This window comes from Cronobacter dublinensis subsp. dublinensis LMG 23823, from assembly GCF_001277235.1.
Taxonomy (GTDB): Bacteria; Pseudomonadota; Gammaproteobacteria; order Enterobacterales; family Enterobacteriaceae; genus Cronobacter; species Cronobacter dublinensis.
In genome coordinates this window covers 227673-285343 of record NZ_CP012266.1, presented here as the reverse complement: position 1 = coordinate 285343, position 57671 = coordinate 227673, and the positions used below count along the sequence as shown (strand labels likewise).

Annotated in this window: 43 protein-coding genes, 7 tRNA genes, 3 rRNA genes and 1 riboswitch (1 of these 54 only partly in view); of the genes, 10 read left to right on the top strand and 43 right to left on the bottom strand. The window is 57.0% G+C overall.

Features of this window, described 5'->3' with window-relative positions:
• Positions 1-700: 700 nt before the first annotated feature.
• The 19 genes from AFK67_RS01325 to trxA all read right to left on the bottom strand — a co-directional run bounded on the left by AFK67_RS01325 (position 701) and on the right by trxA (position 17858).
• A tRNA-Pro gene (locus AFK67_RS01325) sits at positions 701-777 on the bottom strand.
• Between the two features lie 36 nt (positions 778-813).
• Positions 814-899: transfer RNA gene (locus AFK67_RS01320), tRNA-Leu, on the bottom strand.
• Between the two features lie 22 nt (positions 900-921).
• Positions 922-997, bottom strand: a tRNA-His gene (locus AFK67_RS01315).
• A 55-nt stretch (positions 998-1052) separates the two neighbouring features.
• Positions 1053-1129: transfer RNA gene (locus AFK67_RS01310), tRNA-Arg, on the bottom strand.
• 102 nt (positions 1130-1231) lie between these two features.
• Complete coding sequence (gene thrP, locus AFK67_RS01305; RefSeq protein WP_007717050.1) at positions 1232-2617, bottom strand: bifunctional threonine/serine APC transporter ThrP; 1386 nt, start codon at positions 2615-2617, stop codon at positions 1232-1234.
• A 229-nt stretch (positions 2618-2846) separates the two neighbouring features.
• Positions 2847-3587, bottom strand: a complete 741-nt coding sequence (wecG, locus tag AFK67_RS01300) for a lipopolysaccharide N-acetylmannosaminouronosyltransferase (RefSeq protein WP_007717046.1) — start codon at positions 3585-3587, stop codon at positions 2847-2849.
• A 14-nt stretch (positions 3588-3601) separates the two neighbouring features.
• The gene (wzyE, locus tag AFK67_RS01295; RefSeq protein WP_038885141.1) at positions 3602-4966 is read right to left on the bottom strand and encodes an ECA oligosaccharide polymerase; all 1365 of its coding nucleotides are present in this window, start codon (positions 4964-4966) and stop codon (positions 3602-3604) included.
• Positions 4963-6039 carry a TDP-N-acetylfucosamine:lipid II N-acetylfucosaminyltransferase gene (locus AFK67_RS01290; RefSeq protein ID WP_007717042.1) on the bottom strand — a complete coding sequence of 359 codons (1077 nt, stop codon included), beginning with the start codon at positions 6037-6039 and terminating at the stop codon, positions 4963-4965. Before AFK67_RS01290 ends, wzyE begins: the two co-directional genes overlap by 4 nt.
• Positions 6036-7286 (bottom strand): lipid III flippase WzxE, encoded by a 1251-nt coding sequence (gene wzxE / locus AFK67_RS01285; RefSeq protein ID WP_032966875.1) that lies wholly within the window; start codon positions 7284-7286, stop codon positions 6036-6038. Before wzxE ends, AFK67_RS01290 begins: the two co-directional genes overlap by 4 nt.
• 1 nt (position 7287) lies before the next feature.
• The gene (gene rffA, locus AFK67_RS01280) at positions 7288-8418 is read right to left on the bottom strand and encodes a dTDP-4-amino-4,6-dideoxygalactose transaminase (RefSeq protein WP_007717036.1); all 1131 of its coding nucleotides are present in this window, start codon (positions 8416-8418) and stop codon (positions 7288-7290) included.
• Between the two features lie 5 nt (positions 8419-8423).
• Complete coding sequence (rffC, locus tag AFK67_RS01275) at positions 8424-9107, bottom strand: dTDP-4-amino-4,6-dideoxy-D-galactose acyltransferase (protein ID WP_038885142.1); 684 nt, start codon at positions 9105-9107, stop codon at positions 8424-8426.
• The gene (rfbA, locus tag AFK67_RS01270; RefSeq protein WP_038875385.1) at positions 9085-9966 is read right to left on the bottom strand and encodes a glucose-1-phosphate thymidylyltransferase RfbA; all 882 of its coding nucleotides are present in this window, start codon (positions 9964-9966) and stop codon (positions 9085-9087) included. The genes rffC and rfbA overlap by 23 nt, the downstream gene beginning before the upstream one ends.
• 18 nt (positions 9967-9984) lie before the next feature.
• Positions 9985-11052 carry a dTDP-glucose 4,6-dehydratase gene (rffG, locus tag AFK67_RS01265; RefSeq protein ID WP_007717028.1) on the bottom strand — a complete coding sequence of 356 codons (1068 nt, stop codon included), beginning with the start codon at positions 11050-11052 and terminating at the stop codon, positions 9985-9987.
• Complete coding sequence (wecC, locus tag AFK67_RS01260; RefSeq protein WP_007717024.1) at positions 11049-12311, bottom strand: UDP-N-acetyl-D-mannosamine dehydrogenase; 1263 nt, start codon at positions 12309-12311, stop codon at positions 11049-11051. The genes rffG and wecC overlap by 4 nt, the downstream gene beginning before the upstream one ends.
• Positions 12308-13438 carry a non-hydrolyzing UDP-N-acetylglucosamine 2-epimerase gene (wecB, locus tag AFK67_RS01255; RefSeq protein WP_032966874.1) on the bottom strand — a complete coding sequence of 377 codons (1131 nt, stop codon included), beginning with the start codon at positions 13436-13438 and terminating at the stop codon, positions 12308-12310. The genes wecC and wecB overlap by 4 nt, the downstream gene beginning before the upstream one ends.
• 57 nt (positions 13439-13495) lie before the next feature.
• Complete coding sequence (wzzE, locus tag AFK67_RS01250; RefSeq protein WP_007717020.1) at positions 13496-14545, bottom strand: ECA polysaccharide chain length modulation protein; 1050 nt, start codon at positions 14543-14545, stop codon at positions 13496-13498.
• 17 nt (positions 14546-14562) lie between these two features.
• Entirely contained in the window at positions 14563-15663 is a 1101-nt protein-coding gene (gene wecA / locus AFK67_RS01245) for a UDP-N-acetylglucosamine--undecaprenyl-phosphate N-acetylglucosaminephosphotransferase (protein WP_007717018.1), read from the bottom strand.
• Between the two features lie 250 nt (positions 15664-15913).
• Positions 15914-17173: a transcription termination factor Rho gene (gene rho, locus AFK67_RS01240; RefSeq protein WP_004386383.1), complete on the bottom strand. Its 1260-nt coding sequence runs from the start codon at positions 17171-17173 to the stop codon at positions 15914-15916.
• A gap of 355 nt (positions 17174-17528) precedes the next feature.
• On the bottom strand, positions 17529-17858 hold the full coding sequence (gene trxA, locus AFK67_RS01235) for a thioredoxin TrxA (protein ID WP_004386384.1): 330 nt from the start codon (positions 17856-17858) through the stop codon (positions 17529-17531).
• Positions 17859-17975: 117 nt separating this feature from the next.
• Between trxA and rhlB the strand changes: the two genes are divergently transcribed.
• Together rhlB and gppA are read left to right on the top strand one after the other, a co-directional pair.
• Positions 17976-19241, top strand: coding sequence for an ATP-dependent RNA helicase RhlB (gene rhlB / locus AFK67_RS01230; RefSeq protein WP_007717015.1), 1266 nt, complete (start codon positions 17976-17978; stop codon positions 19239-19241).
• A 5-nt stretch (positions 19242-19246) separates the two neighbouring features.
• Entirely contained in the window at positions 19247-20731 is a 1485-nt protein-coding gene (gene gppA, locus AFK67_RS01225) for a guanosine-5'-triphosphate,3'-diphosphate diphosphatase (protein WP_007717011.1), read from the top strand.
• A 58-nt stretch (positions 20732-20789) separates the two neighbouring features.
• On the opposite strand, the gene rep is transcribed toward gppA, so the two are convergent.
• The gene (gene rep / locus AFK67_RS01220) at positions 20790-22811 is read right to left on the bottom strand and encodes a DNA helicase Rep (RefSeq protein WP_032966872.1); all 2022 of its coding nucleotides are present in this window, start codon (positions 22809-22811) and stop codon (positions 20790-20792) included.
• A 118-nt stretch (positions 22812-22929) separates the two neighbouring features.
• On the opposite strand from rep, the gene ppiC reads away from it, so the two are divergent.
• The gene (ppiC, locus tag AFK67_RS01215) at positions 22930-23211 is read left to right on the top strand and encodes a peptidylprolyl isomerase PpiC (RefSeq protein WP_001140255.1); all 282 of its coding nucleotides are present in this window, start codon (positions 22930-22932) and stop codon (positions 23209-23211) included.
• 129 nt (positions 23212-23340) lie between these two features.
• Here ppiC and ilvC read toward each other — a convergent pair whose 3' ends face one another.
• Entirely contained in the window at positions 23341-24816 is a 1476-nt protein-coding gene (gene ilvC, locus AFK67_RS01210; RefSeq protein WP_007717002.1) for a ketol-acid reductoisomerase, read from the bottom strand.
• A gap of 263 nt (positions 24817-25079) precedes the next feature.
• On the opposite strand from ilvC, the gene ilvY reads away from it, so the two are divergent.
• Positions 25080-25973 carry an HTH-type transcriptional activator IlvY gene (gene ilvY / locus AFK67_RS01205; protein WP_007717000.1) on the top strand — a complete coding sequence of 298 codons (894 nt, stop codon included), beginning with the start codon at positions 25080-25082 and terminating at the stop codon, positions 25971-25973.
• On the opposite strand, the gene ilvA is transcribed toward ilvY, so the two are convergent.
• The 6 genes from ilvA to ilvL all read right to left on the bottom strand — a co-directional run bounded on the left by ilvA (position 25970) and on the right by ilvL (position 32520).
• Positions 25970-27514 carry a threonine ammonia-lyase, biosynthetic gene (ilvA, locus tag AFK67_RS01200; protein ID WP_007754655.1) on the bottom strand — a complete coding sequence of 515 codons (1545 nt, stop codon included), beginning with the start codon at positions 27512-27514 and terminating at the stop codon, positions 25970-25972. The genes ilvY and ilvA overlap by 4 nt on opposite strands.
• Positions 27515-27516: 2 nt before the next feature.
• A complete protein-coding gene (gene ilvD, locus AFK67_RS01195) occupies positions 27517-29367 on the bottom strand; it encodes a dihydroxy-acid dehydratase (RefSeq protein WP_007716998.1) in 1851 nt (616 codons plus the stop codon).
• Positions 29368-29432: 65 nt separating this feature from the next.
• Positions 29433-30362, bottom strand: a complete 930-nt coding sequence (locus AFK67_RS01190; RefSeq protein ID WP_007716995.1) for a branched-chain amino acid transaminase — start codon at positions 30360-30362, stop codon at positions 29433-29435.
• 20 nt (positions 30363-30382) lie between these two features.
• The gene (gene ilvM, locus AFK67_RS01185) at positions 30383-30640 is read right to left on the bottom strand and encodes an acetolactate synthase 2 small subunit (RefSeq protein WP_004387277.1); all 258 of its coding nucleotides are present in this window, start codon (positions 30638-30640) and stop codon (positions 30383-30385) included.
• On the bottom strand, positions 30637-32283 hold the full coding sequence (gene ilvG / locus AFK67_RS01180; protein ID WP_007716992.1) for an acetolactate synthase 2 catalytic subunit: 1647 nt from the start codon (positions 32281-32283) through the stop codon (positions 30637-30639). Before ilvG ends, ilvM begins: the two co-directional genes overlap by 4 nt.
• Positions 32284-32421: 138 nt before the next feature.
• Positions 32422-32520 carry an ilv operon leader peptide gene (gene ilvL / locus AFK67_RS21410; protein ID WP_071601137.1) on the bottom strand — a complete coding sequence of 33 codons (99 nt, stop codon included), beginning with the start codon at positions 32518-32520 and terminating at the stop codon, positions 32422-32424.
• 350 nt (positions 32521-32870) lie between these two features.
• Between ilvL and AFK67_RS01175 the strand changes: the two genes are divergently transcribed.
• Positions 32871-34391, top strand: coding sequence for a YifB family Mg chelatase-like AAA ATPase (locus AFK67_RS01175; RefSeq protein ID WP_007716990.1), 1521 nt, complete (start codon positions 32871-32873; stop codon positions 34389-34391).
• Between the two features lie 77 nt (positions 34392-34468).
• On the opposite strand, the gene AFK67_RS01170 is transcribed toward AFK67_RS01175, so the two are convergent.
• On the bottom strand, positions 34469-34807 hold the full coding sequence (locus AFK67_RS01170; protein WP_007716988.1) for a MaoP family protein: 339 nt from the start codon (positions 34805-34807) through the stop codon (positions 34469-34471).
• A gap of 119 nt (positions 34808-34926) precedes the next feature.
• On the opposite strand from AFK67_RS01170, the gene hdfR reads away from it, so the two are divergent.
• Positions 34927-35748 carry an HTH-type transcriptional regulator HdfR gene (gene hdfR / locus AFK67_RS01165; protein WP_007716986.1) on the top strand — a complete coding sequence of 274 codons (822 nt, stop codon included), beginning with the start codon at positions 34927-34929 and terminating at the stop codon, positions 35746-35748.
• A 106-nt stretch (positions 35749-35854) separates the two neighbouring features.
• On the opposite strand, the gene AFK67_RS01160 is transcribed toward hdfR, so the two are convergent.
• The 8 genes from AFK67_RS01160 to btuB all read right to left on the bottom strand — a co-directional run bounded on the left by AFK67_RS01160 (position 35855) and on the right by btuB (position 44181).
• Positions 35855-35930: transfer RNA gene (locus AFK67_RS01160), tRNA-Trp, on the bottom strand.
• 8 nt (positions 35931-35938) lie between these two features.
• Positions 35939-36015, bottom strand: a tRNA-Asp gene (locus AFK67_RS01155).
• 54 nt (positions 36016-36069) lie between these two features.
• Positions 36070-36185 (bottom strand): 5S ribosomal RNA (gene rrf, locus AFK67_RS01150).
• A 90-nt stretch (positions 36186-36275) separates the two neighbouring features.
• Positions 36276-39179: ribosomal RNA gene (locus tag AFK67_RS01145) — 23S ribosomal RNA — on the bottom strand.
• Positions 39180-39381: 202 nt separating this feature from the next.
• Positions 39382-39456 (bottom strand) — tRNA-Glu (locus AFK67_RS01140).
• 172 nt (positions 39457-39628) lie between these two features.
• Positions 39629-41169, bottom strand: a 16S ribosomal RNA gene (locus AFK67_RS01135).
• The 16S, 23S and 5S rRNA genes sit together here with 3 tRNA genes alongside, the layout of an rRNA operon.
• A 365-nt stretch (positions 41170-41534) precedes the next feature.
• Positions 41535-42386 carry a glutamate racemase gene (gene murI, locus AFK67_RS01130; RefSeq protein WP_032967727.1) on the bottom strand — a complete coding sequence of 284 codons (852 nt, stop codon included), beginning with the start codon at positions 42384-42386 and terminating at the stop codon, positions 41535-41537.
• Positions 42331-44181: a TonB-dependent vitamin B12 receptor BtuB gene (btuB, locus tag AFK67_RS01125; RefSeq protein ID WP_032967734.1), complete on the bottom strand. Its 1851-nt coding sequence runs from the start codon at positions 44179-44181 to the stop codon at positions 42331-42333. Before btuB ends, murI begins: the two co-directional genes overlap by 56 nt.
• Before the next feature lie 70 nt (positions 44182-44251).
• Positions 44252-44436, bottom strand: a riboswitch (cobalamin riboswitch).
• Between the two features lie 118 nt (positions 44437-44554).
• Between btuB and trmA the strand changes: the two genes are divergently transcribed.
• A complete protein-coding gene (trmA, locus tag AFK67_RS01120; protein ID WP_007735039.1) occupies positions 44555-45655 on the top strand; it encodes a tRNA (uridine(54)-C5)-methyltransferase TrmA in 1101 nt (366 codons plus the stop codon).
• Between the two features lie 30 nt (positions 45656-45685).
• Here trmA and AFK67_RS01115 read toward each other — a convergent pair whose 3' ends face one another.
• Both AFK67_RS01115 and fabR read right to left on the bottom strand, forming a co-directional pair.
• Positions 45686-46045: a YijD family membrane protein gene (locus AFK67_RS01115; RefSeq protein WP_007766281.1), complete on the bottom strand. Its 360-nt coding sequence runs from the start codon at positions 46043-46045 to the stop codon at positions 45686-45688.
• A gap of 10 nt (positions 46046-46055) precedes the next feature.
• The gene (fabR, locus tag AFK67_RS01110) at positions 46056-46694 is read right to left on the bottom strand and encodes an HTH-type transcriptional repressor FabR (protein ID WP_038884198.1); all 639 of its coding nucleotides are present in this window, start codon (positions 46692-46694) and stop codon (positions 46056-46058) included.
• A 193-nt stretch (positions 46695-46887) separates the two neighbouring features.
• Here fabR and sthA point away from each other — a divergent pair, with 193 nt between their 5' ends.
• On the top strand, positions 46888-48288 hold the full coding sequence (gene sthA / locus AFK67_RS01105) for a Si-specific NAD(P)(+) transhydrogenase (RefSeq protein WP_007735043.1): 1401 nt from the start codon (positions 46888-46890) through the stop codon (positions 48286-48288).
• Here the strand turns inward: sthA and oxyR are convergent.
• The 5 genes from oxyR to argC form a co-directional block, all read right to left on the bottom strand.
• The gene (gene oxyR, locus AFK67_RS01100) at positions 48271-49188 is read right to left on the bottom strand and encodes a DNA-binding transcriptional regulator OxyR (protein ID WP_007754620.1); all 918 of its coding nucleotides are present in this window, start codon (positions 49186-49188) and stop codon (positions 48271-48273) included. The genes sthA and oxyR overlap by 18 nt on opposite strands.
• Positions 49189-49466: 278 nt before the next feature.
• On the bottom strand, positions 49467-50840 hold the full coding sequence (gene argH / locus AFK67_RS01095; RefSeq protein WP_007735052.1) for an argininosuccinate lyase: 1374 nt from the start codon (positions 50838-50840) through the stop codon (positions 49467-49469).
• A 160-nt stretch (positions 50841-51000) separates the two neighbouring features.
• Positions 51001-52218, bottom strand: a complete 1218-nt coding sequence (locus AFK67_RS01090; RefSeq protein WP_038884200.1) for an argininosuccinate synthase — start codon at positions 52216-52218, stop codon at positions 51001-51003.
• 25 nt (positions 52219-52243) lie between these two features.
• The gene (argB, locus tag AFK67_RS01085) at positions 52244-53020 is read right to left on the bottom strand and encodes an acetylglutamate kinase (protein ID WP_105655784.1); all 777 of its coding nucleotides are present in this window, start codon (positions 53018-53020) and stop codon (positions 52244-52246) included.
• A 14-nt stretch (positions 53021-53034) separates the two neighbouring features.
• A complete protein-coding gene (gene argC, locus AFK67_RS01080) occupies positions 53035-54039 on the bottom strand; it encodes an N-acetyl-gamma-glutamyl-phosphate reductase (protein WP_038884202.1) in 1005 nt (334 codons plus the stop codon).
• A 180-nt stretch (positions 54040-54219) separates the two neighbouring features.
• On the opposite strand from argC, the gene argE reads away from it, so the two are divergent.
• Both argE and ppc read left to right on the top strand, forming a co-directional pair.
• Complete coding sequence (argE, locus tag AFK67_RS01075) at positions 54220-55371, top strand: acetylornithine deacetylase (RefSeq protein WP_007735060.1); 1152 nt, start codon at positions 54220-54222, stop codon at positions 55369-55371.
• 561 nt (positions 55372-55932) lie between these two features.
• Positions 55933-57671 carry the 5' portion of a phosphoenolpyruvate carboxylase gene (ppc, locus tag AFK67_RS01070; protein ID WP_007735062.1) on the top strand. The gene runs 913 nt beyond the window's last position, so 1739 of the gene's 2652 nt are visible here — the first part of the coding sequence; it begins with the start codon at positions 55933-55935; its stop codon lies beyond the right edge, outside the window.

The following is a 57671-nucleotide window of genomic DNA, read 5'->3' as shown; positions in this document are numbered from 1 at the left end:
GGAGCTTACATCAGTAAGTGACTGGGGTGAGCGCGCGCAGCCAACACCGCCACGGCGCGAAAGATGACCCACAGCACAGACAAAAAAATACCTGCCCGAAGGCAGGTACTAAAACAGGTCTGTTTGACAACAAATGTGGTGCTTCACTCAACGTTATGTCCATGGTGTTTGATGAGGCCGAAGCGACATCTGTCTGTGGACGATAAGCACCGTAAACGGCTCTGCATCATTCCCGGGTTTATGAAGCCTGAGCAAACATAAGAGATGGAATGAGCATCTACACGCATAGTGTAGCATTTATCATGCCAGGTATGCAGCGTTTGTCTGTAACGGCTAAGTGCTTGTTTCATGGCGTTCGTGAGCGCTAACGCGTTTTCCTGACGGAAAATGCTGCTGTCTGTTGTCACCATTTAGCGACACCATTAACACCCCAGCTATTTTTACTATAATAATTAGGTAGTTATATGTCTCTGTATAACGACAACCGTTAATGCATTTGTCGCCAAAAGCCGTCACCGGGATTTTGACTTATAAATAAAGGATGAGAACCCAGATACGAGAGCATCAATGATGTGATCGCAGCCAGATGCGTCCAGAAAACAAGGAGTTATTTAACTACGCGAGTGACAGAAAAACGGTGAGTAAGGTGAAGTGAAGAACGGCAGAAAACAAAAAACCTCGCCGAAGCGAGGTTCAAAAGTGGTCGGCGAGAGAGGATTCGAACCTCCGACCCACTGGTCCCAAACCAGTTGCGCTACCAAGCTGCGCTACTCGCCGTATACTGCTTTTTGACTTTTTTGTTCAATCAAGTAGTGGTGCGAGGGGGGGGACTTGAACCCCCACGTCCGAAGGACACTAACACCTGAAGCTAGCGCGTCTACCAATTCCGCCACCTTCGCATCGCCACAAACTCTTAAATAATGGGGTGGCTAATGGGACTCGAACCCACGACAACTGGAATCACAATCCAGGGCTCTACCAACTGAGCTATAGCCACCACTGTATTCTTTCACGCGGTATTAAAACCACCGCAGCTCAAGCGCCGGGTTAAATGGCGCGCCCGACAGGATTCGAACCTGAGACCTCTGCCTCCGGAGGGCAGCGCTCTATCCAGCTGAGCTACGGGCGCGTAGCGCCGTTGCGGGTGGGGATACTACGGACTTCGCGCCCTGCTGTCTAGTGCTTTTTTGAAGAAAATGCGCGTTTGGTTATGCTTTGCGCACTATGGCGCTTATCCGTCCACTTTGGGCGTCGAAACGTACCGATCGAACCCGAAAAGCTTATAAATCACGCTCACCAGCGCCAGGAAAATCGCCCCGACAATGAGTGACATACGTGTGTCGTCGTTAAAGCCCATGCCCACCAGCACGCAGACCAGAAACGCCATCGTCAGGTAATTCGCCCACGGGAACAGCACGGAGCGGAACGGATGCGCGGCGATAGCCGCCTGGTGCGTCTGACGAAAACGCAGCTGGCTTATCAGAATGACAAACCACGGCACCATGCCCGGCAGCACGCTCGCGCTGTAGACATAAACGAACACGCGCTGCGGATTCGGGATGATGTAGTTCAGGCACGACCCTATCAGCAGGATAACAATAGAGAGCGCCACGCCCGCCACCGGTACACCATTGCGCGACACTTTCCCCATCGCCGCCGGCAGCTGACGGTTCTTCGCGAGCGCATAAAGCATACGCCCGCAGCTGTACATTCCACTGTTACAACCGGAGAGCGCGGCGGTCAGCACCACGAAGTTAATAATCCCCGCCGCGGCGGTAATGCCGATTTTGGCGAAGGTCAGGACAAACGGGCTGCCGTTGCTGCCAATCTCATCCCACGGGAAGATGGTGACGATAACAAAAATCGCGCCCACGTAGAAAATCAGGATGCGCCACAGCACCTTGCCCACCGCGCTGCGCAGCGTGACCTGCGGGTTTTTGGCTTCGCCTGCGGTGATGCCGATAAGCTCAACGCCCTGATACGAGGCCACCACGATACACAGCGCCGTCAGGAAGCCCTTCCAGCCGCCCGCGAAGAAGCCGCCGTGCGAGGTCAGGTTATCAAAGCCAATCGCGTGGCCGCCGTTGCCGAAGCCGAAGAAAATCACGCCCAGTCCGACAATAATCATCACGATAATGGTGGTGACTTTAATCATCGCGAACCAGAATTCGATTTCGCCATACAGGCGCACCGCCGCCAGGTTCGCCAGCGCGACAAGGCCCACGGCAATCAGCGCGGGTATCCACTGCGCCATCTCCGGGAACCAGAACTGGACGTAAACCCCGATGGCGGTAATTTCCGAGATCCCCACCGCCATCCACATAAACCAGTAGGACCATGCAGTGAGATAGCCAAAGAACGGGCTCATGTAACGGTGCGCGTAAACGGCGAACGAACCGGTTACCGGCTCAAGGAACAGCATTTCGCCCATGGAGCGCATAATGAAAAAGACGAACAGCCCGGCGATGATATAGGCCAGCAGCACGGACGGCCCTGCCCATTTCAGCGTACTGGCCGCCCCCATAAACAGCCCCACCCCGATAGTGCCGCCGAGCGCAATGAGCTCGATATGTCGGGCCTCCAGCCCTCGCTGTAGTTCCGGTTTATTCTCTGCCATAGATCCTCTGTGTTGTGTTTCACGTGCGTCCAGGTGAACCTGGTTATTGTGATGGTTAATGCCTGAGTGCGTTTGCGGGCAGCGAAACCGCGTCGCCGACCGGTAAAGCGCGGGCGAATGGTTCCGCAATTTTTGGGAAATGGCAAATAATGCGTGGCAAAAATGCGCTCACTGCGCAATAAAGCATCAGAAAGGAAAAGCGGCGGCGTCGGCAGACGCCGCCTGAAGATCACAGCTGGCCGGTGTAGTGCCAACCGAGGTAACGCAGCAGCCGCAGCTGGCGTTTAAGGCGGCTCGGCTGAGAGAGCAAACGATAGAGCCACTCCAGCCCCAGGTGTTGCCACACTTTCGGCGCGCGTTTTACATGGCCGGTGAAGACGTCATAGGTGCCGCCGACACCCATATAGAGCGCGTTCGGGTGAACGAGACGGCAGTCGCGCATAAAAATCTCCTGACGCGGCGAGCCCATCGCCACCGTGACAATCTGCGCGCCGCTGTCGCGGATGCGTGCGAACAGCGCCGCCTGCTCTTCCGGCTTAAAATAGCCGTCCTGCGCGTCGACGACATTCACCTTCCACTGGCGTTTAAGCTTGTCGATGGTCTGCGCCAGCACCTGCGGTTTACCACCCACCAGAAAGACCGGCGTGCCTTCGCGCCCGGCGCGCGCCATCAGCGCCTCCCAGAGATCGGCGCCCGCCACGCGCGATACCTGCGCCTGCGGGTACTTCTTACGTACCGAGCGCACAACGCTAATGCCGTCGGCATATTTAAACTCCGCCGCTTCAATCAGGCGGCGAACGTCGGCGTTCGCTTCCACGGTCAGCATCTTTTCGGCGTTCATCGCAACCAGCGTGCCGTGGCGCAGCACGCCGCCGTCATAGAGATAATCGAGCGCGTGTTGCATATCGCGCCACCCCAGCAGCGGCAGTCCGCGCAGCACATACACCGGGGCGGTGACGTTTTCAGACATCATATTCCTTAACCTTAAAGCGTTTCCGTTGGCGCAAGCGGGGCCGCGCGACGTCGACGCGGCTGGATCAGCCCGGCGTTATCCAGCAGCCAGTACAGCAGCTTCGCCAGTACCAGACAGGCGCCGAACACCAGCATAAAAAAGACCACGCGCGAGACGAAGGCATCCAGCCCTTCGCGCGCCAGCACGATCATGTTGAAAATGGCACCAAAGCAGAAGCTATGCATAATCGCCGCTTTGTAGCGGTTCGGCTCGCGGTTACCGCGTTCATACAGCCAGTCGAACCATTTGATAATCAGCCCGACCACCACCGCGCCGAGCGGGATAAACCACACGCCGCCCATCACTATCAGCGAGCCGAGCAGCGTCGGGGAGATAGCCAGCCCTGAATGGTTGTTCAGCACCTCCCAGGTGAAATAGTTGGCGGTATTCAGCACGATGTGCGGTCTGTCCGGCCATACCCAGGAAGGAATAAACACGTAGAAGTCGCGCACAATCGGCGCCAGCCCCTGAAACTCGATATTGCCGTAGTTTTGCAGCAGCAGCGCCAGGTTCTCCCATGGCGAGAACGTATCGCGGGTAAGATAAAGGAAGGTGTAAAACGCCTCGTCGCCGCTCACATTCAGGCCGTAGCGCTTAAGCGCCAGCCAGAACATCCCGACAATCCCCATCACGCCTGCCGCCGCCAGCATCCCAAGCGAGATCCAGCCGCGAATAATGCCGATAAACAGGAAAATGGCGAAAGCGATAATGATATTGGCGCGCGTGCCGCCGACAATCATGTAGGTCAGAAGCCCGAAGCCAACGGTGCTGACGAGGAAAAAGAGCCACGCGCGGCTGTCCTGACGCAGGAAGTAAACCACCAGCATCGCCGGAATAAAGAAGTAGAAAAAGCGCTTCAGCGCCACGCCGGAGACGTCGCTTGAGAAAATCTGGCTGTAGGAGTGCAGCCGGAACAGCAGGAAGCCGTTATGCATAAAGAAGATGCCGACGCTCACCAGCGCGACCACCATCATCATTATCCAGGCCAGATGGGTTTCGACGCGGTTCATCGCGAATAGCCCGCCGCCTGACGGGCGCTCCGACGTTCGCGCCGCCCGCAAGCGGGTTTTATACGTAACGTAATAGACGGCGTAGAAACAGCCCGCCGACAGCAGCGCCTGTAACAGCACCTCCGCCGGGACTACCGCCACGTTAAAGCGAAACACCAGAATGCTGGTCAGCGGAAAGCCGAAGAAAAACGTCAGCAGGAACAGCAGCGAGAAGAAGACGTTAAAGTTAAAGCGCACGCGGCGAAACTCAAACCAGGTGAGCGTGCCGATAAACAGCGTCGCCAGCAGCCAGACGATAAACAGGCCGCTGAATTGCAATAAGCTCATGCCACGTCTCCTGAAGCGATGCGCAGCGCGCGGTGCCAGCCCGCCAGATAGTTGGGCTTAAAAAACGCGATTTGCGATTTATCGACCATCTGCAACTGACGCTGCGCCTCGCGCACCGTCACCTCGTTAAGCTTGTCACCGGTAAACAGCACCGGCAGATTCTGTTCGACCATATCCTGCCAGAACGGGTTTTCACGGCTCAGCACGCATGGCACGCCCGCCTGGATAAGCAGACACAGCGTACCGATCCCCTGCTGGCGCGCAAAGATGAAATAACCGAGATCGCACTGGCGCAGCAGCGTGAGATAAGCGTCGAAATCGAGCTTTTCACGCAGCACGTTCAGGTTTTCCGGGCTGAACAGCCTAAGCCCCGCCTGCATAACCTCATCGATCCACGCCTCGTTATTGGCCGGGTAACCCATCGGCACAATCACGTTAACGGTATCGCCAAACTGCTGATGCACCGCTGTCAGCGCCGCGATATGGTCGTTGCTCCGATCGCCGGAGTTGCCCACCAGAATCGTCAGTTTCCCGTCGCGCTCCGGCGGCGGCAGCTGGTTTAACCCTTCATCCATACGCGTCGGGAAGTAAAGCAGTTCGCCCGGCACGCCAGGGTGGCGCTTCGCAAAGTGGCTGAGATCGCCGCGCGTGGCGAAGACATGGCCGACGCGCCCCTGCGCCAGTCGGCGCAGCCGGTAAAAAAGCTGAAACTTGAGGCTGCGCGAAGCTTCGTAGAGATCCGCGCCCCAGATATGCCAGCTCACCTGCGCGGGCTTCAGCCCGCCACTCAGCATCGCGAGCCACAGCGGCGCGTTAAACTGCCCGTGCAGGAAAAAGCGCTGACGGCGGTTTTCGCGCGCCAGCGCCACGACCGCGCGCGCCAGCGATTTTTTATCCGGATAAACGCGCAGTGAAAGCGCCGGATACTGCTGGTCGAGCTGTTCATCGGCGCTCACCACCATAAAGCGGCGCGCCTGTTCGTTATCGCTGGCCAGTTCATCGTTAAAGAAACGCAGTACCGTCTGGTTATGATGGGGAATATCGGACCCCAGAACGTGAATCAATGCTGTCATGTCTGTCTGCGCCAGAGTAAAAATACGCCACAACAGAGGGCGAAATAGACAATATAGGTCGCCATATAGGCTTGCGCCGCGCCCGCCGCGCCGTGCGCCGGGATCAGCCAGTATGAAAAGCCGGTTAATAAAGCAAACTGGCTGATTTCCGTCAAAAGATAAAAGCGCAGCGAGGCTTTCGCGATAATCAGATAACCGAAAACGTAAGCGCCCACTTTCAGCACGTCGCCCACCAACTGCCAGGCGAAGAGATCGCGCATTGCGGTGAACTGCGGTGAAAACAGCAGCCAGATGGCGAAATCCCGCAGCAGCCAGACCGCAAAGCTCGCCGTCGCGACCGCCGGCAACACGAATTTCAGCGCGCGGACGATCTCTCGGGTAATGTCGCGCTTCGCCTCCAGCCGCGACAGGGTCGGCAACAGCCAGACGCTGAACGACGCGGTAATGAACTGGAGATAGGCGTCCGAGATGCTGCTTACGCCCTGCCAGATGCCGACGGCATCCCACCCGTAGCGCGCGGCCAGCAGGTTACGCATCATCACGTAGGCGACCGGCAGCGTTACCGCCGTCATCATCGCCATCAGGGTGAATTTGCCAAGATGGCGCGCAAGCTGGCTGTCCCACCGGGGCTTCAGGTAGCGCAGCGGCACATGCTCGCGGCGTATCAGCATCCAGACCGCCGGGACCGCCACCAGCGCAGGCACCAGCGCCAGACCGAGCAACGCGCCCTCGTAGCCGCCTGCGCGAAAACAGGCGTAATACGCGACGACGCCGATGAGGCTGCCGGCAATCAGCGCCAGCGCGTTACCCGCCGCGTCGCGAAAGCCTTTGATGATTGCGAGCGTCAGGTTAGCCCAGGCGATGCCCATCTGGATGAACGCCACCAGGCGCACGACGTTCTGGTAACGATCGTGCCCGAACAGGCCAACGCTTATCGGCCCCGCCGCCAGCAGAAAAATCACCGCCAGCAGGGTCGAGAAACCGAGCACCATCGCCGATGCCGTCCCCGTGACGCGCCGCAGCCCGGCGGGATCGTCCTGGTGCTGTGCCACAAGTTTCGTGACGCCGTTGAAAATGCCCGCGCCAGCCAGCACGCCGAGAACCGTAATCAGCTGGCGGAAATTTCCTGCCTGGCCGACGCCCGTCGGGCCAAACGCGACCGCCAGCAGTTTGACGACCACCAGGCCCGCGCCGATTTTGATAAGCGTGGACCCGGCGGTCCACACGGAAGCTTTAGCGAGGGACATATCAGCCGAAATAGCTCAGCAGCGTATTAATCACCGTGCGCTGGTTCACCGGCGCGAGGTTGAAGAACAGCGGCAGACGCAGCAGGCGTTCGCTCTCAACGGTGGTGAAGCGGTCTTCGCCGTGGAATTCGCCGAACTGTTCGCCAGCCGGACAGGCGTGCAGCGGGATGTAGTGGAACACCGCCAGGATCTCCGCCTCTTTGAGGTAAGCGATAAGCTTGCTGCGATCCTCAATATCACGCAGCTTAATGTAAAACATATGCGCGTTGTGGCGGCAGGATTCGGGAATCGACGGCAGCGTAATGCGTCCGGTGCGCGCCAGCGGCGCCAGCGCGTCGTAGTAGGTCTGCCACAGCGTCAGGCGCTGCTGATTGATGCGGTCCGCCGCTTCGAGCTGCGCCCACAGATACGCCGCCTGCAAATCGGACATCAGGTAGCTGGAGCCGATATCGCGCCAGGTATATTTGTCCACCTGGCCGCGGAAGAACTGGCTGCGGTTGGTGCCTTTCTCGCGAATAATCTCCGCGCGCTCAACCAGCGCCGGATCGTTAATCAGCGTCGCGCCGCCTTCGCCGCCCGCGGTGTAGTTTTTGGTTTCATGAAAGCTGAAGCAGCCGATGTGGCCGATGGTGCCGAGCGCCCGCCCTTTATAGGTCGACATCACGCCCTGCGCGGCATCTTCCACCACAAAGAGGTGATGCTTTTCGGCAATCGCCATGATGGCGTCCATTTCACAGGCCACGCCCGCGTAATGTACCGGCACGATTGCTCGGGTTTTGTCGGTGATCGCCGCTTCAATCCGCGTTTCGTCGATATTCATGGTATCCGGGCGCACGTCAACGAAGACGATTTTCGCGCCGCGCAGCACGAAGGCGTTGGCGGTGGAGACAAACGTGAAGCTCGGCATAATCACTTCATCGCCCGGCTGGATGTTCAGCAGCAGCGCCGCCATCTCCAGCGATGCGGTACAGGACGGCGTCAGCAACACTTTCGGGCTGCCGAAGCGATGCTCCATCCACTGCTGACAGCGGCGCGTAAAGCCGCCGTCGCCGCACAATTTGCCGCTGCTCATCGCAGACTGCATGTAGTCGATTTCCGTGCCAACCACGGGCGGTGCGTTAAATGGGATCATGTTAGTTACCTGTATAACCAATAAGCGGTGCTTTCAATGTTGCCGCCGCTGGCAATATAGCGACGCAGCGCGGCGCGGTTGCCCGCCTGGGTCGCTACCCGCAAAGTGTAAAGCCCGCGCGCGACGCACCACTGGCGCGCCGCCTGCATCAGGGCTTCTCCGGCGCCGCGACCGGCCAGCAGGCCGATGCGGGCTTCTTGTTCGTTAATCTGGCGCAGCGTGACGAACCCGCGAAGCGCGCCCTGCGGCGTGCGCAGGATCAGGCATTCGTGGTCGAACGCGCCTTTCACCGCGTTTTCGACCCACTGCGCGTAAAATCGTCCGCTGGCGTCCGGGGCGTACCAGGGCGCGCGAAACCGGCTCATGGCGAAGGCTTGCGCCGCCGCATCGCGCAGGAGCGGAATATCGTCCAGGGTCGCAGTTATCGCCTGCGCGTCATCGACAGGCGCGGCAGACGTCAGCGGCAGCGCGAAATCCACCTCGCCTTCGACCAGCTGAAACCCGAGCGACAATAGGCCATCCAGCAGATCGCTGCGGGCGGCGGGCACCTTCGCCTGCACGCGCGACCAGACGTCTAATTGCGCCACGTCTAACGCCGCTGCGGTATCGGAGAAACGGACAATCGCGCTGTCGATGCCGAAAAACTGGCTCTCCCACTCAAGGGGTTCAATACTGGCGCGGACGGGCACGGAGGAGCTCCATCAGATACTGGCCGTAGCCGGTTTTGGCGAGCTGCTGCGCGACGCGCTTCACGTCCTCGTCAGCCAGCCAGCCGTTGCGCCAGGCAATCTCTTCCAGACAGGCGATTTTAAAGCCCTGACGTTTTTCGACCGTCTGTACAAAGGTGCTCGCTTCAATCAGGCTGTCGTGCGTGCCGGTGTCCAGCCAGGCGAAACCGCGCCCCAGCAGTTCGACGTTCAGCTTGCCCGCCTCCATGTACATCTGGTTAATGGAGGTGATTTCGAGCTCGCCGCGGCTGGAGGGTTTGACCTGCTTTGCGTACTCCACCACGTTGCTGTCGTAGAAGTAGAGACCGGTGACGGCCCAGCGGGATTTCGGGTGCGTCGGCTTTTCCTCAATGGAAATCGCGCGGAAATCCTCGTCGAACTCAACGACGCCGAAGCGCTCCGGGTCCATCACCTGATAGCCGAATACGGTCGCGCCGTCGGTCCGCGCGGCGACATGGCGCAGTTTCGGGCTGAAGCCCTGCCCGAAGAAGATGTTATCGCCCAGCACCAGACACGACGGACCGCCCGCAAGGAAGCTTTCGCCGATGATAAACGCCTGCGCGAGGCCATCCGGGCTCGGCTGAGCCGCGTATTCCAGCGAAATGCCGAACGCGGAGCCGTCGCCCAGCAGGCGCTGGAAATAGCTCTGGTCTTCAGGCGTGGTGATGATGAGCACCTCGCGGATCCCGGCCAGCATCAGCACCGACAGCGGATAGTAGATCATCGGCTTGTCGTAGATGGGCAGAAGCTGTTTGGAAACGCCGCGTGTAATAGGATGAAGGCGGCTGCCAGAGCCGCCCGCCAGAATAATGCCTTTCATGCCGGTCTCCCGTCGTGTTTAACGCGCAAGCCCCAGACGCTGGCCCTGATAGCTACCGTCCTGCACCTGCTTCCACCAGGTCTCGTTGTCGAGATACCACTGCACCGTTTTACGCATGCCGCTTTCGAAGGTTTCCTGCGGCCGCCAGCCGAGCTCGCGTTCAATTTTGCTGGCGTCGATGGCGTAACGCAGATCGTGGCCTGGGCGGTCCTGAACAAAGGTGATAAGCGAACGGTAAACCCCGACACCGGCCGGTTTCTGCGGCGCCAGCTCTTCCAGCAACGCACAGATGGTTTCCACCACGTCGAGGTTTTTCTGCTCGTTATGGCCGCCGATGTTGTAGGTTTCGCCCACCTCGCCTTGCGTCGCGACCAGGCAGAGCGCGCGCGCGTGATCTTCCACATACAGCCAGTCGCGGATCTGCTGGCCGTTGCCATAGACCGGCAGAGGTTTACCCGCCAGCGCGTTGAGAATGGTTAACGGAATAAGCTTTTCCGGGAAGTGATACGGCCCGTAGTTATTGGAGCAGTTCGTGACGAGCGTCGGCAGGCCGTAGGTGCGTCGCCAGGCGCGCACCAGATGGTCGCTGCCCGCTTTGGACGCGGAGTATGGACTGCTTGGCGCATACGGCGTGGTTTCGGTGAAGAAATCATCCAGCCCGTGCAGGTCGCCATAGACCTCGTCCGTCGAGATATGGTGAAAGCGAAACGCCGCTTTTTGCGCATCGCCCAGCGCGCTCCAGTAACGGCGAGCGGCTTCCAGCAGCGTATAGGTGCCGACGATGTTGGTTTCGATAAACGCCGCCGGGCCGTCGATAGAGCGGTCAACATGGCTTTCCGCGGCAAGATGCATCACGACATCCGGCTGGAATTGCGTGAACAGACGATCGAGGTTCTGCGCGTCGCAGATATCAACCTGTTCAAAGGCGAAACGCGAGTCCTGCGCCACCGGCGCCAGCGAGCCGAGATTACCGGCGTAGGTGAGTTTATCCACCACCAGCACGGCGTGGTCGGTGTTCTGGATCAGGTGTCTGACCACGGCGGAGCCAATAAACCCGGCGCCGCCCGTCACCAAAAAGCGTTTCATCGCCAGACTCCTTTAGTATCGACGACCCAGGTGTGGTTGAGCGTAGCGCCGTCAATGGCCTTGAACTGCTGATGGTCAACCAGCATCACCAGCACGTCGGCCTGCGCCAGCGCGTCGTCGAGCGCGGCCAGACGACATTTGCCGTCAAGGCGCGCCGGCAGCGCATGGATGTTCGGCTCGACAACTAGCGTTTCGCCGCTATGCCAGTCGGCGATAAGCTCCGCAATTTCCATCGCCGGGCTTTCGCGCAAATCGTCGATATTCGGTTTGAACGCCAGACCAAAACAGGCGATTTTCACCTCGCTGGCGCGGCGGTTGGTCGCAGCCAGGCAATCTGCCAGCGTGCTTTTCACCTGCTGGATGACCCAGTGTGGTTTGTGGTCGTTCACTTCACGCGCGGTGCGGATGAGCCGCGCCTGCTGCGGGTTCTGCGCCACGATAAACCACGGGTCGACCGCGATGCAGTGGCCGCCGACGCCGGGGCCCGGCTGCAAAATATTGACGCGCGGGTGACGGTTCGCAAGGCGAATCAGCTCCCAGACGTTGATGCCCTGGTCGGCGCAAATCAGCGACAGCTCGTTGGCGAACGCAATGTTGACGTCGCGGAAGCTGTTTTCGGTGAGTTTACACATTTCGGCGGTGCGGGAATTCGTCACCACACACTCGCCTTCGAGGAAAATTTTATAGAGCTCGCTGGCGCGCGCGGAACAGACGGGCGTCATGCCGCCAATCACGCGGTCGTTTTTAATCAGCTCGACCATCACCTGGCCTGGCAGCACGCGCTCCGGGCAGTAAGCGATGTTGATATCCGCCGCCTCGCCCACCTGCTGCGGGAAGCTGAGATCCGGTCGCAGCGCCGCGAGCCACTGCGCCATCTGCTCAGTGGCGCCGACCGGCGATGTGGATTCGAGGATCACCAGCGCGCCTTTACGCAGCACCGGCGCGACGGATTCCGCCGCCGCCTGCACGTAGGCCATATCCGGCTCGTGATCGCCCTTAAACGGCGTGGGCACGGCGATAAGATAGGCGTCCGCCTCGACAGGCTGCGTGCTGGCGCGCAGAAAACCGCCTTCCACGGCGGCTTTCACGACCTTATCCAGCTCCGGCTCGACAATATGAATTTCACCCCGGTTGATGGTATCGACCGCATGCTGATTGATGTCGATGCCGATGACCTGTTTTTCTCGCGACGCGAAAGCCGCCGCGGTGGGTAAACCGATATAACCCAGACCAATCACCGAAATGGTATTAAAACTCATAGTGATACCCGATTATTTTTAAGTGCATGTAAGATCCGTTCGCATGCCTGGCCGTCGCCATAAGGATTATGGGCGTGGCTCATGGCCTGATACGCCGCGTCGTCGTGCAGTAGCCGTGTCACTTCGTCGACGATACGCCGCGTGTCCGTGCCGACCAGTCGCACCGTGCCCGCCTCGACCGCTTCCGGTCGCTCGGTGGTTTCACGCATCACCAGCACCGGTTTGCCCAGCGACGGCGCTTCTTCCTGAATCCCGCCGGAGTCGGTCAGGATCAGCCAGGCGTGGTTCATCAGCCAGACAAACGGCAGGTATTCCTGCGGCTCAATCAGCACCACGTTTTCCACATGGCCCAGAATGCGGTTCACCGGTTCGGTAACGTTAGGGTTGAGATGGACCGGGTAGACAATCTGCACATCGCGGTTTTGCGCGGCGATATCCGCCAGCGCGCGGCAAATCTGTTCGAATCCTTCCCCAAAGCTTTCGCGGCGATGCCCGGTGACCAGAATCATTTTCTTGTCGCCGTCGAGGAAGGGATATTGCGTTTCCAGACGCAGACGCAGCGGCTCATCTGCCATCACGCGATCGCGCACGGTGATGAGCGCGTCGATAACGGTGTTGCCGGTCACGAAGATGCGCGCGTCAGGGATGTTTTCTCGCAGCAGGTTCTGGCGCGACAACTCCGTCGGCGCGAAGTGATACATCGCCAGATGACCGGTCAGCGTGCGGTTAGCCTCTTCCGGCCACGGCGAGTAGAGGTAGCCCGTGCGAAGCCCGGCCTCGACATGACCGACGGGGATCCGCTGGTAAAATGCCGCAAGGCTGGTGGCGATTGTCGTCGTCGTATCGCCATGTACCAGCACCACGTCCGGGCGGAATTCAGTCAGAATCGGTTTCAGCCCTTCAAGAATGCGACACGTGATCTCCGTGAGCCCCTGTCCGGGCTTCATGATGTTCAGATCGTAATCCGGCACAATGGAAAAAAGATGCAGCACCTGATCCAGCATCTCGCGATGCTGAGCCGTGACGCATACCCGAGTGTCAAACGCGGGATCCTGGGCCAGCGCATGTACCAGCGGCGCCATTTTTATAGCTTCTGGTCGCGTGCCAAAAACGGTTAGTACTCTCACAACGATTCTCTTCAGTTGGCGATGAAGGCGACGCGCGCCTTCATCCAGGACGCGTGCTTATGCGGTGCGGCGGCGGCGGACCAGAGCCACGCCAGCGCCAGTCAACGCCCCAACGGCTCCCCACATGATCATCAGGAATGCGCGACGTGGGCTGTCGCGTTTAACCGGCTCTTCCGGCGTACGCAGATAGCGATAGGTCTGAAAACGCGGGTCCAGCGTCGGCCCGACGTTCAGCGTCGCCAGCATCGCCCGGTTCTGATCGTAGTCGATGTCATAGGTCGGCCCTACGGCCTGGAGATTTTCCAGCCGTGCCTGCAACAGCGGGCGCCCCAGCATGAACAGTTCAGAATCCGGCAGCTCATCTGCGGGAACGTCCGTTTCGCTGCGAGAAATGTTGTGTTGTTCCGCCACCTGCAGCGCCTGCTGAACGCTGTGCACGCGACGATCGAAGATGGATTTCGCGACCGCTTCCTGGCGTTTCACCTGCGCTTTCATCTGGACGGTGCGCGCCGCCCAGGCGCCTTTGAGTTCATCATTAAGATGACTGGCGGCACGCTGGCTCGCGAAGGCGATATACTGACGCAGCAGGTTGTTCGCGTCCGGCGCGGTTTCCGCGATAAGCCGGATGTTATCGTTTTGATTGCGGGTGACGTCGCCTGCGGTGAACTGAATGTTGTCGATAAACTCATCCAGAAGCGCGGCGTCAGCTTTGCTGTTGCCGACTTTGCGCTGCTTGTAATAGTCCGTCTGCGACCAGAAATCGCGACGGGTATCCCACGCGGAGAGTTGCATGATGAATTCTTTATACGCGTCGTCCATCACCGAGGGCTGATCCACCGGCGCCAGATTGGCTTTCACATCCAGATTGCGCAGAAACTGTTGCTGTGAATAGTAGCCGCCCAGCATGTTAACGGTGGGACGATCGGTGATAGCCATCGCGCTCCATTCCTGGCGCGCGAAGAATGTATAAGTGAGAGCCACGAGCGCAAACAGCACGGCCATTCCGACTATCCAGAATTTCCCTGCCCACAGCGTTCGAAACAGACCCCGAATATCCAGTTCATTATCTGTCACTCCTGACGGAGTGCCCGGCACTTTTTGATTCATCACGTCCCCGATTTTCTTTAATTAGCGGTGGGCTTGTTGCTTCCGCGCTTCATGCGACGCTTAACGCGTTTAATGAAGCGCGCCACTTTCCATGCCCGTTTGATACAGTAGCCGTAGAAGAAAAATGCTAGCAAGAATAATGCCAACATTACCCACTCAGGGATAATATGTGCGGCATATTCGGACGCTACGCCAATGCCAGCGAGCAGCGCGGCGGCGAGCGTGATAAGGACAAACGCCTGACGAGAAGTAAAGCCGGCGCGCATGATCAGATGATGAATGTGCTGACGGTCCGGCGAAAAAGGACTCATGCCTTTACGCAGACGGCGGTACATGATGGCAATCATATCCATCAGCGGAATCGCGATGATCCAGAGCGCGGTCACCGGGCTAATCGGATGCGTTTTCCCCTGCGTGGTTTCCAGCAGGATCCAGATAACGGTAAACCCGATAAGCGTACTGCCCGCATCGCCCATAAAGACTTTATAACGCCGTCCGAACGCGCCGAGGTTCAACAGAATATAAGGAAGGATGGCGGCAATCATGGCGAAGCACCACATCGACAGGCTGGTCTGCCCGTCAAACCATAGGATCATGCCGATAGCCGCAAAGGAGACGCACGACAGCCCACCGAGCAGACCATCAATCCCGTCCACCATATTAAAGGCGTTAATCGCCGCCCAGACGGCAAACAGCGTGAGGAAATACCCAAACGGCCCCAGCACCATCTCCCACGAGCCGAAAATATATCCGAGACTGCGCAGATAGAGCCCGCCCACCGTCATCATCACCACGCCGATAACGGCCTGGATAACGGCGCGTATTTTTACGCTGATGTCGTAACGGTCATCCAGCGCGCCGACAAACACCAGCACCCCGGCGCTCGCCAGGTATAACGCCGCATGAGGAATATAGTAGTCCGCAATGGAGAAGGTAAAACAGATGCCTGCGTAGACGGAGATGCCGCCCACCAGCGGGATCAGCCCTTGATGGCGCTTACGGAAATTGGGCTTATCGACCAGACCAACCCTTTTGCCCAGCTTTCGTGCAAAAAAAAGAAAAACAAATGTGAATAAAAAAATACTGATTAGCTCAGTACCAACGGTAACTAAATTCACAGTGTGCGCTCTCTGCAAACGTTAAGTCCGGAGGAAGTATAACTGCGGCAGTCAGGCTTTCTAAGCACTCCTCCGCCCCTCATCCCTGAACAGACTAATTATTATTCAGTAAGATAAACATAGCTCAGGCCAGATAAAAACTGGCGCGCCTTTACTGAAAGTCGTGTAAAGATCACGCCTGTTGCCTATCGTATAGAGCAACAAAGAAAAACGCCACGTCGTGACGTGGCGTTCCCCGAGTTCCCGCTGACTACGAACGTTTCATCATATCGAAGAATTCGTCGTTCGTTTTGGTCATCGCCAGTTTATTAATGAGGAATTCCATCGCGTCGATCTCACCCATCGGGTGAATGATTTTACGCAGGATCCACATTTTCTGCAGTTCTTCCTGAGTCGTCAGCAGCTCTTCTTTACGGGTACCGGAACGGTTGTAATCGATAGCCGGGAAGACGCGTTTTTCCGCGATCTTACGAGAGAGATGCAGTTCCATGTTACCGGTGCCTTTAAACTCTTCGTAGATAACTTCATCCATTTTAGAGCCGGTATCAATCAGAGCAGTCGCAATAATGGTCAGGCTACCGCCCTCTTCCACGTTACGCGCCGCACCGAAGAAACGCTTCGGACGATGCAGGGCATTAGCGTCCACACCACCGGTCAGCACTTTGCCGGATGCCGGCACGACGGTGTTGTAAGCGCGTGCCAGACGGGTGATGGAGTCGAGCAGAATGATAACGTCTTTTTTGTGCTCGACGAGGCGCTTGGCTTTCTCGATAACCATTTCAGCAACCTGAACGTGGCGGGAAGCCGGTTCGTCAAACGTGGACGCGACCACTTCGCCTTTCACCAGACGCTGCATCTCGGTCACTTCTTCCGGACGTTCGTCAATCAGCAGCACCATCAGCACGCAATCCGGGTGGTTGTATGCAATGCTCTGCGCGATGTTCTGCAGCAGCATGGTTTTACCGGCTTTCGGCGGCGCCACGATAAGACCACGCTGACCGCGACCAATCGGCGACGCCAGATCCAGTACGCGAGCGGTCAAATCTTCAGTCGACCCGTTGCCGCGCTCCATACGCAGACGCGAGTTCGCGTGCAGCGGCGTCAAGTTTTCGAACAGGATCTTATTACGTGCGTTTTCCGGTTTATCGAAGTTAACTTCGTTCACTTTCAACAGCGCGAAGTAGCGCTCGCCTTCTTTCGGCGGACGAATCTTACCGGAGATGGTATCCCCTGTACGGAGGTTGAAACGGCGGATTTGGCTGGGAGAAACGTAGATATCGTCGGGACCGGCGAGGTAGGAGCTGTCTGCAGAACGGAGGAAGCCGAAGCCATCCTGCAATATCTCCAGCACACCGTCGCCAAAGATATCTTCGCCACTCTTCGCGTGCTGCTTCAGGATGGCGAAAATAATATCCTGTTTGCGCATGCGGGCCAGGTTTTCCAGGCCCATATTTTCGCCGAGAGTAATCAGCTCAGAAACCGGCGTATTCTTTAATTCGGTAAGATTCATAGTGGTGGGTTCTTAAACTCGGGGTAAATCTCGAACGTAATGTTGTGAATGGTATGGCAGGGTCATCCATGCCTGTTTACGGGCTTCATCTCATGTCTGTTCGTTGCCTGGTTGCAGGTAAGGAACGCAGAACTGAAACGACAAGACGGAATGAGTGATAAGTCCCGGAGTTAATGCTCTTCTCGCCTACCGGTCTCGGTATTGACATTGTCATGGGCGGGAAGCGTCGGGTATTACAAGATTCAAACTAAAAGGTAAGTTTAAATTGAAGTCAAAAATAAAGTTAGCATGACTGAAGCCGGGCGTCCAGCGGTCCTGAGTATTTAGGAACCGTGATCGCCCCGGCGGGGAACCATTACGCCAGGTTGGCGTCGAGGAACTCTTTCAGTTGGCCTTTTGACAGCGCGCCCACTTTGGTCGCCGCCACTTCACCATTTTTAAACAACAGCAGAGTCGGAATGCCGCGAATGCCGTATTTCGGCGCGGTGCCCGGGTTCTGGTCGATGTTCAGTTTGGCAACCGTCAGTTTGCCCTGATATTCATCAGCGATTTCATCAAGGATAGGGGCGATCATCTTGCACGGACCACACCATTCTGCCCAGAAATCAACCAGCGTCAACCCGTCCGCTTTAAGTACATCCGTGTCGAAACTGTCGTCAGTCAGGTGAATAATTTTATCGCTCATGTTTTACTCCAAAGATTAGGCCTGTCATGTTGGTGTAGCATTAACCAACATAAGGTTGACTTTATTTCACCGGATACGCTTTCGTAAAGCAATAGTTAGCTGATATTCTACCACACTATGAGCAAAACACACTTGACTGAACAGAAGTTTTCCGACTTCGCCCTGCACCCTGTCGTAGTTCAAGCCCTTGAAAAGAAAGGGTTTCATAACTGCACACCTATCCAGGCTCTGGCACTCCCGTTAACGCTCGCGGGCCGTGACGTTGCAGGGCAGGCGCAAACCGGTACCGGCAAAACGATGGCGTTTTTAACGTCAACGTTTCATTATTTACTCTCACACCCTGCGGCGGAAAATCGCCAGGTGAATCAGCCACGCGCCCTGATTATGGCGCCGACCCGCGAACTCGCGGTGCAGATTCACTCCGACGCGGAACCGCTGGCGGAAGCCACCGGCCTTAAGCTGGGTCTCGCCTACGGCGGTGACGGTTACGACAAGCAACTGAAAGTGCTGGAAAGCGGCGTCGACATTCTGATCGGCACCACCGGCCGTCTCATCGATTACACCAAACAAAACCACGTCAACCTGGGCGCGATTCAGGTCGTGGTGCTCGACGAAGCCGATCGCATGTACGATCTGGGCTTTATCAAAGACATCCGCTGGTTGTTCCGTCGTATGCCAGCTGCCGCACAGCGTCTCAATATGCTGTTCTCCGCGACGCTCTCTTACCGCGTGCGTGAACTCGCGTTCGAGCAGATGAACAACGCGGAATATGTCGAAGTCGAACCGGAGCAGAAAACGGGCCACCGTATTAAAGAAGAGCTTTTCTATCCGTCTAACGAAGAGAAAATGCGCCTGCTCCAGACGCTGATTGAAGAAGAGTGGCCGGATCGCGCCATTATTTTCGCCAATACTAAACATCGCTGTGAAGACATCTGGGGCCATCTGGCGGCAGACGGTCATCGCGTTGGCCTGCTGACGGGCGACGTCGCGCAGAAAAAACGTCTGCGAATTCTTGATGAATTTACCCGTGGCGATCTGGATATTCTGGTTGCGACCGATGTTGCGGCGCGCGGCTTGCATATTCCTGCCGTCACCCACGTCTTTAACTACGACCTGCCGGACGACTGCGAAGATTACGTTCACCGCATCGGCCGTACTGGTCGCGCGGGCGCCAGCGGCCACTCCATCAGCCTTGCCTGTGAAGAGTACGCGCTGAACCTGCCGGCGATCGAAACCTATATCGGCCACTCCATTCCGGTGAGTAAATACAATCCGGATGCGCTGTTAAGCGAACTGCCGCCGCCGAAGCGCCTGTCGCGTCCGCGCACCGGCAATGGCCCGCGTCGTTCCGGCGCGCCGCGCAACCGTCGTCGTACAGGATAAGCGCTATGCCCGGCGCCTCCTCACTGTATGCGGCAATCGACCTCGGTTCGAACAGCTTTCATATGCTGGTGGTACGTGAGGTGGCCGGGAGCATTCAGACGCTCACGCGTGTGAAACGCAAGGTCCGCCTCGCGGCGGGCCTCAGCGCCGACAATACCCTTTCGACGGACGCCATGGAGCGCGGCTGGCAATGCCTGCGCCTGTTCGCCGAACGGCTTCAGGATATCCCCTGCGCGCAAATCCGCGTGGTCGCGACCGCGACGCTGCGCCTTGCTACCAACGCCGACGAGTTTGTCGCCCGCGCGCAAGAGATCCTCGGCTGTCCGGTACAGGTAATTGCCGGCGAAGAAGAAGCCCGGCTTATCTACCAGGGTGTTGCGCATACCACCGGTGGCGATGACCGCCGTCTGGTCGTGGATATCGGCGGCGCCAGCACAGAACTTGTGACCGGCACCGGCGCCCGCGCCACGTCTCTCTTCAGCCTGCCAATGGGCTGCGTCACCTTTCTTGAGCGTTATTTCACCGACCGCAGCCTGACGCAGGCGCATTTCGACAGCGCCGAGCAGGCCGCGCGCGAGGTGTTGCGCCCGGTTATTGCGCAGCTACGTGGTCAGGGGTGGAGGATCTGCGTCGGCGCATCCGGCACCGTGCAGGCGCTGCAGGAAATCATGATGGCGCAGGGCATGGATGAGCGCATTACGCTTGCCAAGCTCCAGCAGCTGAAAGCACGCGCCATTCAGTGCGGACGTCTTGAGGAGCTGGAGATTGAAGGCCTGACGCTTGAGCGCGCGCTGGTCTTTCCGAGCGGTCTGGCCATTCTTATCGCCGTTTTCAGCGAGCTGGAAATCGCGTACATGACGCTTGCCGGCGGCGCGCTGCGTGAAGGGCTGGTCTATGGCATGCTGCATCTCGCGGTGGATCAGGATATTCGCAACCGTACGCTGAAAAATATTCAGCGCCGGTTTATGGTGGATATCAGCCAGGCCGCGCGCGTGGCCCAGCTGGCGGAGCGGTTTGCCGGGAGCGTGGAAGCCGAGTGGGCGCTGGACGATCTCAGCCGTGCGCTGCTGCACAGCGCCAGCCTGTTGCATGAAGTCGGCCTCGCGGTCGATTTTAAACGTGCGCCTCAGCACGCCGCTTATCTGGTGAATAATCTCGATTTACCGGGCTTCACGCCCGCGCAGAAAAAGCTGCTGGCGACGCTGCTGCTGAACCAGACCGGCACGGTCGATCTTCCGGCACTGCAACAGCAAAACGCGGTGCCGCTACGCGTGGCCGAGCGCCTTTGTCGACTGCTGCGCCTGGCGATTATCTTCGCCAGCCGTCGACGCGACGATATGCTGCCGGATGTCACACTGAGCGCACAGGGCGACACGCTGACCGCGACGCTCCCGCAGGACTGGCTCTGCGTGCATCCGCTGGGTGCCGAGATGTTAGAGCAGGAGCAGCGCTGGCAAAGTTACGTGCACTGGCAGCTCGACGTGCAATAAAGCTAAACGCATAAAAAAACCGCCTGCGAGGCGGTTTTTTATTATCGGTACATCGACATTAGCCGCCGCGCGCTTTCGCCAGCATCGCTTTGATATTTGCGACGTTCGCCTGGCCCTTCTGCATTCGCTCCTGCGGCGTGACCACTTTACGCTCGGTTTCCCACTGTAAATCGTCCTGCGGAAGCTCCAGCAGGAACCGGCTCGGCTCCGGGCGCACCAGCTCGCCATACTGACGGCGCTCTTTACAGAGCGTGAAGATAAGCTCTTTCTGCGCACGCGTGATGCCGACATAGGCCAGGCGCCGCTCTTCGTCGATATTGTCTTCATCGATGCTGCTCTGATGCGGCAGCAGCCCCTCTTCCATCCCGACCAGAAAGACATACGGAAATTCGAGGCCCTTCGAGGCGTGTAACGTCATCAACTGGACCTGATCGAGTTCTTCGTCGCTTTCGCCGCGCTCCATCATGTCGCGCAGCGTAAAGCGCGTCACGACCTGCGTCAGCGTCATAGGCTCGTCAAGATCGGTGCCTTCAAGCATTTCTGTCATCCAACTGAACAGCTGATTGACGTTTTTCATGCGCATTTCCGCCGCTTTCGGGCTCGGCGAGGTTTCAAACAGCCAGGCCTCGTAATCGATGCCGCGAATGAGATCGCGCACCGCCGCCACCGGCTCGCGCTCGGACAGCACCGCCACTTCCTGCAGCCACTGCGTGAAGCGCGTCAGCGACTCATAGCCGCGCCCGCTCAGCGTCTGGGAAAGGCCCATATCAAAACTGGCGGTGAACAGGCTTTTATTGCGCTGGGTCGCCCATTCGCCAAGCTTTTGCAGCGTCGCCGGGCCGATTTCGCGCTTGGGCGTATTCACGATACGCAAAAACGCGCTGTCGTCGTCCGGGTTGGTGAGTACGCGCAAATAGGCCAGCAAGTCTTTGATTTCCGGACGCGAGAAGAACGACGTACCGCCGGAAATCCGATACGGAATGCGGTTCTGCATCAGCATCTTTTCAAAAACGCGCGACTGATGATTACCGCGATACAGGATCGCGTAATCCTTGTACTGGGTTTTGTTGACAAAGTGATGCGCGATAAGCTCACCGGTCACGCGCTCCGCCTCGTGATCTTCGTGGTTGGCGGTGAGCACTTTCAGCTCGGTGCCATAGCCCAGCTCGGAAAAGAGCTTTTTCTCAAAGACGTGCGGGTTATTGGCAATAAGAATGTTAGCCGCTTTAAGAATGCGCCCGGAGGAGCGGTAGTTCTGCTCAAGCTTAATCACTTGCAGCGCCGGAAAATCCTGGCTCAACAGCACCAGGTTTTGCGGACGCGCGCCACGCCAGGAGTAGATTGACTGATCATCGTCCCCGACCACCGTAAAGCGCGCGCGGTTGCCCACCAGCAGCTTCACCAGCTCATACTGGCTGGTGTTGGTGTCCTGGTATTCATCCACCAGCAGGTAGCGAATGCGGTTCTGCCAGCGCTCACGCACCTCTTCATTACGCTGCAACAGCAGCGTCGGCAGCAGGATCAGATCGTCAAAATCGAGCACATTGCAGGCTTTCAGATGCGCGTCATACAGGCTGTAGCAGTGGGCAAAGATACGCTCGCGCTCGCCGATAGCGCGCGCCGCCGCCTGCGGCGGGCTCAGCAGATCGTTCTTCCAGTTCGAAATAGTCGAAATCAGCTGTTGCAACAGCACCTTATCGTTTTCGATAAGCCCTTCGGTCAGCTCTTTAATCAGCGCCATCTGATCGGTATCGTCAAACAGTGAGAAGTTGGATTTCATGCCGAGCGCCGCATATTCGCGCTTGATGATTTCAAGACCCAGCGTGTGGAAAGTCGAAATCATCAGTCCGCGCGCCTCTTTGCGCCCGAGCGTCTGGGCGACGCGCTCTTTCATCTCACGCGCCGCTTTGTTAGTAAAGGTGACCGCCGCGATATGGCGCGCCTGATAGCCGCAGCCGCGAATCAGGTGCGCGATTTTATTCGTGATGACGCGGGTTTTACCGGAGCCAGCGCCCGCCAGCACCAGGCAGGGGCCAGTGACGAATTCGACGGCTTGTTGTTGGGCGGGGTTCAGACGCATAAGTTACTCAGTGAAAGTCAGAGGAGAAGGCGGCTCCCCACAGCAGGTACGGCAGTACGAAGGGAGAAAAACGCGTGGTAGTATAGCCAGCGTTATCAACCCCACTCAAGGCACGATCATGGCAAAAACAGCAGCAGCACTGCATATCCTTGTTAAAGAAGAAAAACTGGCACTAGATCTGCTGGAGCAAATTAAAAACGGCGGCGATTTTGAAAAGCTGGCCAAGAAGCACTCGATTTGCCCGTCGGGCAAGAAAGGTGGCCATTTAGGCGAATTCCGTCAGGGCCAGATGGTGCCGGCTTTCGATAAAGTCGTGTTCTCCTGCCCGGTGCTGGAGCCGACCGGCCCGCTGCACACGCAGTTCGGTTATCACATTATCAAAGTGCTGTACCGTAACTAATCAAAAGGCCTTCTCTGTGAGAAGGCCTTTTTCTTTGGGGTTCGAGTGTCGCGTTCAGGCGGGTGCGCTGCGTTACCCGCCCTACGGTTTACCCGCCAACGCCGCTGCGGGTCAAAAGACGACGGGGAATCAGCCTGCGACCGCGATACGCTTCATATCGGTCATATAACCGCGCAGCTTCTGCCCGACTTTCTCGATCTCATGGCTGCGAATCGCATCGTTGACGTCACGCAGCTGCGCGTTATCTACCGCGGTGCCCTCAGTCGCTTTACCCAGATCGCCCGGCTGCAGTGTGGTCATAAATTCTTTCAGCAGCGGTACGGCGGCATTGGCGAACAGATAGTTGCCATATTCCGCGGTATCCGAAATAACCACGTTCATTTCGTACAGGCGCTTACGGGCGATGGTGTTCGCGATAAGCGGCAACTCATGAAGTGATTCGTAGTAGGCGGATTCTTCGATGATGCCGGCATCCACCATGGTTTCAAACGCCAGTTCAACGCCCGCTTTCACCATGGCGATCATCAGCACGCCTTTGTCGAAATAGTCCTGCTCGCTGATTTTGCCTTCAAACTGCGGCGCGTTTTCAAACGCGGTTTTGCCGGTCTCTTCGCGCCAGGTCAGCAGTTTTTTATCGTCGTTAGCCCAGTCCGCCATCATGCCGGAGGAGAATTCACCGGAGATGATGTCGTCCATGTGTTTCTGGAACAGCGGCGCCATGATGGTTTTCAGCTGTTCGGAGAGCGCATAAGCGCGCAGTTTCGCCGGGTTAGAGAGACGGTCCATCATCAGCGTAATGCCGCCCTGCTTCAGGGCTTCGGTGATGGTTTCCCAGCCAAACTGGATCAGTTTTTCCGCGTAAGCCGGGTCGGTACCGTCTTCCACCAGCTTGTCGAAGCACAGCAGAGAGCCCGCCTGCAGCATGCCGCACAGGATAGTCTGCTCGCCCATCAGGTCAGATTTCACTTCAGCGACGAAAGAAGATTCCAGCACGCCCGCGCGATGGCCGCCGGTTGCCGCCGCCCACGCTTTCGCGATAGCCATACCTTCGCCTTTCGGATCGTTTTCCGGATGCACCGCGATAAGCGTCGGCACGCCGAAACCACGTTTGTACTCCTCGCGCACTTCAGTGCCCGGGCACTTCGGCGCCACCATCACGACGGTAATGTCTTTACGGATCTGCTCGCCCACTTCCACGATGTTAAAGCCGTGGGAGTAACCCAGCGCAGCGCCGTCTTTCATCAGCGGCTGCACGGTGCGCACTACGTCAGAGTGCTGTTTGTCCGGCGTCAGGTTAACCACCAGATCTGCCTGCGGGATCAGTTCTTCATAGGTGCCGACCTGAAAACCGTTTTCCGTCGCCTTACGCCAGGAGGCACGCTTCTCGGCAATCGCTTCTTTACGCAGGGCATAAGAGACGTCCAGCCCGGAATCACGCATGTTCAGACCCTGGTTGAGGCCCTGCGCGCCGCAACCCACGATGACTACTTTTTTCCCTTTAAGGAAGCCTGCCCCGTCGGCGAATTCATCGCGCGCCATGAAACGGCATTTGCCCAGCTGCGCCAGTTGCTGGCGCAGATTCAAAGTGTTGAAGTAGTTAGCCATGGTGATACCTCGTGATGTTGTATTGTCTTATTGTTCGATTAACTGCGTCGTCAAAAACGACGGTACAGATTTCAGGTTACAGGAAGGCGACGATTTCGCGAGCCGGGCTGCGCAGGGTTGCGAGCCGGGTCAGAGAAAGGCCGACACACCGGTGACCTGAAACAGGTTAAGACCACTATATGACAGGAATCTTGTTGCGGAAATTGATATATTGACAACGTTACGTTGCGTTTTTCGCAATGCATATTCAAGGAGACGCCTGAGTGGATCTACGCGATCTGAAAATGTTTCTGCATCTGGCAGAAAGCCGCCATTTTGGCCGCAGCGCGCGCGCCATGCACGTGAGCCCATCCACGCTGTCGCGCCAGATCCAGCGGCTGGAAGAGGATCTGGCCCAGCCACTGTTTATTCGCGATAACCGTACTGTGACGCTGACAGAGGCAGGCGAGGCGCTGCGCCAGTTTGCCCAGCAGACGCTATTGCAATATCAGCAACTGCGCCATGCTATCGACCAGCAGGGGCCAACGCTCTCCGGCGAGTTACATCTGTTTTGTTCAGTAACGGCGGCATACAGCCATCTACCGCCGATCCTTGACCGCTTTCGCGCCGAGCACCCGTCGGTGGAGATTAAGCTGACAACCGGCGATGCCGCTGACGCGGTGGAAAAGGTCAATTCCGGCGAGGCCGATCTCGCGATCGCGGGCAAACCCGAAGCCCTGCCCGCCGCCGTCGCGTTTTCAATGCTGGAAAATCTCAGCGTCGTGCTCATTGCCCCGGCACTGCCCTGCCCGGTCCGTGCCCAGGTATCCGCGCCAGAGCCCGACTGGACGCAGGTGCCGTTTATCATGCCGGATCAGGGCCCGGTGCGGCGGCGCATTGAGCTGTGGTTCCGTCGCCATAAAATCAGCAATCCGTTTATTTACGCGACGGTGGCAGGCCATGAGGCGATGGTATCGATGGTGGCGCTCGGCTGCGGCGTGGCGCTGATCCCGGAAGTGGTGCTGGAAAACAGCCCGGAGCCGGTGCGCAATCGCGTCCTGATCCTTGAGCGCAGCGATGAGAAAACGCCGTTCGAGCTTGGCGTCTGCGTACAAAAAAAGCGGCTGCATGAGCCGCTTGTGGAAGCCTTCTGGAAACTGCTGCCGGGCTATCGTTAACCCGCGAGGAAAAACCGGAACGCCGGGTTGCCGGTTTCGTCATGGCACTCGTAGCCCAGCTCGTTAAGCCGGGTTTCGAAATCCGGCTCATGTTCGCCGAGTTCAAAAGCCGCCAGCACGCGGCCATAGTCGGTGCCGTGGCTGCGGTAGTGAAACAGCGAGATGTTCCAGTGCGTGCCGAGCGTGTGCAGAAAGCGCAGCAGCGCGCCTGGCGCCTCCGGAAACTCAAAGCTGTAAAGCCGCTCGTGCAGAGGGCGCGACGGACGACCGCCGACCATGTAGCGAACATGCAGCTTCGCCATTTCGTCATCGGAGAGATCCACCACGCCATAGCCGTCGCTGGTGAGCTGAGCGATGATTTCATGTCGCTCTTCCAGCCCGCGACTGATGCGCACACCGACAAAAATGCAGGCATCTTTGGCGTCCGCGAAGCGGTAGTTAAACTCGGTTACCGCACGCCCGCCCAGCAGCTGACAGAACTTCAGGAAGCTGCCTTTCTCTTCCGGGATAGTCACCGCCAGCAGCGCTTCGCGCTGTTCGCCGAGCTCACAGCGCTCGGACACATAGCGCAGACCGTGGAAATTGACATTAGCGCCAGACAACACATGCGCCAGCCGCTCGCCGCGAATATTATGCTGGGCCACATACTTTTTCATGCCCGCCAGCGCCAGCGCGCCGGAAGGCTCCGCCACCGCCCGAACGTCTTCAAAAAGATCTTTCATCGCGGCACAGATAGCGTCGCTGTCAACGGTGATGATGTCGTCGAGATACTCCTGACAGACGCGGAACGTTTCATCACCGATGCGTTTCACCGCCACGCCTTCCGCGAAAAGCCCCACGCGCGGCAAATCGACCGGGTGCCCGGCCTCAAGCGCCGCCTTCAGGCAGGCGGAGTCGGCCGCTTCCACGGCGATCACTTTGATCTGCGGCATGAGCTGCTTGATCAACACCGCTACGCCAGCGGCCAGCCCGCCGCCGCCGACCGGCACAAACACGCGATCGATATGCGCGTCCTGCTGGAGTAGCTCCAGCGCCAGCGTACCCTGTCCGGCGATGACCGCCGGATGATCAAACGGCGGTACGTATGTGAAACCTTGCTGCTGCGAAAGCGCAATCGCCTGCGCCTTCGCCTCATCGAAGTTAGCGCCATGAAGCAGCACTTCGCCGCCGAAGCCGCGCACCGCATCCACTTTGATATCCGCGGTGGTCACCGGCATCACAATAAGCGATTTGATGCCCAGTCGGGATGACGAGAGCGCCACACCCTGCGCATGATTGCCCGCAGACGCGGTGATCACACCACGCGCTTTTTGCTCGCTGGTCAGGTTCGCCATCATCGCGTAGGCGCCGCGCAGCTTAAAGCTGTGCACCGGCTGGCGGTCTTCGCGCTTCACCAGCACCACGTTATTAAGCCGCGCCGACAGTTTCTCCATCTTCTGCAGCGGCGTCACCTGCGCCACTTCATAGACCGGAGAACGCAGCACAGCACGCAGATATTCCGCCCCGCAGGGGGCGGCGGAAAGGGGTTGCGACTCGGCCATGGTTAGCCTCCCAGTTTCGATTTATCGCGCACGGCGCCTTTATCGGCGCTGGTGGCAAGGCTTGCGTAAGCGCGCAGCGCGAAGGAAACCTGGCGTTCGCGGCTGCGTGGAGTCCAGGCCTCGGCACCGCGTGCTTCCTGCGCTTCACGGCGCGCGGCCAGCTGCTGATCGCTGACCTCAAGCTGGATGCCACGATTCGGGATATCAATGGCAATCATGTCGCCATCTTCAATCAGCGCGATATTGCCGCCGCTGGCAGCCTCCGGAGAGACATGACCGATAGACAGCCCGGACGTACCGCCGGAGAAGCGGCCATCGGTGATGAGCGCACAGGCTTTACCAAGCCCCATCGATTTCAGGAAGCTGGTCGGGTAGAGCATTTCCTGCATCCCCGGCCCGCCCTTCGGCCCTTCGTAACGGATAACCACGACATCGCCCGCGACGACTTTACCGCCGAGAATCGCCTCTACGGCGTCATCCTGGCTTTCATAGACTTTCGCAGGGCCACGGAAGACCAGGCTGCCTTCATCCACCCCGGCGGTTTTCACGATGCAGCCGTTTTCTGCGAAGTTGCCATACAGCACGGCCAGCCCGCCGTCCTGGCTATACGCGTGCTCCAGCGAGCGAATACAGCCTTCCTGTCGATCGTCATCCAGCGTGTCCCAGCGGCAGGATTGCGAAAACGCCTGGGTAGTGCGAATGCCCGCCGGGCCTGCGCGGAACATCTCTTTCACCGCGCTATCCTGAGTGAGCATGACGTCATATTGCTCAAGCGTCTGCGGCAGCGTCAGTCCCAGCACGTTATTGACGTCACGGTTCAGCAGACCTGCGCGATCCAGCTCGCCGAGAATGCCGATGACCCCGCCCGCGCGGTGAACATCTTCCATATGGTATTTCTGAGTACTCGGCGCAACTTTACACAGCTGCGGCACTTTACGGGAAAGACGGTCAATATCGCTCATCGTGAAGTCGATTTCCGCCTCCTGCGCCGCCGCCAGCAGATGAAGAACGGTATTGGTGGAGCCGCCCATGGCGATGTCGAGCGTCATGGCGTTTTCAAACGCCGCTTTGCTCGCGATGTTACGCGGCAGGGCGCTGGCATCATCCTGCTCGTAATAACGTTTGGTGAGCGAGACAATGCGTTTACCCGCATTGATAAAGAGATCTTTGCGGTCGGCGTGAGTCGCGAGCAGCGAGCCGTTGCCCGGCTGGGACAGGCCCAGCGCCTCGGTCAGACAGTTCATGGAGTTGGCGGTGAACATACCAGAGCAGGAGCCGCAGGTCGGGCAGGCGGAGCGTTCCACCTGATCGCTTTGCTCGTCGCTGACGTGCGGGTTCGCGCCCTGGATCATCGCATCAACCAGATCCAGCTTGATGATTTGGTCGGAAAGTTTGGTTTTACCGGCTTCCATCGGACCGCCGGAGACGAAAATCACCGGAATGTTCAGACGCAGGGCAGCCATCAGCATCCCTGGCGTGATTTTGTCGCAGTTAGAGATACAGACCATGGCGTCTGCGCAGTGGGCGTTTACCATGTACTCCACGGAGTCAGCAATAAGCTCGCGAGACGGCAGTGAATAAAGCATGCCGCCGTGTCCCATGGCGATGCCGTCATCGACCGCGATGGTATTGAACTCTTTCGCCACGCCGCCCGCCGCCTCAATTTGCTCCGCAACCAGTTTGCCCAGATCGCGCAGATGAACATGGCCCGGCACGAACTGGGTAAACGAGTTCACAACCGCAATAATCGGCTTGCCAAAATCGGCGTCGGTCATTCCCGTGGCGCGCCATAAGGCGCGGGCACCCGCCATGTTGCGGCCGTGCGTGGTGGTGGCAGAACGGTACTTAGGCATGCTTTTTCACTCCAGTCTCTACAAAAGCCGGGCGGCTTGTGCCGCCCGTGCAGGTGTTATTGTGCTTACGGATTAACTTGATCCAACCAGCCCCATTTATCTTCGGTCTCGCCGGTAAACAGGCCGAAGAACGCCTGCTGAACGCGTTTGGTAACCGGACCACAGCGGCCTTCGCCGACCTGGATGCCGTCCACGCTACGCACCGGCGTGATTTCCGCCGCAGTACCGGACATAAAGACTTCATCAGCCAGATACAGCGATTCGCGGGAGAGCACCTGCTCGCGAACTTCAATGCCCATGTCTTTAGCGAGCTTAATGATGGCGTCGCGAGTAATGCCCGGCAGCGCGGAAGAGGTAAACGGAGGGGTATAAATCACGCCATCTTTGACTTCAAAGAGGTTTTCGCCCGCGCCTTCGGAGATATAGCCGTTAACGTCGAGCGCAATGCCTTCCTGATAGCCATGACGACGCGCTTCGCTGCCAACCAGCAGAGAGGAAAGATAATTACCGCCCGCTTTCGCCGCGGTAGGGATCGTGTTTGGCGCCGCGCGGTTCCAGGAGGAGACCATAGCGTCGATCCCCTGCTCCAGTGCTTCCGCGCCCAGGTACGCGCCCCACGGGAACGCAGCGATAATGACATCAGTGGTATAGCCCGCTGGCGGGTTTACGCCCATACCGACATCGCCCACGAATACCAGCGGACGAATATAGGCGCTGGTCAGTTTATTCTCGCGGATAACCAGACGGCAGGCTTCCATTAACTCATCAACGGACTGGCTAACCGGAAAGCGATAAATTTTGGCGGAATCATGCAGGCGCTGCATATGTTCACGATGGCGGAATACCACCGGCCCTTTGTGCGAATCGTAGCAACGGATCCCTTCAAAGACTGATGTACCGTAGTGCAACGCATGGGACATGACGTGAACCTTCGCCTCACCCCAGGGAACCATCTCGCCGTTGAACCAAATGTAATCAGCTTTTTTCGTCGTCATTTTTCTTCTTCCTTTTGCGCTCAGGCGCGGATTTGTTGTGATGTAGGTTGCTGGATCTCGACGCAGGCGACATCGACCAGTTTGCTTAACTGACTAAACAGTAATTCGACTGGGCGAGGGCTGGCAACGGTCAGCTCAATATTTATATTTTCCGCATTGGCGCCGGTCGCCATATTCATGGCGCAAATTTGAAAACCACGGTGACGCACCACGCGCAACACACGTTCCAGGGTTTCCGGGCGAAAGCGAGCCTGTACGGCGAGTTGATGTTGCATCATGATATTTTCTCCAGCATTTGTGAGTTGCTGGCGCCGGGAGGCACCAGAGGCCAGACGTTTTCAGCTTCGTCGATTGAAACGTGCAGCAGATAAGGGCCTTCGCTGCTCAACATGGCTTCCAGCGCCGCTTCTACCTGGTCTTTGCGAGTGATGCGCTGACCATTAATGTCAAAGGCGCTGGCCAGCGTTAAGAAATCGGGGTTATCGGACAGATTCGTTTCGCTGTAGCGCTCCGAGAAAAAAAGCTGTTGCCACTGACGCACCATCCCCAGACGCTGGTTATCCAGCAGCACAATTTTCAGCGGCAGTTGCTTGCGCTTCACGGTGCCCAGCTCCTGGATATTCATCATGAATGAGCCGTCGCCGGTGATGCAAATGACAGTATCGTCAGGACGTGCCACCTGCGCGCCTACCGCCGCTGGCAGCCCGAACCCCATCGTGCCGAGGCCGCTTGAAGTAATGAAGTTTTCGGGGCGGCTAAAGTTCATATGCTGCGCCGTCCACATCTGATGCTGGCCTACGTCTGTCGTCACGACGCTGTTTGCTGGCTTGCGGTCTGAGAGCTGCTTTAACAATAACGGCGCAAAAATCGCTTCGCCCGGATGTTCGTACTGCCAGTCATGCTCACGTCGCATGGCCGCGACGTACTCGCGCCAGGCATTAATCTCCATCGGGCGCTGCAGCGCGGGCAGTAACGCATTGAGATCGCCAGGTAAAGCGACATGCGCCTGGCGAAGCTTGTTGAGTTCCGCCGGATCGATATCCATATGGATGACTTTGGCATGAGGCGCAAAGGTATTCAGTTTGCCGGTAACGCGATCGTCAAAACGCGCGCCGACCGCTATCAGCAAATCACACTCCTGGACTGCCAGATTCGCGGCTTTGGTACCGTGCATTCCCAGCATACCGAGGTACCACGGGTAGTCCGCTTCAACGGCTCCAAGCCCTTTCAGCGTCACTGCGCAGGGGATGCGCGTTTGTGCCATAAACTCGCGCAGCGCCGGCACTGCCTGCGCCATACCGACGCCGCCACCTACGTAGAGCATCGGTTTTTCGGCCTGGTTCATTAACGCACGAGCCTGCTCCAGTTCTGCCTGCGGCAACACAAAGGTGTCTTCAACGCTGGAAAGCCACGGTTCAAGCTCTGCGCTGGCGAGCTGGATGTCTTTAGGAATATCGATCAGTACTGGGCCCGGGCGGCCAGAGTTCGCCAGATGAAAAGCATGCGCCATGATTTCCGGCAGCTCTTCCAGCGATTCCACAAGGAAACTGTGTTTGGTGCAGGCCAGTGATAACCCAAGAACGTCCACTTCCTGAAAGGCATCCGTACCGATAAGCGGCGCGGCAACCTGCCCCGTGATTGCGACCACCGGAACCGAATCCAGCAGCGCATCCGCGAGGCCGGTGATTAAGTTGGTCGCGCCTGGGCCGGAAGTCGCGATACAAACGCCGGTTTTACCCGTAGCGCGTGCATAACCGATCGCAGCCATTGCCGCGCCCTGCTCATGCCGACACAGTAGATGTTTCACGCCGCCGTCATATAACGCATCGTAAACCGGCATTATTGCCCCGCCCGGATAGCCAAATACCGTATCCACTCCCTGAGCTCGCAAAGCATGTACCACCCACTGTGCACCATTCATAGTCAGTTCCCCGCCTTACAATGCGGACAACAGAATTTTATGCTACTACTCATTTTCTGTTCCTCGCTTAATTTTTAGGTCATAAAAAAACCCCCGGACCTTTCGGTGCGGGGGTTTTCGATGATTCAGGCTTGATTTCTAAGCCTTTCTTCTTCCGAGTGCAGCCCCGCACGGTGGGTTAATAATCACCACCACGCTAATCACGACCAGGCTAATCACTAGTAGAAGGGTTGTCATTTCTGTATGTACTTACGTCATATTCGAAGGAATACCTAAGAGTTATCACAGAGAACAAAGCTGTGACAAGAAATATTTATGACGCGTTACTGCAATACATTCATAAAATCTATTAAAACCCAACGTAATCAACCAGTAGCGTTAACTGAAATTTTTTCAGGATTTTTAGCGAAACGGTATGACGCCGCAATGACCTTTTAAATACTTATTACGCGTTTGCGAAACGCCTCGAATGAAATTGTCATTCTGGCTCTGTTGCAATAAAAGATTGCTATCCGTGCCGAAAAAGCTGCAATCATGGCTCGAAAAAGCCTTTTACGGCTGCGATGCTGCAGGCGCAAGGAGGTGTTATGTCGCTGTCTGTTATTCATACCCGCGCCGCGCTGGGCGTAAAAGCGCCGCTCGTCACTGTCGAAGTACATATCAGTGCCGGGCTACCAGGCCTGACATTGGTCGGACTACCAGAAACGACGGTAAAGGAAGCCAGAGATCGTGTGCGCAGCGCGCTTATCAATAGTGGTTATGATTTCCCGGCCAAAAAAATCACTATAAATCTCGCGCCTGCCGATTTGCCCAAGGAAGGGGGACGATATGATTTGCCGATAGCGATAGCGCTCCTCGCCGCGTCTGAGCAGTTGCATGCCTCACATCTTGGAGAGTATGAATTTGTGGGGGAACTAGCGCTGACAGGCGCGCTGAGAGGCGTCCCCGGTGCGATTTCAGCCGCCATGGAAGCGCTTGACTGTAAAAGGAAGATAATTGTCGCGCACGACAACGCGCCGGAAGTGGGATTGATTAATAAAGAAGGCTGCCTTGTCGCCCATCATCTGCAAGAAGTGTGTGCCTTTCTGGAAGGGAAAACGACGCTGGAAACAGCCGAGCCATGCGAGTCTCATTTTAAGGAGCCTGTGGGCGATCTCAGTGAAGTTATCGGACAGTCACAGGGGAAACGCGCACTGGAATTAACGGCAGCTGGCGGCCATAACCTATTGTTTATCGGTCCCCCCGGTACAGGAAAAACGATGCTGGCCAGCAGACTCAACGGATTGTTGCCGCCTCTGAGCGATCAGGAAGCACTGGAGAGCGCGGCGATACTCAGCCTCGTCAACCCCGTCTCTTTACATCATCAATGGCGTCAGCGGCCTTTCAGGGCCCCTCACCATAGCGCGTCGCTGAATGCAATGGTGGGCGGAGGTGCCGTCCCTGCGCCCGGAGAAATTTCTCTTGCCCATAACGGCGTACTTTTTCTTGATGAATTACCAGAGTTTGAACGCCGTGTACTGGATGCATTACGTGAGCCTATTGAATCCGGACAGATCCATCTTTCACGAACCCGAGCCAAGCTTACTTATCCAGCGCGCTTTCAGCTTATTGCTGCGATGAACCCCAGCCCTACGGGGCACTATAAAGGGAACCATAACCGCTGCTCACCGGAACAGACGCTACGTTACCTGGGACGTCTTTCCGGGCCTTTCCTAGACCGGTTTGATCTCTCGCTGGAAATTCCGTTGCCGCCGCCAGGTATGCTCCGTCAGTCAGCGCAGACGGGCGAAAGCAGTTCGCAGGTCCGTGAGCGCGTCATTCAAAGCCGTAACAGACAGCTTGCACGGCAAGGGAAGCTCAACGCGATGCTGGATAATCGGGAGATACGCCAGTTTTGTATGCTGAGTGCTGAAGATGCACAGTGGCTTGAAGCGGCACTACTCAAACTCGGGTTGTCGGTACGCGCCTGGCAGCGTTTACTGAAGGTTGCGCGAACTATCGCGGATAGCGAACAGAAAGAGAGGATTACTCGGGAACATTTGCAGGAAGCGCTAAGCTATCGCGCGATAGACAGGATGCTCGCGCATTTGCAAAACCTGATGCCGTAATGGGATGTCGTAGTTCTGGGGCGGATCTCATGACGGGCATAACGCACAGACAACAATGGGGCTTGCGCCCCATTTGTTTATTCATCCGTCTCTGCGTAATCGTCCATACCTTCCATCTGCGGCTTGCCGCCAGAAAGGGTATGAAAACGCTTCGGGCGCTTGATACGCGTCATATACTTTGACCAGACGCGCTCTGCTTCAGTCACAGGTTCACGAATGCCGCGACAAACTTCAACAAACTGCTTTTCTTCCACAGTCGTAGGCTCACGCTTGCCGAGATCCAGTTCATTAAAGGCATAGCCATGGCGTTCCAGCAGCTGTGCTTCTTTAATGGTGAAGTCACCATGGCGAGAGAACCCGCGCGGATAATATTTGTTGTCGAAAAATCGATTAGTCGTCGTAAAGCTTTCCGCCATCCTACACGCTCCTAATTCTCTTGGCCGAGCTATTTATGGCGCGGAGTATTAGTTACGCTTGACAGAGTGTAAAACAAAACATTTAAATCATTACGACAAATTTTTTTGTGGAGTGAGATGTGGATACCGACTTGCTTAAAACCTTTCTCGAAGTCAGCCGAACGCGACATTTTGGCAGAGCGGCAGAAGCGCTCTACCTCACGCAATCAGCGGTGAGCTTTCGCATCCGTCAGCTTGAAAACCAGCTGGGCGTGAACCTTTTTACCCGACATCGCAACAACATACGTCTGACGGCGGCTGGCGAAAGGTTGCTGCCGTATGCGGAGAATCTGATGAATATCTGGCAAACCGCACGCAAGGATGTCGCGCAAACGTCACGGCATAATCTCTTTTCGATAGGTGCCAGCGCGTCTCTTTGGGAATGTATGCTTTCCGGGTGGCTTACGAGGCTGTATCAGGAGAAAGGGGGTATGCAGTTCGAGGCACGAATTGCACAGCGCCAGTCGCTGGTCAAACAGCTGCATGAGCGTCAGTTAGATCTGCTAATCACGACTGAGGCGCCCAAAATGGATGAGTTTTCAAGTCAGTTACTGGGACATTTCGCGCTTGGGCTTTACAGCGCTATGCCCGAGCGTAGTAAAAGCAGCTTGCACTATCTTCGACTTGAGTGGGGCCCGGACTTTCAGCAACACGAAGCCGGCCTGATTACGCCTGATGATATTCCTGTACTGACGACGAGCTCCGCTGATGTGGCCAGAAAAATGCTCGCAGAATTGCAGGGATGCACATGGTTACCGGTCAACTGGGCTAAGGAAGAAAACGATTTGCATCCTGTCATTGATAGCGGAACGCTTTCAAGGCCGCTTTATGCTATCTGGCTGCAGAATAGCGATAAAAATAACAGCATAAAAGAGCTCTTAAAGATGCCGGTGATTGCCTGACTTCTTTAATGCCAGAGGCCAGTCTCAGGGGAGATCTCGTGAACAAAGGGGGGAGCGGGCTGAAAAAAGGCAAAAAAAATCCTTAGCCGAAGCTAAGGATAATTTCTGGCAGGGGCGGAGGGACTCGAACCCCCAACACCCGGTTTTGGAGACCGGTGCTCTACCAATTGAACTACGCCCCTAAATAGGGTGGCGGAACGGACGGGACTCGAACCCGCGACCCCCTGCGTGACAGGCAGGTATTCTAACCGACTGAACTACCGCTCCACCGAATTTCTTCACACCACCGGATTATTGTTCCGGCTTACTGCTTAATTTGATGCCTGGCAGTTCCCTACTCTCGCATGGGGAGACCCCACACTACCATCGGCGCTACGGCGTTTCACTTCTGAGTTCGGCATGGGGTCAGGTGGGACCACCGCGCTACAGCCGCCAGGCAAATTCTGTCCGTCCACCGCTTACGCCATGAACGTTTATCCGTCACAAGCTGAATTGTCTCTCAACACGCCAGACTTCTTTGGCGTTGTAAGGTTAAGCCTCACGGTTCATTAGTACCGGTTAGCTCAACGCATCGCTGCGCTTACACACCCGGCCTATCAACGTCGTCGTCTTCAACGTTCCTTCAGGAGACTTATAGTCTCAGGGAGAACTCATCTCGGGGCAAGTTTCGTGCTTAGATGCTTTCAGCACTTATCTCTTCCGCATTTAGCTACCGGGCAGTGCCATTGGCATGACAACCCGAACACCAGTGATGCGTCCACTCCGGTCCTCTCGTACTGGGAGCAGCCCCCCTCAATTCTCCAGCGCCCACGGCAGATAGGGACCGAACTGTCTCACGACGTTCTAAACCCAGCTCGCGTACCACTTTAAATGGCGAACAGCCATACCCTTGGGACCTACTTCAGCCCCAGGATGTGATGAGCCGACATCGAGGTGCCAAACACCGCCGTCGATATGAACTCTTGGGCGGTATCAGCCTGTTATCCCCGGAGTACCTTTTATCCGTTGAGCGATGGCCCTTCCATACAGAACCACCGGATCACTATGACCTGCTTTCGCACCTGCTCGAGCCGTCACTCTCGCAGTCAAGCCAGCTTATGCCATTGCACTAACCTCCTGATGTCCGACCAGGATTAGCTGACCTTCGTGCTCCTCCGTTACACTTTGGGAGGAGACCGCCCCAGTCAAACTACCCACCAGACACTGTCCCCACGCCAGATTATGGCGCCAGGTTAGAACATCAAACATTAAAGGGTGGTATTTCAAGGTTGGCTCCACGCAGACTGGCGTCCACGCTTCAAAGCCTCCCACCTATCCTACACATCAAGGCTCAATGTTCAGTGTCAAGCTGTAGTAAAGGTTCACGGGGTCTTTCCGTCTTGCCGCGGGTACACTGCATCTTCACAGCGAGTTCAATTTCACTGAGTCTCGGGTGGAGACAGCCTGGCCATCATTACGCCATTCGTGCAGGTCGGAACTTACCCGACAAGGAATTTCGCTACCTTAGGACCGTTATAGTTACGGCCGCCGTTTACCGGGGCTTCGATCAGGAGCTTCTCTTGCGATAACCCCATCAATTAACCTTCCGGCACCGGGCAGGCGTCACACCGTATACGTCCACTTTCGTGTTTGCACAGTGCTGTGTTTTTAATAAACAGTTGCAGCCAGCTGGTATCTTCGACTGACTTCAGCTCCACCCGCAGGGGCTTCACCTACATGTCAGCGTGCCTTCTCCCGAAGTTACGGCACCATTTTGCCTAGTTCCTTCACCCGAGTTCTCTCAAGCGCCTTGGTATTCTCTACCTGACCACCTGTGTCGGTTTGGGGTACGATTTGATGTTACCTGATGCTTAGAGGCTTTTCCTGGAAGCAGGGCATTTGTTACTTCAGCACCGTAGTGCCTCGTCATCACGCCTCAGTGTTAAAGTGAACCGGATTTACCTGGAACACACACCTACACGCTTAAACCGGGACAACCGTCGCCCGGCCAACATAGCCTTCTCCGTCCCCCCTTCGCAGTAACACCAAGTACAGGAATATTAACCTGTTTCCCATCGACTACGCCTTTCGGCCTCGCCTTAGGGGTCGACTCACCCTGCCCCGATTAACGTTGGACAGGAACCCTTGGTCTTCCGGCGAGCGGGCTTTTCACCCGCTTTATCGTTACTTATGTCAGCATTCGCACTTCTGATACCTCCAGCATGCCTCACAGCACACCTTCGCAGGCTTACAGAACGCTCCCCTACCCAACAACACATAGTGTCGCTGCCGCAGCTTCGGTGCATGGTTTAGCCCCGTTACATCTTCCGCGCAGGCCGACTCGACCAGTGAGCTATTACGCTTTCTTTAAATGATGGCTGCTTCTAAGCCAACATCCTGGCTGTCTGTGCCTTCCCACATCGTTTCCCACTTAACCATGACTTTGGGACCTTAGCTGGCGGTCTGGGTTGTTTCCCTCTTCACGACGGACGTTAGCACCCGCCGTGTGTCTCCCGTGATAACATTCTTCGGTATTCGTAGTTTGCATCGGGTTGGTAAGCCGGGATGGCCCCCTAGCCGAAACAGTGCTCTACCCCCGAAGATGAGTTCACGAGGCGCTACCTAAATAGCTTTCGGGGAGAACCAGCTATCTCCCGGTTTGATTGGCCTTTCACCCCCAGCCACAGGTCATCCGCTAATTTTTCAACATTAGTCGGTTCGGTCCTCCAGTTAGTGTTACCCAACCTTCAACCTGCCCATGGCTAGATCACCGGGTTTCGGGTCTATACCCTGCAACTTAACGCCCAATTAAGACTCGGTTTCCCTTCGGCTCCCCTATACGGTTAACCTTGCTACAGAATATAAGTCGCTGACCCATTATACAAAAGGTACGCAGTCACCCTCTTACGAAGGCTCCCACTGCTTGTACGTACACGGTTTCAGGTTCTGTTTCACTCCCCTCGCCGGGGTTCTTTTCGCCTTTCCCTCACGGTACTGGTTCACTATCGGTCAGTCAGGAGTATTTAGCCTTGGAGGATGGTCCCCCCATCTTCAGACAGGATATCACGTGTCCCGCCCTACTCATCGAGCTCACAGCCTGTGTGCCTTCGTGTACGGGGCTGTCACCCTGTATCGCCGGCCTTTCCAGACCGTTCCACTGACACACAAGCTGATTCAGGCTCTGGGCTGTTCCCCGTTCGCTCGCCGCTACTGGGGGAATCTCGGTTGATTTCTTTTCCTCGGGGTACTTAGATGTTTCAGTTCCCCCGGTTCGCCTCACAGCACTATGTATTCATGCTGAGATAGTGTGACGAATCACACTGGGTTTCCCCATTCGGACATCGCCGGCTATAACGGTTCATATCACCTTACCGGCGCTTTTCGCAGATTAGCACGTCCTTCATCGCCTCTGACTGCCAGGGCATCCACCGTGTACGCTTGTTCGCTTAACCTCACAACCCGAAGAAGTCTTCGTGCTGCGAGTTTGAGAGACTCTGACACACCGCGCATTCCTTATTTACGGAAGAATGCAGCAGCGTGTCTGTTTCAATTTTCAGCTTGTTCCGGATTGTTAAAGAGCAAATATCTCAAACGTGACTTAACAGTCAGTTTTGAGATATCGGTTGGTTGTGTCTTTCACCCACACCCAGCAAGTGGCGTCCCCTAGGGGATTCGAACCCCTGTTGCCGCCGTGAAAGGGCGGAGTCCTAACCGCTAGACGAAGGGGACGTGAAATTTGCATTGCGAATCGCCGATTCGCTAATTTCACGTAAAGGTGAGATTTTCTTGAGAAAATCGAGCGACAATGTTATTTGTCACCGCACCCCCTACGCGTGGCGCCTTGCTCGTTACTTTTCTATCAGACAATCTGTGTGAGCACTACGAGGTTGTATCTTGCAGGTAAGGAGGTGATCCAACCGCAGGTTCCCCTACGGTTACCTTGTTACGACTTCACCCCAGTCATGAATCACAAAGTGGTAAGCGCCCTCCCGAAGGTTAAGCTACCTACTTCTTTTGCAACCCACTCCCATGGTGTGACGGGCGGTGTGTACAAGGCCCGGGAACGTATTCACCGTGGCATTCTGATCCACGATTACTAGCGATTCCGACTTCATGGAGTCGAGTTGCAGACTCCAATCCGGACTACGACGCACTTTATGAGGTCCGCTTGCTCTCGCGAGGTCGCTTCTCTTTGTATGCGCCATTGTAGCACGTGTGTAGCCCTGGTCGTAAGGGCCATGATGACTTGACGTCATCCCCACCTTCCTCCGGTTTATCACCGGCAGTCTCCTTTGAGTTCCCACCATTACGTGCTGGCAACAAAGGATAAGGGTTGCGCTCGTTGCGGGACTTAACCCAACATTTCACAACACGAGCTGACGACAGCCATGCAGCACCTGTCTCAGAGTTCCCGAAGGCACTCCCGCATCTCTGCAGGATTCTCTGGATGTCAAGACCAGGTAAGGTTCTTCGCGTTGCATCGAATTAAACCACATGCTCCACCGCTTGTGCGGGCCCCCGTCAATTCATTTGAGTTTTAACCTTGCGGCCGTACTCCCCAGGCGGTCGACTTAACGCGTTAGCTCCGGAAGCCACGCCTCAAGGGCACAACCTCCAAGTCGACATCGTTTACGGCGTGGACTACCAGGGTATCTAATCCTGTTTGCTCCCCACGCTTTCGCACCTGAGCGTCAGTCTTCGTCCAGGGGGCCGCCTTCGCCACCGGTATTCCTCCAGATCTCTACGCATTTCACCGCTACACCTGGAATTCTACCCCCCTCTACGAGACTCAAGCTTGCCAGTTTCAAATGCAGTTCCCAGGTTGAGCCCGGGGATTTCACATCTGACTTAACAAACCGCCTGCGTGCGCTTTACGCCCAGTAATTCCGATTAACGCTTGCACCCTCCGTATTACCGCGGCTGCTGGCACGGAGTTAGCCGGTGCTTCTTCTGCGAGTAACGTCAATTGCTGCGGTTATTAACCACAACACCTTCCTCCTCGCTGAAAGTACTTTACAACCCGAAGGCCTTCTTCATACACGCGGCATGGCTGCATCAGGCTTGCGCCCATTGTGCAATATTCCCCACTGCTGCCTCCCGTAGGAGTCTGGACCGTGTCTCAGTTCCAGTGTGGCTGGTCATCCTCTCAGACCAGCTAGGGATCGTCGCCTAGGTGAGCCTTTACCCCACCTACTAGCTAATCCCATCTGGGCACATCTGATGGCATGAGGCCCGAAGGTCCCCCACTTTGGTCCGAAGACGTTATGCGGTATTAGCTACCGTTTCCAGTAGTTATCCCCCTCCATCAGGCAGTTTCCCAGACATTACTCACCCGTCCGCCGCTCGTCACCCGAGAGCAAGCTCTCTGTGCTACCGCCCGACTTGCATGTGTTAGGCCTGCCGCCAGCGTTCAATCTGAGCCATGATCAAACTCTTCAATTAAAGTTTGATGCTCAAAGAATTAAACTGTTAGTTCGTAATGAATTAACTGTTGTTCACTTGAGACTTGATAATCATTTATCGTCCGAAGACGTTAAGATATCAGTGCCCCGAGTGCCCACACAGATTGTCTGATAAATTGTTAAAGAGCGGTGCGACGCGGCTTTCAGCCTGCTGTCGCGAGGTGGCGTATATTACGCTTTCCTCTTTCAGAGTCAAGCGTTTATTTTCGCTTTCGTCTGCCTGACGGGCCGGTTTGTTTGCCGTTGTGCCGTGTCAGTGGAGGCGCATTATAGGGAGTTCTTCGCGCCTGACAACCCCTAATCTCAAAAAACTTTTCAACCGTCTCTTTTTTGCGCAAAACACCGTTAAAGTGGCAGTTTTTCGAGCTTACTGAAGCCATAACGCTGCAAAACGGACATTAACTGCGCAACTTCCGGCGTTAACGCCATACAATAAGCAATATTGTCATCACAGGAACGTGCATCCGGCGCCTCGTGCTCCAGCAGCCAGGCCGTACGTCTGGCGATCGCCGCGCCCGAGTCCACCAGCCGCGTGCCTTCCGGCAGAATCTGCAACAGTTCTTCGGCCAGCAGTGGGAAGTGGGTACAGCCGAGCACGACGGTATCCGGCGGCTCAGGCATACGCAGCCACGGACGCAGCACACGACGCAGCGCTTCCAGCGAGACCGGCTCGCCATGCAGTTTCGCCTCGGCTATCTCCACCAGCTCCGCCGAACCCAGCATTTCTATCTGGCATTCATTCGCGAAGCGGGCAATCAGTTCATGCGTATAAGGACGCTTCACCGTGCCACGGGTCGCGAGCAGGCCCACGATGCCGTTCGCGGTCAGCCGCGCGGCCGGTTTGATCGCGGGAACGACGCCCACCACTGGGAATGCGAATTTTTCACGGAGCGCCGGGAGCGATACCGTACTGGCGGAGTTACAGGCGATAACGGCGAGCGCCAGGGGATAGCGCGCCTGAACGGCCGTCACAATTTCAACGACGCGCTCGACGATGAACGCCTCGCTTTTTTCGCCATAAGGGAAAGCAACGTTATCGAAAGCATAGATGTAGTGCAGATCCGGCAGGAGATGCCGGATCTCATCGTAAACCGAGAGCCCACCCACGCCGGAGTCAAACACCAGAATGGTTGGGCGGGCCTCAGAAGGTGTAGCTGCCTGACAAGTTGTATTCCCGTCCTGCAGTTTGGTAGCCATAAACCGTCTCGTAATCTTTATCGAACAGGTTAGCTATTTTACCACGAACTGTAAGGTGAGAGGTGACCGGATACGAAACCGCGACATCCCACAGGCTGACACCGCCCATTTTTACCTTTTGAGACGGAAAGGTTCCAAAGTCAGTGTCGTAACGTGTCCCCAGGTAATGGTAAGTCAGGCTCCCGTCGACATCATAGATTTGTGTATCCAGCTGATATTTCACCTGCTGCTTAGCCCGGCGCGGCAACAATTCGTTAGTGGCCGCATTGCGCGCATCTACGTAATCGTAACCCACGGTATGAGTCAGTGGACCCGTATCAAATGACGCCGTAGCTTCAATTCCTTTAATACGCGCTTTACCCACGTTGTAATATTTCTGAAGGTTGTTATTAAAATCGATCAGGTTGTCAACGTCATTACGATAGGCCGATACGCGCCAGTTCACGCCAGCGGTAAGACCTTCGAACGCGCCTTCCCACTGTTTACTCTCTTCAGGATCAAGATGGTCGTTGCCATAGTAGCCGTAAAGCTGTCCGAGATTAGGCGCTTTATAGGCCGTGCCATAAGAAGCAATAAATCGATACCCTTCAGTGAACTCCCAGGCTGCGCTGCTCTGCCAGGTACCGTGACGACCAAACTGGGAGTTATCGTCGCTACGGGCCGCCCCTTCGAGCGTAACGTCGCCAAACTTCTGTAAAGCAGTCAGGTAGATGCCGGTATTACGCAGGTCATAGGCGTTGTTGACATAGTTCGTACCCGGCTCGGTGCTCTGCTTCTGCCAGTCAACACCGGCGCCAATATTGCCTTCGCCCACATCGACCGTATTAATCCACTGAACGTTGTACTGCTTTATCTCATCCAGCGTGGCGCTGGCGTCATAGCGCCCCTGATGCGGGTCGTAATTAAAATCCTTCGTATGGCTGTAGCTGGAAATCAACTGCGAATGGAAGATGTCGTGGTTAAACCGAATCCCGGCATCCCAGGTCTGGCTGTAGAGTTGGCGTGTGTCGACCAGAACGTCAGGCGTAAATGAATTGTAATAGCCATCATAGGCGGTACGATTACTGTAGCCATAGCCGCGTACAAAAGCGCTCCACGTCTGTGAGAAGTCATGCTCCAGCGCGCCATACAGCGTCTTATTCATGAAACCGTCGCGATCGGGCTGACGCAGCCCACCCGTATTACCTTCAGCGGCAACATCGAAGCCTTTAGCATAGGTGTAATCGCCTAACAGCGTAGCGCGGGTATCCGCTCCCAGGCGTTGATAGGTCGAGACACCATAATTTTGGTAACCGTCGGAGCCCATACCCGCGCCCAGCGTTGTACCGGTTTTATCAGGCGTCGTAATGATATTAACGACGCCGCCAATAGCATCAGAACCATAAACGGCGGAGCGTGGTCCGCGGATATACTCCACACGCTGAACCATCGCGACAGGAAACTGACTTAAATCCGACGAACCGCTGACGCCAGCCTGATTAAGACGAACGCCATCAACCAGAATCAATACATGGCTGGAATTTGTGCCACGAATGAACAGCGACGAGGTCTGGCCCAAACCGCCGTTCTGCGCGACATCCACACCGGGCAAACGGCGCATAACATCAATTAATGAATGCGATTGCCAGCGTTCAATATCATTACGGGTCACGACGGTTACCGGCGCCAGCACCGTATTGACCGGCTGCTGAAAACGGTTTGCGGTCACCACCAGAGCATCTGAGCCGCTATCCTGCGCCCAGCCGGAAAACGCCGTGACGGACAGCGCCGTCAGCAGCGAGATTTTTTTTATCATCATTAACGTAAGCATCCGCTTAACTTTTAGGATGCCGCAGGCGCACTTGATAGAACGCGATAAGTGCGCGAGATGCGACGTGACTCCGGCAGGTCTTCGGGCTTGGAGGTGTGATACGGATGAGGACTTCCCACCGGCGTGCCGGCAGTGTCTGCAAAAGCGTTCATCCCACCTGTCTTTACCGCTGCGCGTCAGCTCCAGATTTGCACTGGATTCCCTTTTCACTCACAGGAGACCGGAAACGGCATGCTACATGGAGCGTGTTATAGAAGTCCAGACTTCCACTCACGATGATGCAAAAACAATCAACGCTGGACATCACGCCCGCATTCCCTACAATCCCGGCGTAAATTTTTCTCACCCAGGACGCATGATGACCCCTGAACATCTCCCCATCGATCACTACGACGCACAGCTGGATGAAAAGGTAGAACGCCTGCAAAGCATGATGGCGCCTTTTGCGGCACCCGCGCCGGAGGTGTTCCGCTCACCGGTCAGCCACTACCGCATGCGCGCCGAGTTTCGTCTCTGGCATGACGGCGACGACCTTTATCACATCATTTTTGATCAAGAGACGCGCAGCCGCATTCGCGTCGACAGCTTCCCGGCCGCCAGCGAGCTGATTAACGCCCTGATGCCGCGCATGATTGATGGTATTCGCGACAACCGCGCGCTGCGCCACAAGCTGTTTCAGATTGACTACCTGACCACCCGCAGCCAGCAGGCAGTGGTGTCGCTGCTTTATCACCGCGCGCTCGACGACGCCTGGCGTGAAGAGGCGACGCGTCTGCGCGATGCGCTGCGCGCGGACGGCTTTGACGTCCACTTCATCGGCCGCGCCACCAAAACCAAAATCATGCTCGACCAGGATTACATCGACGAGCGTCTGCCGGTAGCGGGCGCAGAGATGATTTACCGCCAGGTGGAGAACAGCTTTACCCAGCCGAACGCAGCGATGAATATTCATATGCTGGAGTGGGCGCTGGACGTCACGCAGGGTTCGCGCGGCGATCTGCTGGAGCTTTACTGCGGCAACGGCAACTTCTCGCTGGCGCTCGCGCGCAACTTTAACCGCGTGCTGGCGACGGAAATCGCCAAGCCGTCGGTTGCCGCTGCGCAATACAACATTGCGGCGAACCACATCGACAACGTGCAGATTATCCGCATGGCGGCGGAAGAATTTACCCAGGCGATGAATGGCGTGCGCGAATTTAACCGTCTGCAGGGGATCGACCTGAAAAGCTACAAGTGCGAGACGATCTTTGTCGATCCGCCGCGCAGCGGGCTTGATGAAGAAACCGTGAAAATGGTGCAGGCGTATCCGCGTATCCTTTATATCTCCTGCAACCCGCAGACGCTCTGCGACAACCTCGCCACGCTCTGCGAAACCCACCGCATTGAGCGCCTGGCGCTGTTCGACCAGTTCCCGTATACCCACCATATGGAGTGCGGCGTGCTGTTAACGCGCCGCTAATTAAAAAGGGCGCCGCGGCGCCCTTTTCTTTTACTCTTCGTAGCGCGCCTTGCGCCGACGCAGGCGAAAGCCTATCCAGAACAGCAGTACCACCGACAGCACCGACGGCAGGAAGTTAGAGCCAATCGCCGGATATTCGGCGCGCACCACGGCGCTGTACAACAACACGCCCAGAATAAAGCAGGCGGCGGCGATGCCTGGCAGGCCCACCGGCATGGTGCGGTTCAGATAACGCTGATGCAGGCAATAGACCGTCAGCGCCAGCGAAATAATCGGGAAAATCGAGAAAGGCACGATGGAGCTGAACAGCGCCGCGCAGGTGCCGTTAATCGACAGACCGGCGATCAGCGCCAGCAGCAGCGTACCCTTTTCTTGTGTCGTGGTTCTCATTGCTCGTCCTTCACTTATCGGAATATTGCGCCATCTTTTCTTGTTCGCGACGGTACCAGTAGTAAGCGCCTTTAGAGATCATGCGCAGCTGCAACACCAGTCGCTCTTCTAATTGCCCACGCTGTTCCGGGCCCACATCAAGCGCTTCCGCGCCTGCGCTAAAGACGATAGTGACCATCGCCTCCGCCTGAGCTTCGGTAAACGCGCGCGGCATGTGATTTTCGAGTTCCAGATAATCGGCAAGTTCCGCGATGAAATGCTGGATTTCACGCGCGACGGCGGCACGAAATGCCGCCGAGGTGCCGGAGCGCTCACGCAGCAGCAGCCGGAAGGCGTTCGGGTTATTGCCGATAAATTCCATAAAGGTGGAGACCGACGTGCGGATAACGCTACCGCCTTTAGCGATGCGCTGGCGCGCCTGGCGCATCAGCTGGCGCAGCATCAGGCCGCTTTCATCCACCATCGTCAGGCCCAGCTCGTCCACGTCCCGGAAGTGACGGTAAAACGAGGTCGGCGCGATACCGGCCTCGCGCGCCACTTCACGCAGGCTCAGGCTGGCAAAACTTCTTTCCGCGCTTAGCTGGCTAAACGCGGCTTCCACCAGCGATCGCCGGGTTCGTTCTTTCTGTTGCGCTCTGACGCCCATCACGTTGCCTGATTCCTTCCTGTTGAAACGGCACTATACCAGTTTTAAAACTACCGGGTTTATAACGGATTGTGAATGATTGTTTACGAAGCGGGCGCTACCAGAGATGACAAAACGCACAGTGAGAATTGGGTTATTCTTTGGGTGATGTTACTATTCTGTTGCTTTTATGTATAAGAACAAGGTAAGCCTTACCATGCCACAAACCTACGATTATGATGTAATAGTGATTGGCTCTGGCCCCGGCGGCGAAGGCGCTGCTATGGGTCTGGTGAAACAGGGCGCCACGGTAGCCGTGATAGAGCGCTACCATAATGTCGGCGGCGGTTGCACCCACTGGGGCACTATCCCGTCGAAAGCCTTGCGCCATGCCGTCAGCCGTATCATTGAATTTAACCAGAACCCGTTATACAGCGCTCACTCCCGTCCTCTCCGCTCTTCCTTCGCCGACATCCTTAACCACGCCGACAACGTGATCAACCAGCAGACCAACATGCGCCAGGGTTTTTACGAGCGCAACCGCTGCCAGATCCTGCAAGGCGACGCGCGTTTTGTCGATGAACACACGATTGAGCTCACCTGCCCGGACGGCTCGATAGAAACCCTGACCGCTGAGAAATTCGTGATTGCCTGCGGCTCGCGCCCCTATCACCCGTCGGACGTCGATTTCAGCCATTCGCGCATCTACGACAGCGATTCCATCCTCAGCATGCATCACGAACCGCGCCACGTGATTATTTACGGCGCAGGCGTCATCGGCTGTGAATACGCGTCCATTTTCCGCGGAATGAACGTGAAAGTGGATCTCATCAACACCCGCGACCGCCTGCTGGCGTTTCTCGATCAGGAGATGTCCGACTCGCTCTCGTACCACTTCTGGAACAGCGGCGTGGTGATTCGCCACAACGAAGAATACGAGCGGATTGAAGGCGTGGACGACGGCGTGATTGTCCACCTCAAGTCAGGCAAGAAAGTGAAGGCCGACTGTCTGCTCTACGCGAACGGGCGCACCGGTAATACCGACTCGCTGGCGCTGGAAAACATCGGGCTTGAAGCCGATGGTCGCGGGCTGCTGAAAGTAAACAGCATGTACCAGACCGCGCTGCCACACATCTATGCGGTGGGCGACGTTATCGGTTATCCGAGCCTGGCCTCCGCCGCCTACGATCAGGGCCGCATCGCCGCGCAGGCGCTGGTAAAAGGCGTCGCCTCGGCGCACCTGGTGGAAGATATCCCGACCGGCATCTATACCATCCCGGAAATCAGCTCCGTCGGCAAAACCGAACAGCAGCTCACGTCAATGAAAGTGCCTTACGAAGTGGGCCGCGCGCAGTTTAAACATCTGGCGCGCGCGCAAATCGTCGGGATGAACGTGGGGACGCTGAAGATCCTGTTCCATCGCGAAACCAAAGAGATTCTGGGGATCCACTGCTTTGGGGAGCGCGCGGCCGAGATTATTCATATCGGCCAGGCGATTATGGAGCAGAAAGGTGGCGGTAACACCATTGAGTACTTCGTTAACACCACCTTTAACTACCCGACGATGGCGGAAGCCTATCGGGTTGCCGCGCTGAACGGCTTAAACCGCCTGTTTTAACGCGCTGTCGAAGCGGCCATCCATCTGTTTGCGGATGGCCTCTGCCAGCTGCTCATAGCGGCTGCGCAGCGGCGAGCCCGGACGATACACCAGACCAATGGTGCGTCGCGGCTCCGGCTTCACGCAATGCAGATATACCACGCCGTCGCGATGACGTTCCGGCGGCACGGCGAGCGCGGGCAGAAGCGTAATGCCGCTGCCTGCCGCCACCATATTGCGCAGCGTTTCGAGGCTGGTCGCGCGGAAATGCGTGTCTTCATCAGCGCCCGCTTCAAAGCAGAAGCCCATCGCCTGATCGCGCAGGCAGTGGCCATCTTCCAGCATCAGCAGTTTTTCACCCGCCAGTTCGCCCATCGGCACGCGGTCGCGCCCGGCCCACGGGTGATCTTCATACACTGCCAGCAGCATCGGCTCATCAAACAGCGGCACTTCAATAAAGGCTTCGCTCTCTTTCACCAGCGCAAGAATCGCACAGTCGAGCTTGCCGCTGTCGAGCTGGGCCAGCAGTTGATGCGTCTGCGCTTCATGCAGATACATTTCGAGTTTGGGGAAGGTCTGATGCAGCATCGGAATGATTTGCGGCAGCAGATAAGGGCTGATGGTCGGGATAAGGCCGATATGCAGCGGACCGGACATGGTTTCGCCCTGCTGGCTCGCCATCTCTTTTAGCACTTTCACTTCACGTAAAACGGTACGCGCCTGGTCTACCAGCAGCAACCCCGCCTGGGTGAACAGCACTTTGCGGCTGGTGCGTTCCAGCAGCATCACGCCGAGTTCATCTTCAAGCTTGCGGATCTGACCGCTCAGGGTGGGCTGACTCACGTGGCAGGCATCCGCCGCACGCCGGAAATGGCGATGTTCGGCAAGGGCCACCAGGTATTCAAGATCACGAATATTCATTCTTCATCCTCCGCCGCCATGATAGTTCATGGCGATAGATAGCATAGCAACCAACGATTATCCCTATCAAGCACGAAAGTGAATAATAGCCTCAGCCGCGGAGAACATCACTCGTTACCCTCACTGAGTGATAACCCGCACACAGAGTCTCTCTGTTAGCCGTATAACTAAAGCCAACGTGAACGATTTAGCGGACAGTAAGTCCGCTTTTTTTTGCCTGTTTTTCAGGACGCATAAAAAAGCCCGGCACTCGCCGGGCTTATTCCTGCCTGTAACGCTTACGCCAGACGCGCTTTCGCCGCGCTAATCGCCTGCGCTACCTGCACCGGCGACACGCCGCCCTGCGCCGCGCGCTTATCAAGGCACGACTGTAGCGAGAGGATCGGATAGACGTCATCACCGATCACCGGGCTGAATTTTTGCAGGTCGGCCAGCGCCAGGTCTTCCAGCGGTTTGCCCTGGCGAATGGCTTCCACCACCGCCTCGCCCACGATGTGGTGCGCTTCGCGGAACGGCACGCCTTTGGCGACCAGATAATCCGCAAGCTCGGTGGCGTTGGCGTAGCCCTGCTGCGCCGCGTCCTGGCAGCGCGGACGTTTCACCTGAATGCCGTCCAGCACCAGCGCCGCCATATGCAGGCAGTCGAGCCAGGTGTCGAGCGCATCGAACAGCCCTTCTTTATCTTCCTGCATATCTTTGTTGTACGCGAGCGGCAGGCCTTTCAGCGTCATCATCATGCCGGTCAGCGCGCCCTGCACGCGACCGCACTTGCCGCGAATGAGCTCCAGCGCGTCCGGGTTTTTCTTCTGCGGCATTAATGAAGAGCCGGACGTCACGCGGTCAGACAGCTCCACAAATCCCGCCTCGCCGGAGTTAAAGAAAATCAGGTCTTCGGCGAAACGCGACAGATGCACCATGCTGATCGCCGCGTTGGACAGCAGCTCCAGCACATGGTCACGATCGGAGACGCTGTCGAGGCTGTTGCGCGTCGCGCTGGCGAAACCGAGCCAGCCGGCTAACTGTTCGCGGTCAATCTCATACGCGGTGCCGGCCAGCGCCCCGCAGCCCAGCGGGCTGACGTCCAGGCGTTTCAGCGTATCTTTCAGGCGGCTTTCGTCGCGCGCCAGCATTTCGACATACGCCATGCACCAGTGCGCGAAGGTCACCGGCTGGGCGCGTTGCAGGTGGGTATAGCCCGGCATCACCGCGTCCCGGTTCTCTTCGGCAGTCGCCACCAGCGCTTGCTGTAACTGGCGCGTGGCGCTCAGCAGCGCGTGAACTTCGGTTTTGCACCACAGTTTCAGGTCGGTCGCCACCTGATCGTTACGGCTGCGTCCGGTATGGAGCTTTTTGCCAAGCGGGCCGACTTTCTCGATAAGTTTGCCTTCCACCCAGCTGTGAATATCTTCCGCGTCGCTTTCCAGAATCGCGTGCGGGTTTTCCAGTACTTCTTCCAGCAGCGTATTCAGCGCGCCTTCAAGCTGGCTCTGCTCATCCGCGCTCAGCACGCCGACGGTCACCAGCGCTTTGGACCAGGCGACGGAGCCGATAATGTCCTGCTCGGCGAGTCGGTAATCAAAGCGCAGTGAGTCATTGAATTGTTTGAACCGCCCATCTGCCGCCTGAGTAAAACGTCCGCCCCAAAGTGCCATAATCCGCTCCGTTATCTGTCTTTCAATGGCGGGTGACCCGCCCTACGACTGTTCTGGTTATCTCTTAAGTGGCGGGTGCGCTTCGCTTACCCGCCCTACAAATAGTGTGCAGCTTTCTGCGGCGGGTGCGCTGCGCACCCGCCATCCACGCAGCGGCAGATTACTTCTTCAGCTCGTTCAGCGCACGAATACGTGAAGAGAGCGAGAACAGACGGATAAAGCCGCCCGCGTGGCTGTGGTCATACACTTCGTCTTCTCCGAAGGTTGCGAACTCTTCGTTATACAGGCTGTTCGGCGATTTCTTCTGGATCGCGGTCACCTGACCTTTATAGAGCTGCAACACCACTTCGCCATTCACCTGTTCAGCGAGCGACTGCGCTGCCGCCTGCAGAGACTGGCGCAGCGGCGCAAACCAGCGGCCGTCGTACACCACGTAAGACATCTCAAGGCCGACCTGCTCGCGCCATTTGAAACTGTCGCGATCCAGCACCAGCTGCTCTACGCCACGCAGCGCCGCCATCATGATGGTGCCACCAGGGGTTTCGTAGCAGCCGCGGGACTTAATGCCCACCAGACGGTTTTCCACGATATCGATACGGCCCACGCCATGTTTCGCGCCAATCTTGTTCAGCACTTCCAGGCAGCCGAACGGAGAGAGATGCTCGCCGTTCACAGCAACCACATTGCCTTTCTCTACGGTCACGGTCACCTGCTCCGGCTGATCCGGCGCGTCCAGCGGGTCGACGGTCCACACCCAGCAATCTTTGTTCGGGGCATTCCACGGGCTTTCCAGCACGCCGCCTTCGGTGGAGATGTGCCACGCGTTCTCGTCGCGGCTGTAAATCTTCTCAAGTGAGGCGGTGGTCGGGATATCGCGCGCTTTCAGGTAATCCAGCAGCGCTTCACGGGAACGCAGGTCCCACTCACGCCATGGCGCAATGACTTTCAGATGCGGGGCCAGCGCCGCCCAGGCGGATTCGAAACGCACCTGGTCGTTGCCTTTGCCGGTCGCGCCGTGGCACAGCGCGTCGGCGCCCACTTTATTAGCCACATCGACCAGCGCTTTGGCGATAAGCGGACGCGCCATCGAGGTGCCCAGCAGATAGCTGCCTTCATACAGTGCGCCAGTTTGCAGCACCGGGTAAACGTAATCTTTGATGAACTCTTCACGCGCATCGACCACGTAGCACTCAGACGCGCCAGAGCGCAGCGCCTTCTGCTCAACGCCTTTCAGGTCGTCACGATCCTGGCCGATATCCACCACGCACGCGACCACGTCGCAGCCTTCATAGTTTTCTTTCAGCCAAGGAATAATGGCCGAGGTATCGAGGCCGCCGGAGTAAGCGAGAACAACTTTTTTGATGCCGTGATTTTGCATTGTCTGTTTCCTTTAAAACTTGTAATTAGGCCAAAATGCGCGTGCCGATAGACACACCATTAAATAAAGCGGGCAACTGCTCCGCGTGGCGCCAGGAGGCGATATCCACCGGGCGTCCCAGCGTGCGGGCGGCGTCCAGCGCCGCGTGCACTTTCACAATCATGCCGTCGGTGATGATGCCCTGCTCGATAAGCTGCTCGGCTTTGGCGGCAGTCATCTCAGCGATGCGCTGGCCTTTGCCGTCCAGAATGCCGCTCACGTCGGAGAGCAGGATCAGGTCCGCGCCAAGGGTCGCCGCGAGCGCCGTGGCCGCCTGGTCGGCATTCACATTCATCAGCTTGCCGTCGTCCGTCACACCAATAGAGCTGATGACCGGCATAAAGCCGTTTTCCAGCAGCGTCGTAATCAGCTTCGGCGAGCCCGGCTGCGCCTGGCCGACGTGGCCCAGCTCTTCATCAAGCGGCGTCACGCTGACGCTGTCGCCGTCGCCCAGGAACAGGCCGACAGAGGCGATGTGATGTTTCTTCGCCCAGGCGAGCAGCGTTTTGTTGGCGGTGCCCGCCAGCGCCCCGGTAATGATGTCAATCTGATCAGCAGGCGTAACGCGCAGGCCGTTCTTCTTTTTCACCGGCAGGTTGAGCTGCTTCATCAGATCGTCCACCAGGCAGCCGCCGCCGTGAACGATGACCAGCGGGCGTTGATGTTCCTGGCGGTAGTTAACAAGGGCGGTAAACAGACGCTCCAGCGCCTCTTCGCTATCAAGCAACACGCCGCCTAACTTAATGATTAACGGGTTCATCATCACACCTGACTCGGTTAAATAAGAGACTGCGTTTCGGCAAAGCCAAAACGAATATTCATACATTGCACCGCCTGCGCGGCGGCGCCTTTCAGCAGGTTATCTTCCGTGGCAACCACAATCAGATGTTCGCCCTGCACAGCGAAGCCGATATCGCAAAACGGCAGGCCGACCACGTTTTTCAGCGCAGGCACGCCGCTGTCATAGAGACGCACCAGCGGTTTGTCGGCGTAGGCGTCCTGGAACGTTGCCGCGACTTGCTGCGTGCTCACGCCGGGTTTCAGGCGGCAGGTGATGGTTTCCAGAATGCCGCGCGGGAAGCTCCCCAGATGCGGCGTGAAAATCACCTCAGCGCCCAGATGATTGGCTATCTCCGGCTGATGCCGGTGATTAAATATGCCGTAAGGCTGAAGGCTCACTTCGCAGAAGCTGTTAGAAAGCGCCGCTTTTCGCCCGGCACCGCTCACGCCACTGGTGGCGTTGATCACCGGCCACTGGTTCAGATCCAGTAAATCCGCATCGATCAGCGGCTTGAGCGAAAGCTGCGCGGCGGTCGGGTAGCATCCCGGTACCGCCACCAGCGCGGCATCTTTTAGCGCGTCGCGGTTCCACTCGGCCAGGCCATACACCGCCTGCTCCAGCAGGTGCGGGTGCTGATGCGTGAACCCGTAGAATTTTTCATAGAACGCGGCGTCGTTAACGCGAAAAGCACCGGAGAGGTCGAACACCACGCAGCCCGCGTCGAGAAACTGCGGCGCGAGATCGTGGCTCACTTCATGGGCGGTCGCGAGAAACACCACATCCACGCCGTCGGTGAACTCACGGATATCGCTCATCGGCTGCAAAGGCAGGTCGAGCACGCCTTTGAGCTGCGGATGCAAAGAGGAGATTAACTTTCCCGCATCATTGCTTTGCGCTGAGACCGTCAATGCGGTTATGTTCATATGCGGATGGCGATTCACGTAGGTCGCAAGCTCTGCGCCGGCATAACCACTGGCGCCAACAATCAGCGTGTTCAACATCGGGGCTGGATACCTTTTACCGTCATGTATTTCAGGCGCGGGCCTGAAGGCCGTTGCCGCGTCCGCGAGCGTATCGTCTTCACCGGAACCCGGCGGTTCCCTTACGCTCAACGTTAATGTATTTTTATTCACAAATACTGCATGAATATTGATACTATCACGACCTGAGGTCTGTCAACAGTGAAAATGAAATTACCGCCTTTTATCGAGATTTACCGCACGCTTATCGCCACGCCTTCCATCAGCGCCACCGACAGCGCGCTCGATCAGAGTAATGCGACTTTAATCAATCTGCTGGCAGGGTGGTTTGGCACTCTCGGGTTCAACGTTGAAGTACAACCGGTGCCGGGCACCCGTAATAAATTCAATATGCTGGCGAGTGCCGGCAGCGGCGCGGGCGGCCTGCTGCTGGCCGGGCATACCGATACCGTGCCTTTCGACGACGGGCGCTGGACGCGCGACCCTTTCACGCTGACCGAGCATGACAACAAGCTGTACGGACTCGGCACCGCCGATATGAAAGGCTTTTTCGCTTTTATTCTCGACGCGCTGCGTGACGTGGATGTGACGCAGCTGAAAAAGCCGCTCTATATCCTCGCGACCGCCGATGAAGAGACCAGCATGGCGGGCGCGCGCTATTTCGCCGAGACCACCGCCCTGCGCCCGGACTGCGCCATCATCGGCGAGCCAACATCCTTACAGCCGATTCGCGCCCACAAAGGCCATATCTCCAGCGCCATCCGCGTGCAGGGGCAATCCGGCCACTCCAGCGACCCGGAGCGCGGCGTCAACGCCATTGAGCTGATGCATGACGCCATCGGGCGCATTATGCAACTGCGCGATTCGCTCAAAGAGCGCTACCACTACGACGCGTTTACGGTGCCCTATCCGACGCTTAATCTCGGCCATATTCACGGCGGCGACGCCTCCAACCGCATCTGCGCCTGCTGCGAACTGCATATGGATATTCGCCCGCTGCCGGGGATGACGCTTGATGACTTAAGCGGCCTGCTGAACGAGGCGCTGGAGCCGGTGAGCCTGCGCTGGCCGGGGCGTTTGACGGTGTTCGATCTGCACCCGCCGATCCCCGGTTACGAATGCCCGCCGGATCATAAACTGGTACAGGTGGTGGAAAATCTGCTCGGCGCGCAAACCGATGTGGTGAACTACTGCACCGAAGCGCCGTTTATTCAGACGCTCTGCCCGACGCTGGTGTTAGGACCAGGCTCGATAAACCAGGCCCACCAGCCGGACGAATATCTCGAAACGCGCTTTATCAAGCCGACCCGCGAACTGATTTCGCAGGTTGTGCATCATTTTTGCTGGCATTAAACGTAACGGTGGATGCGCGGCGCTTATTCCCCTACGAAAATCTGTATCCGATCACGTAGGGTGGGTAAGCAATGCGCACCCGCCATGCCAGCCGCACTCGCCGATGAACCGCTGACTAACCCGCGCCAGACAGCCCATTCGACTGCTTTTATGCCCTCTCACAGCGCGTGCGACTGTCTATGACCCCGCGCGCCTGCACGCTATTTTCATAAGCGTTACTTATCCGCAATAACGTGAATTAACTTTCATAAATTGCCGCGCTTTATTCCCCTGCTGAAGCGATTTCGCAGCAATTGACGAACGGGATTTCACATGGCTTTATAAAGTAAGAAGTCATTCAAGCCTGAACTTTCGGACGTAAGTAAAAGCTATCGCTTTTCGGTGTCCTGATTTTTGCAGAACCTATACCCAGGGATTTCGTGTTGCAGGAAGGCGGCAAGCCTCGTGAGCCACGGGCGCTTACATTGGTAAGTGGCCGGGGTCGCAAGGCGCGGCCAACGCCCCTGCGGCGTGAAAGACTGCGGGTATTAAACATAATTGAGATGGGGTGTCTGGGGTTATATGAACGAACAATATTCCGCTTTGCGAAGCAATGTCAGTATGCTCGGCAAGTTGCTCGGGGATACCATCAAGGATGCGCTGGGAGAAAACATCCTTGACCGCGTAGAAACAATCCGCAAATTGTCGAAGTCTTCCCGTGCTGGCAATGAAGCAGACCGGCAGGCGCTGTTAACGACACTGCAAAATCTCTCCAATGACGAACTGCTGCCGGTGGCCCGCGCGTTCAGTCAGTTCCTGAATCTGGCCAACACGGCCGAGCAGTACCACAGCATCTCGCCAAAAGGCGAAGCCGCCAGCAACCCGGAAATTATCGCCCGCACCCTGCGTAAGCTCAAAGACCAGCCCGATATCAACGAAGCCGCCATCCGTCAGGCCGTGGAAGCGCTGTCGCTGGAGCTGGTGCTGACCGCGCACCCGACCGAAATCACCCGTCGCACCCTGATCCACAAAATGGTCGAAGTGAATAACTGCTTGAAACAGCTCGACCACAAAGACATCGCCGATTACGAGCGCAACCAGATCATGCGCCGTCTGCGCCAGCTGATTGCGCAGTCCTGGCACACCGACGAAATTCGTAAAAACCGCCCAAGCCCGGTGGATGAAGCCAAATGGGGCTTCGCCGTGGTGGAAAACAGCCTCTGGGAAGGCGTACCAAACTATTTGCGCGAACTGAACGAACAGCTCGAAGCGCATCTCGATTACAAACTGCCGGTGGATTTCGTGCCGGTGCGTTTCACCTCCTGGATGGGCGGCGACCGCGACGGCAACCCGAACGTCACCGCCGATATTACCCGTCACGTTCTGCTGTTGAGCCGCTGGAAAGCCACCGATCTGTTCCTGAAAGATATCCAGGTACTGATTTCTGAGTTGTCGATGGTGGAGTGCAGCGACGCGCTGCGCGAATATGTCGGCACCGAAGGCGCGCAGGAGCCGTACCGCTACCTGCTCAAAGGGCTGCGCGCGCAGCTGCTCGCCACCCAGGGCTGGCTGGAAGCCCGACTGAAGGGCCAGAAGCTGCCGAAACCGCAAGGCCTGCTGACCCAGAACGAACAGCTCTGGGAGCCGCTTTACGCGTGTTATGAATCGCTGGTCTCCTGCGGGCTTGGGATCATCGCCAACGGCGAACTGCTCGACACCCTGCGCCGCGTCAAAGCGTTCGGCGTGCCGCTGGTGCGTATCGATATCCGTCAGGAGAGCACCCGCCACACCGAAGCGCTCGGCGAGCTGACCCGCTATCTCGGCATCGGCGACTACGAAAGCTGGTCGGAAGCCGATAAACAGGCGTTCCTTATTCGCGAGCTGAATTCCAAACGTCCGCTGCTGCCGCGCCAGTGGGAGCCGAGCGACAACACGCGCGAAGTCCTCGACACCTGCAAAGTCATCGCCGAAGCACCGAAAGGCTCGATCGCCGCGTATGTCATCTCCATGGCGAAAACGCCGTCCGACGTGCTGGCCGTCCACCTGCTGCTCAAAGAAGCGGGTATCGGCTTCGCGCTGCCGGTCGCGCCGCTGTTTGAAACGCTCGACGACCTGAATAACGCCAACGACGTCATGACCCAGTTGCTGAACATCGACTGGTATCGCGGTTTCATTCAGGGCAAACAGATGGTGATGATTGGCTATTCCGACTCCGCGAAAGACGCGGGCGTGATGGCCGCCTCCTGGGCGCAATACCAGGCGCAGGACGCACTGATCAAAACTTGCGAGAAAGCAGGTATCGCGCTGACACTGTTCCACGG

Coding starts and splice junctions, on each gene's coding strand:
- thrP (WP_007717050.1), bottom strand. CDS start 2,617: ATGGCAGAGAATAAACCGGAACTACAGCGAGGGCTGGAGGCCCGACAT.
- rho (WP_004386383.1), bottom strand. CDS start 17,173: ATGAATCTTACCGAATTAAAGAATACGCCGGTTTCTGAGCTGATTACT.
- ilvC (WP_007717002.1), bottom strand. CDS start 24,816: ATGGCTAACTACTTCAACACTTTGAATCTGCGCCAGCAACTGGCGCAG.
- ilvD (WP_007716998.1), bottom strand. CDS start 29,367: ATGCCTAAGTACCGTTCTGCCACCACCACGCACGGCCGCAACATGGCG.
- ilvG (WP_007716992.1), bottom strand. CDS start 32,283: ATGAATGGTGCACAGTGGGTGGTACATGCTTTGCGAGCTCAGGGAGTG.
- wecC (WP_007717024.1), bottom strand. CDS start 12,311: ATGAGTTTTAATACCATTTCGGTGATTGGTCTGGGTTATATCGGTTTA.
- rfbA (WP_038875385.1), bottom strand. CDS start 9,966: ATGAAAGGCATTATTCTGGCGGGCGGCTCTGGCAGCCGCCTTCATCCT.
- argC (WP_038884202.1), bottom strand. CDS start 54,039: ATGTTGAACACGCTGATTGTTGGCGCCAGTGGTTATGCCGGCGCAGAG.
- murI (WP_032967727.1), bottom strand. CDS start 42,386: ATGGCTACCAAACTGCAGGACGGGAATACAACTTGTCAGGCAGCTACA.
- AFK67_RS01175 (WP_007716990.1), top strand. CDS start 32,871: ATGTCGCTGTCTGTTATTCATACCCGCGCCGCGCTGGGCGTAAAAGCG.
- AFK67_RS01090 (WP_038884200.1), bottom strand. CDS start 52,218: ATGCAAAATCACGGCATCAAAAAAGTTGTTCTCGCTTACTCCGGCGGC.
- wzyE (WP_038885141.1), bottom strand. CDS start 4,966: ATGAGCTTATTGCAATTCAGCGGCCTGTTTATCGTCTGGCTGCTGGCG.
- gppA (WP_007717011.1), top strand. CDS start 19,247: ATGCCCGGCGCCTCCTCACTGTATGCGGCAATCGACCTCGGTTCGAAC.
- ilvA (WP_007754655.1), bottom strand. CDS start 27,514: ATGGCCGAGTCGCAACCCCTTTCCGCCGCCCCCTGCGGGGCGGAATAT.
- oxyR (WP_007754620.1), bottom strand. CDS start 49,188: ATGAATATTCGTGATCTTGAATACCTGGTGGCCCTTGCCGAACATCGC.
- wzzE (WP_007717020.1), bottom strand. CDS start 14,545: ATGAATCAAAAAGTGCCGGGCACTCCGTCAGGAGTGACAGATAATGAA.
- ilvL (WP_071601137.1), bottom strand. CDS start 32,520: ATGACAACCCTTCTACTAGTGATTAGCCTGGTCGTGATTAGCGTGGTG.
- btuB (WP_032967734.1), bottom strand. CDS start 44,181: ATGATAAAAAAAATCTCGCTGCTGACGGCGCTGTCCGTCACGGCGTTT.
- rffG (WP_007717028.1), bottom strand. CDS start 11,052: ATGAAACGCTTTTTGGTGACGGGCGGCGCCGGGTTTATTGGCTCCGCC.
- rep (WP_032966872.1), bottom strand. CDS start 22,811: ATGCGTCTGAACCCCGCCCAACAACAAGCCGTCGAATTCGTCACTGGC.
- wzxE (WP_032966875.1), bottom strand. CDS start 7,286: ATGTCCCTCGCTAAAGCTTCCGTGTGGACCGCCGGGTCCACGCTTATC.
- rffA (WP_007717036.1), bottom strand. CDS start 8,418: ATGATCCCATTTAACGCACCGCCCGTGGTTGGCACGGAAATCGACTAC.
- ilvM (WP_004387277.1), bottom strand. CDS start 30,640: ATGATGCAACATCAACTCGCCGTACAGGCTCGCTTTCGCCCGGAAACC.
- trxA (WP_004386384.1), bottom strand. CDS start 17,858: ATGAGCGATAAAATTATTCACCTGACTGACGACAGTTTCGACACGGAT.
- rhlB (WP_007717015.1), top strand. CDS start 17,976: ATGAGCAAAACACACTTGACTGAACAGAAGTTTTCCGACTTCGCCCTG.
- AFK67_RS01115 (WP_007766281.1), bottom strand. CDS start 46,045: ATGAGAACCACGACACAAGAAAAGGGTACGCTGCTGCTGGCGCTGATC.
- AFK67_RS01290 (WP_007717042.1), bottom strand. CDS start 6,039: ATGACAGCATTGATTCACGTTCTGGGGTCCGATATTCCCCATCATAAC.
- trmA (WP_007735039.1), top strand. CDS start 44,555: ATGACCCCTGAACATCTCCCCATCGATCACTACGACGCACAGCTGGAT.
- AFK67_RS01170 (WP_007716988.1), bottom strand. CDS start 34,807: ATGGCGGAAAGCTTTACGACGACTAATCGATTTTTCGACAACAAATAT.
- wecG (WP_007717046.1), bottom strand. CDS start 3,587: ATGTCTGAAAACGTCACCGCCCCGGTGTATGTGCTGCGCGGACTGCCG.
- argH (WP_007735052.1), bottom strand. CDS start 50,840: ATGGCACTTTGGGGCGGACGTTTTACTCAGGCGGCAGATGGGCGGTTC.
- argB (WP_105655784.1), bottom strand. CDS start 53,020: ATGATGAACCCGTTAATCATTAAGTTAGGCGGCGTGTTGCTTGATAGC.
- AFK67_RS01190 (WP_007716995.1), bottom strand. CDS start 30,362: ATGACGACGAAAAAAGCTGATTACATTTGGTTCAACGGCGAGATGGTT.
- sthA (WP_007735043.1), top strand. CDS start 46,888: ATGCCACAAACCTACGATTATGATGTAATAGTGATTGGCTCTGGCCCC.
- ppiC (WP_001140255.1), top strand. CDS start 22,930: ATGGCAAAAACAGCAGCAGCACTGCATATCCTTGTTAAAGAAGAAAAA.